41 protein-coding genes are annotated in these 42,304 nt (G+C 72.6%); 30 read left to right on the top strand and 11 right to left on the bottom strand.

The window, feature by feature from the left end; all coding sequences use genetic code 11:
* The first annotated feature begins 200 nt into the window (after positions 1-200).
* The 10 genes from ACFRAC_RS28770 (at position 201) to ACFRAC_RS28815 (ending at position 10,712) form a co-directional block, all read left to right on the top strand.
* Complete coding sequence (locus tag ACFRAC_RS28770) at positions 201-557, top strand: PRC-barrel domain-containing protein (protein WP_382933540.1); 357 nt, start codon at positions 201-203, stop codon at positions 555-557.
* A gap of 24 nt (positions 558-581) precedes the next feature.
* Positions 582-749, top strand: a complete 168-nt coding sequence (locus ACFRAC_RS28775; RefSeq protein WP_382933543.1) for a hypothetical protein — start codon at positions 582-584, stop codon at positions 747-749.
* 257 nt (positions 750-1,006) lie between these two features.
* The gene (locus tag ACFRAC_RS28780; protein ID WP_382933549.1) at positions 1,007-2,038 is read left to right on the top strand and encodes a LacI family DNA-binding transcriptional regulator; all 1,032 of its coding nucleotides are present in this window, start codon (positions 1,007-1,009) and stop codon (positions 2,036-2,038) included.
* 381 nt (positions 2,039-2,419) lie between these two features.
* On the top strand, positions 2,420-3,514 hold the full coding sequence (locus tag ACFRAC_RS28785; protein ID WP_382933555.1) for an ABC transporter substrate-binding protein: 1,095 nt from the start codon (positions 2,420-2,422) through the stop codon (positions 3,512-3,514).
* Positions 3,515-3,595: 81 nt separating this feature from the next.
* Positions 3,596-5,155: a sugar ABC transporter ATP-binding protein gene (locus tag ACFRAC_RS28790; protein ID WP_382933775.1), complete on the top strand. Its 1,560-nt coding sequence runs from the start codon at positions 3,596-3,598 to the stop codon at positions 5,153-5,155.
* Positions 5,148-6,110, top strand: a complete 963-nt coding sequence (locus tag ACFRAC_RS28795; RefSeq protein ID WP_382933562.1) for an ABC transporter permease — start codon at positions 5,148-5,150, stop codon at positions 6,108-6,110. The genes ACFRAC_RS28790 and ACFRAC_RS28795 overlap by 8 nt, the downstream gene beginning before the upstream one ends.
* Positions 6,107-7,141, top strand: coding sequence for an ABC transporter permease (locus ACFRAC_RS28800; RefSeq protein ID WP_382933571.1), 1,035 nt, complete (start codon positions 6,107-6,109; stop codon positions 7,139-7,141). The genes ACFRAC_RS28795 and ACFRAC_RS28800 overlap by 4 nt, the downstream gene beginning before the upstream one ends.
* 192 nt (positions 7,142-7,333) lie before the next feature.
* A complete protein-coding gene (locus tag ACFRAC_RS28805; RefSeq protein ID WP_382933579.1) occupies positions 7,334-9,694 on the top strand; it encodes an AbfB domain-containing protein in 2,361 nt (786 codons plus the stop codon).
* Positions 9,695-9,786: 92 nt separating this feature from the next.
* Entirely contained in the window at positions 9,787-10,149 is a 363-nt protein-coding gene (locus ACFRAC_RS28810) for a DUF1304 domain-containing protein (RefSeq protein WP_382933583.1), read from the top strand.
* On the top strand, positions 10,146-10,712 hold the full coding sequence (locus ACFRAC_RS28815; RefSeq protein ID WP_382933588.1) for a TetR/AcrR family transcriptional regulator: 567 nt from the start codon (positions 10,146-10,148) through the stop codon (positions 10,710-10,712). Before ACFRAC_RS28810 ends, ACFRAC_RS28815 begins: the two co-directional genes overlap by 4 nt.
* A 58-nt stretch (positions 10,713-10,770) precedes the next feature.
* Here the strand turns inward: ACFRAC_RS28815 and ACFRAC_RS28820 are convergent, their stop codons facing one another.
* From ACFRAC_RS28820 to ACFRAC_RS28830, 3 genes are all read right to left on the bottom strand, one after another.
* Entirely contained in the window at positions 10,771-14,046 is a 3,276-nt protein-coding gene (locus tag ACFRAC_RS28820) for a LamG-like jellyroll fold domain-containing protein (protein ID WP_382933593.1), read from the bottom strand.
* 302 nt (positions 14,047-14,348) lie between these two features.
* Entirely contained in the window at positions 14,349-15,005 is a 657-nt protein-coding gene (locus tag ACFRAC_RS28825) for a hypothetical protein (RefSeq protein WP_382933597.1), read from the bottom strand.
* Entirely contained in the window at positions 15,002-16,642 is a 1,641-nt protein-coding gene (locus tag ACFRAC_RS28830) for a serine/threonine-protein kinase (RefSeq protein WP_382933602.1), read from the bottom strand. Before ACFRAC_RS28830 ends, ACFRAC_RS28825 begins: the two co-directional genes overlap by 4 nt.
* Positions 16,643-16,899: 257 nt before the next feature.
* Here ACFRAC_RS28830 and ACFRAC_RS28835 point away from each other — a divergent pair, with 257 nt between their 5' ends.
* Together ACFRAC_RS28835 and ACFRAC_RS28840 are read left to right on the top strand one after the other, a co-directional pair.
* Positions 16,900-17,334, top strand: coding sequence for a hypothetical protein (locus ACFRAC_RS28835; RefSeq protein ID WP_382933605.1), 435 nt, complete (start codon positions 16,900-16,902; stop codon positions 17,332-17,334).
* A gap of 174 nt (positions 17,335-17,508) precedes the next feature.
* Entirely contained in the window at positions 17,509-18,438 is a 930-nt protein-coding gene (locus tag ACFRAC_RS28840; protein ID WP_382933610.1) for a YihY/virulence factor BrkB family protein, read from the top strand.
* Between the two features lie 16 nt (positions 18,439-18,454).
* Here the strand turns inward: ACFRAC_RS28840 and ACFRAC_RS28845 are convergent, their stop codons facing one another.
* A complete protein-coding gene (locus ACFRAC_RS28845) occupies positions 18,455-19,177 on the bottom strand; it encodes a hypothetical protein (protein WP_382933615.1) in 723 nt (240 codons plus the stop codon).
* 123 nt (positions 19,178-19,300) lie between these two features.
* Here ACFRAC_RS28845 and ACFRAC_RS28850 point away from each other — a divergent pair, with 123 nt between their 5' ends.
* Complete coding sequence (locus tag ACFRAC_RS28850; protein WP_382933619.1) at positions 19,301-20,116, top strand: hypothetical protein; 816 nt, start codon at positions 19,301-19,303, stop codon at positions 20,114-20,116.
* Between the two features lie 12 nt (positions 20,117-20,128).
* On the opposite strand, the gene ACFRAC_RS28855 is transcribed toward ACFRAC_RS28850, so the two are convergent.
* A complete protein-coding gene (locus ACFRAC_RS28855; protein WP_382933780.1) occupies positions 20,129-21,169 on the bottom strand; it encodes a PucR family transcriptional regulator in 1,041 nt (346 codons plus the stop codon).
* A gap of 689 nt (positions 21,170-21,858) precedes the next feature.
* On the opposite strand from ACFRAC_RS28855, the gene ACFRAC_RS28860 reads away from it, so the two are divergent.
* The 4 genes from ACFRAC_RS28860 to ykgO all read left to right on the top strand — a co-directional run bounded on the left by ACFRAC_RS28860 (position 21,859) and on the right by ykgO (position 23,009).
* On the top strand, positions 21,859-22,107 hold the full coding sequence (locus ACFRAC_RS28860; RefSeq protein ID WP_382933623.1) for a DUF5133 domain-containing protein: 249 nt from the start codon (positions 21,859-21,861) through the stop codon (positions 22,105-22,107).
* 265 nt (positions 22,108-22,372) lie between these two features.
* Positions 22,373-22,537: a 50S ribosomal protein L33 gene (rpmG, locus tag ACFRAC_RS28865; RefSeq protein WP_361350629.1), complete on the top strand. Its 165-nt coding sequence runs from the start codon at positions 22,373-22,375 to the stop codon at positions 22,535-22,537.
* 50 nt (positions 22,538-22,587) lie between these two features.
* Positions 22,588-22,845: a type B 50S ribosomal protein L31 gene (locus tag ACFRAC_RS28870; protein ID WP_382933636.1), complete on the top strand. Its 258-nt coding sequence runs from the start codon at positions 22,588-22,590 to the stop codon at positions 22,843-22,845.
* A gap of 41 nt (positions 22,846-22,886) precedes the next feature.
* Positions 22,887-23,009 carry a type B 50S ribosomal protein L36 gene (gene ykgO, locus ACFRAC_RS28875; protein WP_062672424.1) on the top strand — a complete coding sequence of 41 codons (123 nt, stop codon included), beginning with the start codon at positions 22,887-22,889 and terminating at the stop codon, positions 23,007-23,009.
* A gap of 73 nt (positions 23,010-23,082) precedes the next feature.
* On the opposite strand, the gene proP is transcribed toward ykgO, so the two are convergent.
* Both proP and ACFRAC_RS28885 read right to left on the bottom strand, forming a co-directional pair.
* Positions 23,083-24,591: a glycine betaine/L-proline transporter ProP gene (proP, locus tag ACFRAC_RS28880; RefSeq protein WP_382933647.1), complete on the bottom strand. Its 1,509-nt coding sequence runs from the start codon at positions 24,589-24,591 to the stop codon at positions 23,083-23,085.
* A gap of 206 nt (positions 24,592-24,797) precedes the next feature.
* On the bottom strand, positions 24,798-25,466 hold the full coding sequence (locus tag ACFRAC_RS28885; RefSeq protein WP_382933648.1) for a type III effector protein: 669 nt from the start codon (positions 25,464-25,466) through the stop codon (positions 24,798-24,800).
* A gap of 133 nt (positions 25,467-25,599) precedes the next feature.
* On the opposite strand from ACFRAC_RS28885, the gene ACFRAC_RS28890 reads away from it, so the two are divergent.
* The 8 genes from ACFRAC_RS28890 to ACFRAC_RS28925 all read left to right on the top strand — a co-directional run bounded on the left by ACFRAC_RS28890 (position 25,600) and on the right by ACFRAC_RS28925 (position 32,098).
* Complete coding sequence (locus ACFRAC_RS28890; RefSeq protein WP_382933653.1) at positions 25,600-26,031, top strand: Hsp20/alpha crystallin family protein; 432 nt, start codon at positions 25,600-25,602, stop codon at positions 26,029-26,031.
* Positions 26,032-26,424: 393 nt separating this feature from the next.
* Positions 26,425-26,877, top strand: coding sequence for a DUF2267 domain-containing protein (locus tag ACFRAC_RS28895; protein ID WP_382933657.1), 453 nt, complete (start codon positions 26,425-26,427; stop codon positions 26,875-26,877).
* Positions 26,878-27,003: 126 nt separating this feature from the next.
* Positions 27,004-27,675 carry a transcriptional repressor LexA gene (gene lexA, locus ACFRAC_RS28900; protein WP_382933665.1) on the top strand — a complete coding sequence of 224 codons (672 nt, stop codon included), beginning with the start codon at positions 27,004-27,006 and terminating at the stop codon, positions 27,673-27,675.
* Positions 27,676-27,995: 320 nt separating this feature from the next.
* Entirely contained in the window at positions 27,996-29,324 is a 1,329-nt protein-coding gene (locus ACFRAC_RS28905; RefSeq protein ID WP_382933674.1) for a PP2C family protein-serine/threonine phosphatase, read from the top strand.
* A gap of 37 nt (positions 29,325-29,361) precedes the next feature.
* Complete coding sequence (locus ACFRAC_RS28910) at positions 29,362-29,715, top strand: VOC family protein (RefSeq protein ID WP_382933679.1); 354 nt, start codon at positions 29,362-29,364, stop codon at positions 29,713-29,715.
* 132 nt (positions 29,716-29,847) lie between these two features.
* On the top strand, positions 29,848-30,705 hold the full coding sequence (locus ACFRAC_RS28915; RefSeq protein WP_382933684.1) for an NAD-dependent epimerase/dehydratase family protein: 858 nt from the start codon (positions 29,848-29,850) through the stop codon (positions 30,703-30,705).
* Between the two features lie 48 nt (positions 30,706-30,753).
* Positions 30,754-31,647 carry a LysR family transcriptional regulator gene (locus tag ACFRAC_RS28920; protein WP_382933786.1) on the top strand — a complete coding sequence of 298 codons (894 nt, stop codon included), beginning with the start codon at positions 30,754-30,756 and terminating at the stop codon, positions 31,645-31,647.
* Between the two features lie 235 nt (positions 31,648-31,882).
* A complete protein-coding gene (locus tag ACFRAC_RS28925; RefSeq protein ID WP_382933691.1) occupies positions 31,883-32,098 on the top strand; it encodes a hypothetical protein in 216 nt (71 codons plus the stop codon).
* Between the two features lie 312 nt (positions 32,099-32,410).
* Here the strand turns inward: ACFRAC_RS28925 and ACFRAC_RS28930 are convergent, their stop codons facing one another.
* Positions 32,411-33,799 (bottom strand): lipase family protein, encoded by a 1,389-nt coding sequence (locus ACFRAC_RS28930; protein WP_382933698.1) that lies wholly within the window; start codon positions 33,797-33,799, stop codon positions 32,411-32,413.
* Positions 33,800-34,050: 251 nt separating this feature from the next.
* Between ACFRAC_RS28930 and ACFRAC_RS28935 the strand changes: the two genes are divergently transcribed.
* The 3 genes from ACFRAC_RS28935 (at position 34,051) to ACFRAC_RS28945 (ending at position 36,958) form a co-directional block, all read left to right on the top strand.
* Positions 34,051-34,665, top strand: coding sequence for a TetR/AcrR family transcriptional regulator (locus ACFRAC_RS28935; RefSeq protein WP_382933703.1), 615 nt, complete (start codon positions 34,051-34,053; stop codon positions 34,663-34,665).
* 177 nt (positions 34,666-34,842) lie between these two features.
* Complete coding sequence (locus ACFRAC_RS28940) at positions 34,843-36,183, top strand: ferric reductase-like transmembrane domain-containing protein (RefSeq protein WP_382933714.1); 1,341 nt, start codon at positions 34,843-34,845, stop codon at positions 36,181-36,183.
* Between the two features lie 226 nt (positions 36,184-36,409).
* The gene (locus ACFRAC_RS28945) at positions 36,410-36,958 is read left to right on the top strand and encodes a DUF1062 domain-containing protein (RefSeq protein ID WP_382933717.1); all 549 of its coding nucleotides are present in this window, start codon (positions 36,410-36,412) and stop codon (positions 36,956-36,958) included.
* Between the two features lie 120 nt (positions 36,959-37,078).
* On the opposite strand, the gene ACFRAC_RS28950 is transcribed toward ACFRAC_RS28945, so the two are convergent.
* The 3 genes from ACFRAC_RS28950 to ACFRAC_RS28960 form a co-directional block, all read right to left on the bottom strand.
* On the bottom strand, positions 37,079-38,770 hold the full coding sequence (locus tag ACFRAC_RS28950) for a hypothetical protein (RefSeq protein ID WP_382933723.1): 1,692 nt from the start codon (positions 38,768-38,770) through the stop codon (positions 37,079-37,081).
* A gap of 129 nt (positions 38,771-38,899) precedes the next feature.
* Positions 38,900-39,415 (bottom strand): hypothetical protein, encoded by a 516-nt coding sequence (locus ACFRAC_RS28955; protein ID WP_382933727.1) that lies wholly within the window; start codon positions 39,413-39,415, stop codon positions 38,900-38,902.
* A gap of 143 nt (positions 39,416-39,558) precedes the next feature.
* On the bottom strand, positions 39,559-40,377 hold the full coding sequence (locus ACFRAC_RS28960) for a DUF2785 domain-containing protein (RefSeq protein ID WP_382933733.1): 819 nt from the start codon (positions 40,375-40,377) through the stop codon (positions 39,559-39,561).
* 105 nt (positions 40,378-40,482) lie between these two features.
* On the opposite strand from ACFRAC_RS28960, the gene ACFRAC_RS28965 reads away from it, so the two are divergent.
* Positions 40,483-41,175 (top strand): 2-phosphosulfolactate phosphatase, encoded by a 693-nt coding sequence (locus ACFRAC_RS28965; protein WP_382933739.1) that lies wholly within the window; start codon positions 40,483-40,485, stop codon positions 41,173-41,175.
* 184 nt (positions 41,176-41,359) lie between these two features.
* On the top strand, positions 41,360-42,169 hold the full coding sequence (locus ACFRAC_RS28970; RefSeq protein ID WP_382933744.1) for a hypothetical protein: 810 nt from the start codon (positions 41,360-41,362) through the stop codon (positions 42,167-42,169).
* Positions 42,170-42,304: the final 135 nt, after the last annotated feature.

The following is a 42,304-nucleotide window of genomic DNA, read 5'->3' on the forward strand; positions in this document are numbered from 1 at the left end:
GCGCCCTTGCCCCGGCGCCCGCCGCGCCCGGGGGGGGTGGGGCCCGCGCGCTCCCCCGGGGGGGGGGGGGGGGGGGGGGGGGGGGGCCGGCCCCCCCCCCCCCCCGGCGGCGAAGGTGCCCCGTCGTCCTCTCGGTGTCACCGTGAAGAGAGCCCCGGACGGGGTATGCGAACCGAAGGAACGACGAGCGGAGGGTACCGATGTTCGAGGCCGGTGACATCCGGGAGTGGCGCGGTCACGACGTGGTCGACGCCGAGGCGCGCAAGATCGGCAAGCTGGAGTCGGTCTACGTGGACACGGCGACCGACGCCCCCTACTTCGCCACCGTCACGGTCGGCATGCCGACCCGGCACCGCCTGGTGTTCGTGCCCTTGGTGGGGGCGACGGTCGGCCCGGGGTACCTGAAGGTCGCGTATCCGAAGAACCTGGTCAAGGACGCCCCGTCGATCGACATGGACGGCGTCCTGCCCGCCGAGGACGAGAAGGCGGTCTTCGCGCACTACGAGCTGAGCTACCAGCCCGGGGCCGGCGGCGAACGGCGGCTGGCCCGCCGCTGACGGCACCACTCGGCGGAGGCCGCCATGGCATTGTTCCTGTTCCTGCTCCTCGTGGCCGTCGTGCTCGGCTTCATCGGGGTGCTCGCCAAGAGCCTGTTCTATCTGCTGGTCATCGGCGTGCTCCTGGCGATCGTCGCGTTCCTCTACGGCGGCCTGCGCATCCGGCGCAGCGGCCGCCGCCCCACCCGCTGAACCAACCCGACGGCCGGTGCGCCCGCGCGTGACCCGGCGCGACGACAAGCGCTTGCGCCCCCCGAACACGCCCCTTCGGCCCCGTGTGCGCCGGGGGTGACCTCATCGCGTCGGTAGGCCCGCACAACTCCTTGTCAGTGCGCGGACGTCGCCTGTATAACGTTGTAAATGTCAAGCAGGGACTCGGCGCCAGGCTCACGGTGACGACACCGTACCCGCACCGACCACCCGAGTCGGGCCGCTCTGAAAGGAATGCCGTGCGGGTCAGCCTCAAGGACGTCGCCGCCCACGCCGGAGTGTCCATCAAGACCGTCTCCAACGTGGTGAACAACTACCAGCACGTCACCCCCGCCATGCGCGAACGCGTGCAGCGGTCCATCGACGCGCTGGGCTACCGGCCCAATCTGGCCGCCCGTCATCTGCGCAAGGGGCGCACGGGCATCATCGCCCTCGCCCTGCCCGAACTCGGCAACCCCTATTTCGCCGAACTGGCCGCCGCCGTCATCGACGCGGCCGCCGCCCATGACTACATCGTGCTCCTCGACCACACCGGCGGACACCGCGAACAGGAGGTGCTGGTCAGTCAGGGGTTCCGGGCCCGCGTCATCGACGGCCTCATCCTCAGCCCCATCGAGCTGGAGCGGGAGGACCTGCGCGACCGCGATGAGAACGTCCCGCTGGTCCTCCTCGGGGAACGCGACTACGAACTGCCGTACGACCACATCGCCATCGACAACGTGGCCGCCGCCCGTGCCGCCGTCCGGCACCTCCTCGACCTGGGGCGCCGGGAGATCGCCTTCATCGGGGCGCGACGGGGCGGCAGCGAGACCGCCCAGCTGCGGGTGCGCGGCTGGCGCGAGGAGCTCACCGCCGCCGGACTCCCCGCCGACGACGGGCTGGTGGCCGCCACCGAAGGGTGGGGTCATGCGGACGGCGCCGCGGCGATGACCCGCATCCTCGACTCGGGGCGGCGGCCCGACGCGATCTTCGCCTACAACGACCTGATGGCGATCGGCGCGATGCGCGTGCTGTACGAGCGCGGGCTGCGCGTTCCCGAGGACACCGCGGTCGTCGGCTTCGACGACGTCGTCGAGGGGCGCTTCGGCGCGGTGACCCTGACCTCCGTGTCGCCGGACAAGGAGGCCATCGGACGGCTCGCCGTCGAATCGGTCCTCGCGCGGCTGGGCGGCGAGGCGCCCGAACCTCGGCGTGTCTGGGCGGACTACCGCCTGGTCGCCCGGGAGAGCACGCTCGGACGCGCGGCGCGGGAGGACGGCACCGCGAGGTGACGGGCCGGTGCGCCCGTGTGCCCTTCGCCGGTGCGTCGCGGGCGCGGGCCGCCTCGTGACGCGCCGGGCCCCTCCCGGTACCGGACACCCCCTGGCCGACCGGCCGACGGGGGCGTTCGGCATGCCCGCCGAGCGCGTTCCGCGGCCCCCGCGCGCCCCGTGTACGGCCGCCCCGCGGCGGCCGTACACGCCCGTCCGCCGCGCGCTTTCCCGGCACGGGGGGCAACAGCTCTCTGCACAAGGGGTTTACAGCGTCCTTCCAACGATGTAAAAACCTCTTGCGGCGGGCTGGACAACGTTGCCCGCCGGGGGAGAGGCACCGTTTCCTCACCTGCGTCGACTCCCCAGTTCCCTTTCAGCGTCGCCCGGATCGGGGTCACCATGCAGCGCACCACTCACCGTCCTCGCCTCTTCGCCCGCCCCGGGGTCGTGGCCCTGGCCGCCGCGGTGGTCTTGACCGCCGGCGCCTGCGCGAAGTCGGAGGACGACGCGTCGAAGGACACGAAGTCCCCGGCCGCCGCGGGCGCCGAACAGAAGGCCGTCACACCCAAGCCGGGCAGCAAGTCCTGCACCATCGACGCCTACGGCGCCAAGAAGATCGACCTGAAGAACGCCACCGTCGGCTTCTCCCAGTCGGAGAAGGAGGCCAACCAGTTCCGCATCACCGAGACCCGGTCCATCAGGGACGAGGCGAAGAAGCGGGGCGTCAAGCTGCTGACGGCCAACGCCCAGTCGCAGTTCTCCAAGCAGATCAGCGACGTCCAGGACCTGCTCGCCAAGGGCGCCGACCTCCTCGTCATCGCCCCGCTCAACTCCGACGGCTGGGACCCGGTGCTCCAGGCCGCCGCCGCGAAGAAGGTCCCGATCGTCACGATCGACCGCAAGATCAACGCCACCGCCTGCAAGGACTACGTCTCCTTCATCGCCTCCGACTTCGTCGAGCAGGGCAAGCGCGCCGCCGACCAGATGATCGAGGCGACCGGCGGCAAGGGCGAGGTCGCCATCCTGCTCGGCTCCGCCGGAAACAACGTCACCACCGAGCGCACCAAGGGCTTCAAGGACCGGATCGCCGAGAAGGCCCCGGACCTGAAGGTGGTGTTCGAGCAGACCGGTGACTTCGCCCGCGAGAAGGGCCAGCAGGTCACCGAGCAGCTCATCCAGTCCAAGCCCGGCATCAAGGGCATCTACGCCGAGAACGACGAGATGGGCCTCGGCGCGGTCGCCGCGCTCAAGGGCGCCGGCAAGAAGGCCGGCGACGTCAAGATCGTGACCGTCGACGGCACCCGCAACGCCGTCCAGGGCATCGTGGACGGCTGGATCAGCGGCGTCATCGAGTCCAACCCGCGCTTCGGCCCGCTGGCGTTCCAGACCCTGGACACCTTCACCCAGGGCAAGGACGTCCCGCAGGACATCATCATCCAGGACGGCGCGTACACCGCGGACAACGCCAAGACGGACATCGCCAAGGCGTACTGATCCACCCCGGGGGCACGGGCGACCGTGCCCCCTCGCCTCCCCCTCACCACGTTCCGCACCCTTCACTACCTGGAGGCACAGGTGGCACCCCCCGCCGAAGTCCTCGCCGTCCGCGGACTGAGCAAGACCTTCCCCGGCGTCCGGGCCCTGGACGACGTGGACCTCACCCTGCGCGCAGGCGAGGTCCACGCCCTGATCGGCGAGAACGGCGCCGGCAAGTCGACCCTCATCAAGCTCCTCACCGGCGTGTACCGCCCGGACGCCGGCGAGATCACCTTCCAGGGCGGAAAGGTCTCCTTCGCGACCCCCCTGGACGCGCAGAAGGCGGGCATCTCGACCATCTACCAAGAGGTCAACCTCATCCCGCTGCTCAGCGTCGCCCGCAACCTCTTCCTGGGCCGCGAACCCCGTAACCGCTTCGGCGTCCTGGACGTCGCCCGGATGAACCGGGAGGCCGAGGAGATCCTGCTCGGCTACGGCGTCCACGTCGACGTCCGCCGGCCGCTGCGCACCCTCGGCGTCGGCGCCCAGCAGATGGTGGCCCTGGCCCGGGCCGTGGCCACCGACGCCCGCATCGTCATCATGGACGAGCCGACCTCCTCGCTCGAACCCCGCGAGGTGGAGACCCTGTTCACGGTGATCCGGCGCCTGCGCGACGCGGGCATCGCCGTCGTCTACGTCAGCCACCGCCTCGACGAGCTGTACGCCGTGTGCAGCACGGTCACCGTGCTCCGCGACGGCCGGCGCGTCCACCACGGGAATCTGGCCGACCTCGACCGGCTCTCCCTGGTCTCCACCATGCTGGGCCGCGACCTGGGCGAGGTCCGCGAGGAGGGCGTCACCAAATTCACCGGCGACCACCACGCCGCCGACAGCGAACCGGTGCTGGACGCCGCCGAACTGACGGTGCCGCACAAGCTGCACCAGGTGTCCCTGAGCATCCGGCCCGGCGAGGTCGTCGGACTCGGCGGACTGCTCGGCTCCGGCCGCACCGAGACCGCCAAGGCCATCTCCGGCGCCCTGCCGCTCCGTTCGGGCCGGGTCACGGTCGCCGGGACGCCGCTGCGCGGCGGTTCGGCGCCGGCCGCGATCCGCGCGGGCATCAGCCTGCTGCCCGAGGACCGCAAGAGCGAGGGCATCGTCCCCGGCCTGTCGGTCCGGGAGAACATCGCGCTCGCCGTCCTGCCCCGCCTGTCCCGCTTCGGCCTCGTCTCCGAGGCCAAGGTCGACAGCGTCGTCGACACCTTCATGAAGCGGCTGCGGATCAAGGCGTCCTCCCCGCACCAGAAGGTCGGCGAACTGTCCGGCGGCAACCAGCAGAAGGTGCTGCTCGCCCGCTGGCTCGCCATGAACCCCAAGGTGCTGCTGCTCGACGAGCCCACCCGCGGCATCGACGTCGGCGCCAAGGCCGAGGTGCAGAAGCTCGTGGACGAACTGGCCGCCGACGGCCTGGGCGTCCTGCTCATCTCCTCCGATCTGGAGGAACTGATCGAAGGGTCCGACCGCGTGGTCGTGCTGAAGGACGGCGCCGTCGTCGGTGAACTCACCGGCGACGACGTCACCGAGGACAAGCTCATGCGCACCATAGCCGGGGACAGCCGGCCGGAGCCGGTGGCCGAGGAGGTGGCGAGCGATGGCTGAGGCCACCCTGCGCACCGCCCCGCTGGACCGCACCCGGGTGCTCCAATGGCTGCAGACCTACGGCGTCTACGCCGGCGTCGCCGCCCTGCTCGTGGTGAACATCGTCATCACCCCGCACTTCCTCTCCGCGGAGAACTTCCGCACCCAGGCCGTCCAGGTCGCCCCCGTCATCGTCGTCGCCCTCGGCATGGCCCTGGTCATCGGCACGGAGGGCGTCGACCTGTCCGTCGGCGCCGTGATGGCGCTGGCCGCGTCCGTCACCGCGCTGTACCTCGGCTACGGTCTGCTGCCCGCGCTGCTCGTGGTCGCGCTGTTCGCCGCCGCGGTCGGCCTGGCCAACGGGGCGCTCGTCGCCCTCGTCGGTGTCCAGCCGATCGTCGCCACCCTGGCGCTCATGGTCGGCGGCCGCGGCATCGCCCTGGTGCTGCTGCCCCAGCTGAAGGACCTGCGCAACCCGTCGCTGGCCTCCCTCGGTTCGGGCGCCGTCGCCGGCATCCCCTACCTCATCCTGATCGCCGCCGCCCTGGCCCTGCTGGTCGCCTTCGTGGTGCGCCGCACCACCTTCGGCCGTCAGCTCCTCGCCATCGGCGACAGCCGGCCCGCCGCGCAGCTCGCCGGTCTGCCGGTACGCCGCGTGCTGATCCTCGTGTACGTCGCGTCGGCGCTGCTCGCCGCCGTGGCCGGTGTGCTGGCCACCGCCCGCCTCCAGGCCAGCGACCCGACGTCGCTCGGCAACCTCATGGAACTGTCGGCGATCACGGCCGTCGTCGTCGGCGGCACCCCGCTGACCGGCGGCCGGGTCAACATCGCCGGCACCGTGGCGGGAGCCGTCCTCATCCAGCTGCTCACCGCCACCCTCATCAAGCACGATCTGCCGCCCTCCTGGACCCAGATCGCCCAGGCCGTAGTGATCGTCGCCGCGGTGTACGCGGCACGGGGACGGGGGAAGCGATGACCGTCACGAAAGCGGACGTACCCGTGACCACCGCGAGCAACGAACCGGCGGGGGAGAGCGAGCCGGTCGGCTCCGCCCGCTCCGAACGGCTGAGCGCCCTGATCCAGCAGCACGGCGCGCTCGCCGTGCTGGTGATCGTCTCCCTGGTGGCGTCGTTCTCCTTCGACTCCTTCGCCACCGGCGACAACGTCAGCAACATGGCGACCAGTTCGGCCTTCCTGGCGATCGTCGCGCTCGGCATGACCTTCGTCATCATCACCGGCGGCATCGACCTGTCCGTGGGCTCGCTGTTCGCCCTCGGCGGCGTCCTCGCCGCCTGGGGATCACGGCACGGCACCCTGGTGGCGCTGCTGCTGCCGCTACTGGTGTGCGGGCTGATCGGTGTCGTCAACGGGCTCCTGGTCGCGAAGTCCCGGCTCGCCCCGTTCATCGTCACCCTCGCCGCCATGCTCGGTGCGCGCGGCCTGCTGCTGGCCATCACCGACGAGGGCGCGGACACCTTCCTCATCGGCAAGGGCTCCGTCCTCGCCGAACTCGGCCAGGGCACGACCCTCGGCCTCGGCAACCCGGTCTGGATCACGCTCGCCCTGTTCGTCGCCGGTGCCGTCGTGCTGCGCCGCACCCGGTTCGGACAGCACGTGTACGCGGTCGGCGGCAACGAGGACGCGGCGGCCCTGATGGGCGCCCCGGTGGCCCGGACGAAGATCCTCGTCTACACGCTGTCCGGGCTCCTCGCCGGTCTGGCGGGCGCGCTCAACGCGGCCTGGCTCGCCTCCGGCGTCACCATCCTGGGCAGCGGCATGGAACTGGAGGCCATCTCCGCCGTGGTCATCGGCGGCACGCTCCTGACCGGCGGCCTCGGCTACGTCAGCGGGTCCCTGGTCGGCGTGCTGCTGCTGAAGGTCATCCAGAACGTCATCAACCAGATCGGCTCCCTCGACTCCTCCTACCAGCAGGTGGTCAGCGGCGCCTTCCTGGCCCTCGTCGTCATCGCCCAGACCTGGCTGGGCCGCAGAAGGCAACTCATGTGACGGGTCCAGGGTCCGGCCGGCCGCGCCCCCACGGCCGGCCGCCGGACCCGGTTCCGGGCGACCGGACTCCCCTCCGGCCGTCCTGAGGGGGTGTCCGACCCCTCCCCACCCGCCCCGCGGGCGGACGACGGGAAGGGTCGGACACCCTCTGGCACGCGCACGTCTCCCCACCCCACGAAGCAAGGAGGCACGATGCGTCGAGTACCCGCAGGCCGGCAGAGGTTCGCCTGGCTGAGACGGCGAGCGCGGTGGGCGACCACCGCACTCGCCGTGTTCGCCCTGGCCGCCGGCACGGCCCTGACGGCCACCGGATCCGCGGCCGCCGCACCCCGGGCGTGGACCCCCAAACCGTCCCCCATGACCACCCCGTGGACCAGCCAGGTCCCCACCGACACCCCGCTGCCGGAGTATCCCCGGCCGCAGCTGACCCGCCCCGACTGGGCCAACCTCAACGGCATCTGGGACTTCGCCGTCACCTCGGCGGACGCCGGACAACCCGCCACGTTCCCCGAGCAGATCCGGGTCCCGTTCGTCGCCGAGTCCGCGCTCTCCGGCATCCAGCGCAAGATCACCCAGAACGACAAGCTCTGGTACAAGCGCGCCTTCACCGTGCCCGCCGGCTGGAACGGCCGTCGCGTCCAGCTCAACTTCGGCGCCAGCGACTGGCGGACGACCGTCTGGGTCAACGGCCAGCAGGCCGGGGCCACCCACAGCGGCGGCTACGACGCCTTCTCCTACGACGTCACCGACCTGCTCACCACCGGCACCAACACCCTCGTCGTCTCCGTATGGGACCCCACCGAGACCGGCACCCAGGCCATCGGCAAGCAGCGCATCCGTGACGTCGCCCCGCACCCGGGCGGCGGCATCCTCTACACCGCGGCGTCCGGCATCTGGCAGACCGTGTGGCTGGAACCCACGGCCTCCGCGTACGTCAGCCGTCTCGACATGGTGCCGGACCTGGCGAACAACCGCCTCAAGGTGACGGTCCGAGGCACCGGGACCAACGGCCACCAGGCCCGCGTCACCGTCTCCACCGGCGGCACCACGGTCGGCACCGCCACCGGCCCGGCCGGCACCGAGTTCACCGTGCCGGTCCCGAACCCGCACCTGTGGACCCCGGAGGACCCCTTCCTCTACGACGTGAAGGCGGACCTGCTGTCCGGCGGGACCACCGTCGACTCCGTCGGCAGCTACACCGGCATGCGCACCATCTCCCTCGCGAGCGTCGGCGGCCATCAACGCCCGGTGCTCAACGGCAGGTTCGTGTTCCAGACCGGCACGCTCGACCAGGGCTACTGGCCGGACGGCATCTACACCGCGCCCACCGACGCGGCCCTGCGCCACGACCTGCAGAAGCACAAGGACCTCGGCTTCAACATGGTCCGCAAGCACATCAAGGTCGAACCGCAGCGCTGGTTCTACTGGGCCGACCGCCTGGGACTGCTGGTCTGGCAGGACATGCCGTCCATGGAACGCACCCCCGACGCCGCCGCCCGCACCCAGTGGGAGACCGAGTACGACCGGATCATCGACCAGCACCGCAGTTCCCCAGCCCTCGTCCTGTGGGTCAACCAGAACGAGGGCTGGGGCCAGTACGACCAGGCCCGCCTCGCCGACAAGGTCAAGGCGTACGACCCCTCCCGCCTCGTCGACAACATGAGCGGCGTCAACTGCTGCGGCGCCGTCGACGGCGGCAACGGAGACGTCGTCGACCACCACGTCTACGTCGGCCCCGGCACCACCGTGCCCAGCGCCACCCGCGCCGCCGTCCTCGGCGAGTTCGGCGGCCTGGGCTTCAAGGTCGCCGGGCACGAGTGGTACCCGGGCGGCGGCTTCAGCTACGAGGACCAGCCCGACCTCGCCCATCTGAACAACCGGTTCGTGGGACTGATCGACGCGATCCGCGAGGTGCGCATGCCACGCGGCCTGTCCGCCTCGGTCTACACCGAGATCACTGACGTCGAGAACGAGGTCAACGGCCTGCTCACCTACGACCGTCAGGTGGTCAAGGTCGACGAGGCCCGGGTGCGCGCCGCCAACCGCGCCCTGATCGACGCCTCGCGCGGGACGACGGCCCCGCTCACCCTTCCCGTGGACCAGTACCGGTCCCTGCGGGTCACCACACCCGGCTACACCGACCGGTACATGCGCCACAAGGACGGGGCGGTCTTCACCGAGGTGGTGAACGTCGGCAGCGACAGCCTGCTGAAGAACGACGCCACCTGGCGGATCGTCCCCGGACTGGCCAACAACACCTGCTACAGCTTCGAGTCGCGCAACTACCCCGGTCAGTACCTGCGGCACCGGGAGTATCGCGTCTACAAGGAGGCCGGCAGCGGCGACCTGTACCGGGCCGACGCCACCTTCTGTCCCGTCCGGGGCGCCGACGGCGGCGTGCGGCTGTCGGCCTACAACTTCCCGGAGCAGTACCTGCGCCACTATAACGCCGAACTGTGGCTCGCCACCCCGGGCGGCACCCACACCTGGGACAACCCGGCCCTCTTCACCCAGGACACGACCTGGGCCGTGGAGGCGCCCTGGGCGCCGTGACGACGCGGTAGCCGCCCGCCCACCCATCCTGGACAGGTGTCCATGTACGCTGGACACCTGTCCAGGAGCATGTCCGAGGGGTGGGGTCACCGATGCAGACGACGGCGAGGGTCCTGGTCGGTCTGGTGGCGGCGCTGCACGCCTACATCCTGGTGCTGGAGATGTTCCTCTGGCAGAAGCGGCCCGGCCGCGCGCTCTCCGGCTTCGACGCCGAACTCGCCCGCGCCAGCGCGCCGTTGGCCGCGAACCAGGGCCTCTACAACGGGTTCCTGGCCGCCGGCCTGGTCTGGGGCCTGATCGCCGACGACCCGACCGGGTTCCAGGCACGGGTCTTCTTCCTCGTGTGCGTCCTCGTCGCCGGCCTGTACGGAGGCGTCACCGCCAACCGCCGCATCCTCGTCGCCCAGGCACTGCCCGGCGCCCTCGCGCTCGCCGCGGTCCTGCTCGCCCGGTGACCGGCCCCGAAGGCGACGCCCGCGCCGTCCGCACCCGCGCCAGGCTGCGCCGCGCGCTGCTCGACTCCTGCGCCGAACAGCCGCTGGCGGAGGTCAGCGTGGCCGCCCTCGTGCGGCGGGCCGACGTCGGCCGGGCCACCTTCTACGTCCACTACGCCGACCTCGAAGCGCTCGCGGTCGACGCCTGCGCGGACGTCGTACGCGACGCGGTGGACGCCCTGCACGCCTGGCGCGGCACCCCCGACCCCGCGTCCCCGCCGCCCGCACTTCTCGGCTTCTTCGCCGGGCTCACCGCGCACGCCGGGCTCTACCGCGCGCTGCTCAGCCCCGGTGGCGCAGGACCCCTGGGCCGGCAGCTCCACCAGGACCTGCGCGCCCGCAGCCGCGGCGAACGGGCGCTCGTCGGCGCGCCGGAGCCGGACCTCGTCGCCTCCGCGGTCGCCTCGGCCTTCACCGGGGTCCTCGCCGACTGGCTGCACGGCCTCGTCCCCGGCGGCCCGGACGAGGTCGCCCACCGCGTCTGGTGCCTGCTCATCGCCCTGCACCGCACCCCGCTGCCCTGAGACGGCGGACGGCCCCGGCGGGAAACACTCCCGCCGGGGCCGTCCGTGCGCCGAACCGCTACGGCTTCCCGTCCGTGTAGAGCGCGCTCACCTCCTCGGCGGTGAGCGCCTCGTCGAACGCCTGGACCTCGTCGACGGCACCGTTCCAGAAGTCGGTGTCGTTGCCGCCCCACTGGGCCCGGCCGACCGCGAGGGAACCGGTGCTGGGGTAGGCCGCACCGCCGGTGGCGGTCGCCGCCCGTTTCCCGTCGACGTACAGCGTGATCGTGTTGTCGCCGCCGTCGCGGACGCCGACCAGGTGGTACCAGCGCCCCTTCTCCGGGGTCGTCACGAGCCGGGCGCGGTGCTCACCCGGGGTGCTGAAGGCGAACGCCCCCTGCCCGTACTGGAGGTAGAACGGGCTGGCCTGGCGCCGGGTGTCCTGGCTGACCGCGGTGGCGTAGTTGCCCGGCACCTCGTCCAGTCGTACCCACGCGGACACGGTGTAGCTGCCCGTGGTGTCGAGCACCGGACCGGCGGTCTCGGCGTACTGCCCCTTGCCGTCGAACTTCAGCGCGCTGCCGCTGACACCGGGCGTCCAGCTCGTGCCCTCGCTGAGGGTGAGGGGCTTCTTGTTCGGGCCGTCGTCCTTCGCCGTGGTCCCGGTGCCCTCGTCGAGGGACCAGTGCCCACCGCCCTTCAGCGGGAGCCGGTCGCCCGCCGAGGCGCCGGCGGCGATGACCTTCCGGTTGATCTCGCGGACCCGCGCCGGGTCGACCTTGATCTCCCGGCGGTCGTACGTGTAGAGGCCGTTGAGCTCGTTCTCCAGGTCCGTGATCTGCGTGTACACCGAGCCGGACAGCTCGGCCGCGGCCTGGTCCAGGTAGAACTTCTCCGTGTTCTCCACGTACTTGCGGGTCAGCGCCTCCTTGGTGTCCACGCCGCTGTAGATCACGGTCGGGGCGCCCGGCCACATGTGCCCGGGGGAGCGCAGCGTGAAGCCGCCGTGCTCGCCGTCCATCGCCGCGCGCTCGGCGTCGGGGAACGGCGGGTCCTCGTTGTTGTAGTCGTGGTGGTCGATGATGTCGCCCTTGCCCGAGTCACCCTTGGAGTTGCAGCAGTTCACACCGCTGTGGGCGTTGACGACACGGGACGGGTCGGCCTCCTTGACCGCCTCGGTGATCTTGCCGGTCTCGGTGCGGTCCCACTCGCCCCAGCCCTCGTTGAAGACGATCCAGCCGATGACGGAGGGGGCGTTGTGGTGCTCGCGCATGATCTCGCGGCCCTGGTCGACGAAGGCGGTCCGCCCCGTCTCGTTGGTCAGGTTGCCGGAGACGAAGTCCTGCCAGACCAGCAGGCCGAGCCGGTCCGCGTGGTAGAACCAGCGCGCCGGCTCCACCTTGATGTGCTTGCGCACCGCGTTGAAGCCGAGCTCCTTGTGCGCCTTCAGGTCGAACGCGAGCGCCTCGTCGCTGGGGGCCGTGTACAGGCCGTCGGGCCAGAAGCCCTGGTCGAGGGTGGCGAGGGAGAAGACAGGCTTGCCGTTCAGTACCAGCTTCCGGAAGCCGCCGACCTTCGCCACGCCGATCTCGCGCATACCGAAGTAGCCGCGCACCTTGTCCGTCGACCTGCCGTCGGTGAGCGTGACGTCGAGGTCGTAGAGGTACGGGTCGTCCGGGCTCCACAGGTGCTGGTTCGCCACCGGCAGCCGCAGCTGCCTGCCGGCCGGTCCGCTGACCTTGCCGACGACCTTGCCGCGCTTGTCCCGCGCCACGGCCTCGACCCGGGCGCCCGGGGACGCCTTGGCCGACTCCACCGTCACCGCGAGCGTGCCGGAGTCGATGTCCGGGGTGGAGACAACGTTATCGATCGACGCCTTCGCGACCGGTTCCATCCACACCGTCTGCCAGATGCCCGACGACTGGGTGTAGAAGATGCCGCCCGGGTTCGTGGACTGCTTGCCCATCGGCTGGTCGGCGCCACCGGTGTCGGTGACCGCGACGACGATCTCCTGGGGGCCGGAGCCCTTCAGCGCGTCGGTGATGTCGGCGCTGAACGCGTCGTATCCACCGGTGTGCTCGGCGACCTTCGTGCCGTTGACGTAGACCCGCGCCTGGTAGTCGACCGCGCCGAAGTTCAGCTTCAGCCGGTTGTCCTGGCCGCTCTTGCCGACCTTCCAGTCCTTCGGGACGGTGATCGTGCGGCGGTAGAACATGTGGTCCTCGTGCCGCTCCAGCCCGGAGAGCTGCGACTCCACCGGGTACGGCACGACGATCTTCTCGCGCAGGTCCTTGCCGAACGCGGGCTGCTCACCGGCCTTGGCGCCGCTGAACTGCCAGGTGCCGTTGAGGTTCTTCCACTTGGAGCGCACCTGCTGCGGGCGCGGGTACTCCGGCAGCGGGTTCTTCTTGTCGACCTTGTCGCCCCACCGGGTGGTGAGCCGGTGCGTGGAGGCGTTCTCCGCGTACCGGATGACCTTCGGGACGGTCTCGCCGCCGGACGTCAGGCCGCCCTCGCCGTCGTAGCTGACGCGCACCTGCTGGGCCTTCTGGATGGGCTCGGCGAGGGTCACGATCAGCGAGTTGCGGTCGTCGGGGGCCACGGCCACCGACTTCAGGGGCATGGCCGTGGTGTCGGCCTCGATCTTCAGATGGTCCTTGACCGTGCGCAGGTCACCGACCGTGCCCTCGAAGCGGGCGCGCAGCTTCCTGCCGTCCGCCCCGACGGTCAGCTCCACCGGGTAGACCTCGAAGCCCTCGGGCGGGGTGAACGCCGACATGGGGACGAGCTGCTTGGCCAGGCCGGGGCCGGACCAGCGCAGGAACATGTTGGCGCCGCCGAAGTCCTGGAACATCTCCAGCCGGAAGTCGTGCTTCTCCCCGGCGTTCAGCCGGATCTTGGCACTGGTCTGTTCCTTGTCCCAGTCGGGCTCCCAGTGGTCGATGACCGGCTCGCCGTCGATGAGGAGCCGGAAACCGTTGTCGCCGATGGCGTAGAACGTGTAGTCGCCGGTCTCCGGGGCCTCGATCTGGCCGGTCCAGCGGGCGGTGGTGTGCTCCGTCCGGCCGGTCAGCTCCTGGAACGTGCTGGTCAGACCCGAGAAGTTGATCTGCGGCTCGAGGAGCGTGCCGCCGAGCTGCGCGAAGTCCCGGGCGCCCGGCGCCGACATGGCGAAGTACTCGCCCTTCAGCCCGTGCACCACGACGTCGGACGCCTTGGCGGAGGGGGCCTGCGCGCTGCCGGCCGACTCCGCCGCCGACGCCGTGGCGGCCAGGCCGCTCGGGGGGACGACGAGGGCGGCCGCGGCCAGCAGCGCCCACACTCTGGCGCGTGGGCGGTTGTGTTGTCTTGTCATCGAACCTTTCCTCGCACGGAGGCCGCGGACCGGTGCCGGTCGTCCGGCGGGCTATGGGCCCGCCGGTACACGGGTGGGTCGCAAGACCGGCACGGACGCGGTCGGGGCGGCTCTTTCAACGTTGGAAAATCTTGCGACAGCGGAATGACAACACGCTCTTCGGACGGCTGTCCAGACCTCGCGCAGCACTCTGTCGCTCAGTCACCACGGCACGCACCGCGCCGACATGGGGCACGGGCGGCTCACCGAAGCGCTGCCGCCACCGCGCGATCTGCGGCTTTGCGGCCGTGGGCGTGGGGAGTTCAGCCGCAGTCGTACGTGAACCGCGCGTCCGCCGTCAGCCGGGCCGGCGACAGGATCTCCACCTCGGCCTCGGCCGTGCGGCGGCCCTGGCCCTCGAAGGTCCAGCGCAACGTGAGGCGCGCCTGCCGCTGGTCGCGGGCCACCACCTCGCGCAGCACCCCCGAGGCCGTCCCGTCGCTGCGGGTCCACCGGTAGGTGAGCGTGCCCGGACGGCCGTCCGTCGCCACCACGGCGACGACGTCCGCGGTGCCGTCGCACGGCAGCACCGCGGGCCGGGCGGTGACCGCCACCGAGCGCACCCCGACGGACGGCCCGAGCCGCTGCCAGGCCAGGAACGCGAGGACGCACAGCAGTACCAGCGCGGGCAGGGCGTGCCGGCGCAGCCGCCGGGGGGCCGGTGCCGGGGGCGGCGGCAGAGCGGGCAGCGTGCGGTGGGTGCGCTGGGCGACGGAGGCGGTGACGCCGGGGCCGAAGCGCAGCACCGTGTTTTCGGCGCGGTCGGGCCGCGGCGCCGGGGCGACGAGGGTGCCGTCGGCGTCCGGCGCGGGCCGCTGGATCCAGTGGCTGCCGAGCACGGTGGCGCTGTAGCCGGTGTCCTCCGCGGGCTCCGTTCGGCGCGGGCCGAGGTCGGCCGTCCGGTCGTCGGGCGCGCTCATCGGAGGTCACACTGCCGGGTCAGGAGCTGCTGGGAGGCCGCCCCGCCGGCGGCGGCGGGAGCGGTCGTGGCCTGCACGGACCAGGAGCAGCCCCGGTTCTGGAAGGTGTGGTCGACCGGGATCGGGTACTGGGTGGCGCCGCTGCGGGTGAAGGTCTGGGCCGCCCCGTCGGCGGAGCCGGGCAGCCCGGCGAGGTCGCCGGTGGACCAGGAGACCGTGACGGAGACCGGGCCGGTGCCGTCCGTGGTGACGACGACGGTCGCGGTGGCGGTCGTGGGGCCGGTCTGCGTGAAGCCGGACACCGCCACGTCCTTGACGGCCGGCGCGGTGGGCGTCGCGGGCGTCGTGGGCGGAGCGTCGGGTGACGGCGACGCGGTGCCGCCCGTGCCTCCGGGTGTCGTACTCCCCGTCCCGGAGGGAGTGCCGGAGGCCGGGGCACTCGTGCCGTCCGTGGCCGCCGCCGGGGTGGGCGGCTCGTCCGGCGAGGACGACGCCGAGGGGGACCCGGACGCGGAGGCCGAGGGGCTCGGCGTGCCGGGCGCCGGCGCGCCGGGCCGGGCGTTGGTCGTGGCGGCGGCCTGTGCCGTGTCGCGTGCGGCGTCGTCCGGGGCGAACGGGACCCCGTATGTCAGGAGCACCCCGAGGAGCACGGCGGCGGCCGCCGCCAGCATCCCGGCCCGGCCCGGCAGCCACGCCCGCACGGGGCCCGGGCCCGGCGCGGGGCCGAGCACCGTGCGCGCGGTGTCCGTGGTCCCGCGGGCGCCGCCCCGGGCCGAGGGCAGCAGCAGGGGCAGCAGGGCCACCAGCGCCGCGAGCCGGTCCCGTCCGCGGTCCTCCCAGCCCGCCCCGTACGCCGCCCCGGCCACCGCCTCGAGCTCCCGGACGAACTCCGCGGCCCGCGCGGGGCGTTGCGCCGGGTCCTTCGCCAGCCCACGGCGCACCAGCTCACGTACCGGCTCGGGCGCCTCCTCGGCGGGCACGGGTGCCTCGACGTGCCGCAGCGCCAGCTCGGCGATGTTGTCGCCCGCGTACGGCTTGCGGCCAGTGAGGCACTCGAAGAAGGTGGCCGTGGCGGCGTACACGTCGGCGGCGGGGGAGGCGGGCGCACCCGTCCACTGCTCCGGCGCCATGTAGGACGGCGTGCCCGCCACCCCGGCGTCGGTGCCCGCGTCCACGGCGATGCCGAAGTCGACCAGCTTGGACGTCCCGTCCGGCAGCACCAGCACGTTCTCGGGCTTGTAGTCGCGGTGGACGACGCCGACCCCGTGCGCGTCGGCCAGCCCGAGCAGCGAGCCCTTGAGGACGACCAGCGCGGCCTCGGGCGTCAGGGGACCCTCACGGGTCAGGAGGGTCCGCAGCGAGACGCCGTCCACCAGCTCCATGACGATGGCGGCGCCCCGCGGGCTCTCCACGTACTCGTACAGCCCGGTGACGTACGGACTCTCCAGCCCGCCCAGCAGCCGTGCCTCGGCGCGGAAGTCGTGCACGAAACCCGGCCGGGTGCGCAGGGACTCGCTCAGGTACTTCACAGCGACCGGGACACCGGTCTCCTCGTGGACGGCCAGCACGACCCGGCCGCTCGCCCCCGACCCGAGCTCCAGCGACCCCGTGTATCCGGGCACTTCCCACGTACTCATGCGCGTCCCCCCCAGGCCGCCTGTCGGCACCGGCGGGCCGTCTCGCCGCCGCACCGGAGCCCCGGCCGTCCGGCGGCGGCCGTGTCCTGGGCTCAGAGACACATTTGCGGCCGTTGCGGTTGCGTGGCCAGAGCGGACGCCGAGGCGTGCCCCGACCGTGACAAAGCCGTCGCGGACCGACGACACGGGGAGCCTTCGGCCCTCTCCGCGGATGCCTGTGACGGAACATGTTTGCTGCCGCGGGGAGCGGCAACGCGGTGTCCATGAGCCCATCCAACAACGACACCAACCACGATTCCGCAACCGCCAAGAAGGCGGCTGCCAAGGCAAGTCGGGCCACGTCGCGGGCGACCGCGCCGGCGTCGAAGGCCGCGGACAAGGCGGCGGACAAGGCCGGTGACACGGCGTCAGCCGCCGTGAGCACGGCCGAGCGGACCGCCAAGGCCACCTCCGCCGTCGCCCGGTCGGCGGCGCAGCGGGCCGACGCCGGACGCAAGGCCGTGGTGGCCGCGTCCGGGCAGGCCGTCGCCCTCGCGACGACGGCCTGGACGGTCCTCGCCAACCGCAAGGCCATCGCCGCCGGAGTCGGCACGGGACTGGCGGTGCTGGGCGCGTCCTCGTACGCGGCCGGACGGCGCGCGGGCCGGCGCACGCTGGGCCCGATCACCCGGCTCACCGGTGGCCGGATCTGATCGCCGAGCCACACCGGTCCGTGAGACGGGCCGGCCCACCGGCACAGCAGGGCGGTGGCGCCTTCGCACCGACAGCGAGGCGCCGCCGCCCTGCCGTGTACGGACGGCCGGCGCGCCCCGCACCCCCGACGTCCCGTTCAGGGCCGTGCCCTGCGCCCTACCACCCCCGAGGCCATGTCCGCCGACCCGCACCCCTTGGCCACGCCCCCTTCGGCACCCGCCGTCGCACAGCGGTCGCGCCGCGTCCCTGAAACCTGGCTGCCCGCCCTGCGCCGCACCCCGGGGTCGATGTGGCGCGACGACATCTCCGACTACGCGGCCGCCCTCACCTACTACGCCATCCTGGCTCTGCTGCCCGCGCTGATGGTCACCGTCGTGGCGTTCAGCCTGATCGGCCCGGACACCGCCGAGGACTTCATCCGGCACGTCACCGCCTACGCCCCCGGGCAGGCGAGCGGCCAGCTGCACGACGCGCTGGCCGCCACCCTGCGCAGCGGCACCGCCGCCTGGACGCTGCTGGGCGCGGGAGCCGTGAGCGCGCTGTGGTCCGCGAGCAGTTACCTCGCCGTCTTCCGGCGCGCCCTGCACCGGATGCACGGCGTGGCCGACCAGCGCTCGCCCTGGCGCACCGCCCACCGCATCCTGCTGACGGCCTTCGCCCTGCTGGGTCTGCTCCTGCTCAGCTCGCTGGTACTCATGCTGTCGGGACCGGTCGCCGAGGCGGCCGGCCGGGCCCTCGCACTCGACGTCATGGCGGCCTGGGCCTGGACCCTGCTGCGCTGGCCGCTGCTGCTCTGTCTGGCTGCCCTGCTGGTGGTCACCGTGTTCCACACCGGCCCCACCCAGGCCCGAACCCGGCACCGCAGCCTGCCCGGTGGCGCCCTGGCCGCCGCCCTGTGGCTGGCCGTCTCGGGCCTCTTCGCCCTCTACACCTCGGCCCTGAGCACATACAGCCGGCTGTACGGCTCACTCGCGGGTGTCGTGGTGTCCCTGATCTGGCTGTGGCTGTCCAACCTGGCCCTGCTCGCGGGGGCCCAGTTCACGGCGGAACTGGGCAAGGCGGAGGAGCGGCGCCTCAACGCCGTGATGGGTGAGTCGAGTTGACGAGGCGGGCGTTCCCTCAGGCGGCCGGTTTCGGGTCGATCCACAGGGCCTCCGACAGCGCGCACAGCTCGCCTTCGGCCGTCGCCAGCGCCACGCCCATCGTGTGTTTGCGGCCGCTCTCCGACAGCAGCCAGGCATAGGACACATGCGGCTCGCCCGCCGTCACCGGCCGTAGGATCGTCCCCGTCAGGGAGGCCGTGACCGCGCCCGGCCACTGGGTGCCGAGGAAGCGTCCCGCCCAGTGCCCCGGGCAGTCCAGGGCGCCCCAGACCAGGACGTCGGGCAGCAGCCCGTCGGGACCGGCGAACGTGGGGGACGGGGTCCAGCCCGTCGCGACCAGATTCCGGCCCGGCACCGGGGAGCAGTACACGCGCAGACCATGGTCGGGAGTGCGCAGTCCGCAGCCGAAGCAGTCGACCATCGCCTGCGGCGGCTCGGCCCGGAACCGGTCGGCCGCGGCCGACGCCTCCTCCCAGGACGGCGCGCCGGGCGCGTCGAGCGTCGACTCGGCCGGACGCGCCGTGGCCAGCGGTCGCTCCGGATCGCCCAGCTCCACCCCGCCGTCGCCCGTCCCGGCCAGCCGGACGGGCACCTCGACCGGCACCGGCCCGCGGAAGTCGACCCGGACCGTCCCCGCCCCGGACGCTTCCGCGAGCACTCCGGCGACGTACCCGCCGAAGGCCACCCCGGGGTAGCCGGAGTACAGCTCGGGCACCACGATCGCGTCACTCGGCGTCATGATCCCCACTTCACCACACGGGGCCGGCCGTCACCATTCCTTGATCGTCAATTCGCCGTGCACCTGCGAGGATCCCGGCACACGACAGAGCCACCTCGCGTGGCTGGCAGGGAGGGACTCCGTATGACCACGGTCGACGCGTACCAGGACCGCTGCGAGCAGCTGTTCACGGCGGGGGGCAACGCGGCCGTGCGGCGCGCCGCCCAGGAGGGCCTGGACGAACTGGGCCCCCACCCCGACCTGTACTGCTGGCTGGCCCTCGGGCACGCGGCCGAGGACGACGACGATCACGACGACCGCGCGGAGGAGGCGTTCCGGGCGGGACTCGCGCTCGACGCCGACCACCTCGGGCTCCTCGCCGGCTACGCCGAACTGTGCCTGCGCGCCGACGCCTTCGAGTACCCCGGTCGTGCCGCCCGCGCCCGTGTCCTCGCCGGGCGCCTCGACGAGCTGGCGCCGGAGTCCGCGGAGGCCCAGCAGGTCGCCGCCGCGCGACGCTGGGCGAATCGCAGTTACTGGGACGAGCTCAGATGGGGCGCGGCCGCCGCCATGGTCACCGGCCACGACACCGAGGAGCAGGCCCGGACCCTCGACGCGGACCTCCGGAAGGGCGGCGGCACGGCGCCGGGGGAAGCGGACGCCGTGGACCGGGACGCCATCGTGCGCGCCGCGACCCTGGAGGCGCTGTCCGGCTCCTGGAACGCGCCCGTACGCTTCCTCGGCCGGCACCGCACGGCCGCCTGGACTGGCTGCGGCATCCTCTGCGTCCTGACCAACACCGTGCTGCGGCAGACCGGAGCCGTCGACTCCCTCAGCCTGTGGGGCGCGCTGTGGGTCGTGCCGCTCCTGATCGTCGACCGGCGCTTCGCCGCCGTCCGCAAGGAGGCGGAGGCCCGGCACATCGCCGCGCTCGAAGCGTCCCTGGCCGGGCGGCGGTGACCGGCGGGCCGATCAGATCTCCTGCTGGGGCCAGCCCAGCAGGCGCGCCCCGATCACGGCCGTCTGCAGGGTGTACCGGTGCATGGGGTCGGCGGGGTTGGCGCCGGTCAACTGGTGGATGCGCTCCAGCCGGTAGGTCAGCGCCCGCACGCTGAGCGACAGCCGGCGGGCCGCCTCGGCGGCGGTGCAGCCGGAGTCGAAGTACACCTGGAGGGTGCGCAGCAGCGGCTCCGCACCGCCGCGGGCGTTCCGCAGCGGACCCAGCGCACCGAGCACCAGGTCGGCCATGGCCTGCCGGTCGCGGGCCAGTACCGGATAGACGAGCAGGTCGGCGGCGTGCACCACGGGGTCGTCCAGGCCGAGGCGCTCGGCGAGTTGGAGGCTGTTCAGCGCCTCCTCGTAGGAGTGCACGACGCCGCCCGCCCCGGACCGGGGCCGGCCGATGGCCACCCGGCTGCCGTCCGTGGCGGCGTGGGCCTGCTTGGCGAAGTGCAGCAGGACGTCATGGTCGTCGCCGGGCGCGATGCAGACCAACTGCCCGTTCTTGGTGGCGAGAAGGATGTGCCGGTCACCGAAGCGCGCGATGAGCGCGTTCTCCACGTGCCGGGTCACGGGGTCGGTGTCGTCGTACGCCTCCGGCCCCTCGGCGACGGCCACGGCGTGCGCCCGGGACAGGACCAGCCCGAACCGCTCCGCCCGCTCGGCGAGCCGCCCCAGGTCGCTGCGGCCGTACAGCAGGTCGTCGATGAACTCCCGGCGCGCGGCCTCCTCCTGGCGCACGGCCAGGCGCTGCGCGCGCTCGTAGCCCTCCGCGAAGGCGTCGACGGCCTGCTCGACGGCCGCCAGCACGCTGTCGGGGTGACGCGGCGGGGACGGCCAGTCCTCCCGGGTCGCCCTGAGGTGCGCGCGGACCAGGGTTCGCAGCGTGTGCCCGTGGTCGGCGGCCTGTTCGCCGAGGGCGCGCCGGGACTCGATCTCGTCCCGGGTCAGTCGGCGTCCGGTGGTGGAGACATCCGCGAGGATCTCCGCGTACCCCTTCAGATACGGCCTCATCGCCTCCGGCTCGCTCACGCCCCCGCCCCCCGTCCCTGGTGCGCCGTCGCCGGCCGGGTGACGGGCGTCGGCATGCAGACCCTAGTGAACTCTGCCGGGAACCGGCAATGCGGAAGGTGTCTCCCCGCTCCATCATGGCCCGTGGGGAGCACCACGGATGGTTGCGGTGCCGCGGTTCTGCCGGTTCTCGGCAGGACCGCGGCACCGCAGCCGACGCTTGTCCCCGGCCGGGCGGTTCGGATGTCGGCGGACTGGCGTGATCGTGGCGTCGTCGTGCGGCGGTGGTTCTCGTGGAGGGTGCGGATGCGGCGGCGCCGGGTCTCCTTGGGATTCCTACCGGCCCGAGGGGAGATACGCGGGGGAGTCCAGGGCCTGCGGCATGACATGGCCCTCGCGGATCAGCGGCGGTGGCGGGTGCCCGCAGTTGGTCCGGTGAACGTCATGTTCCTCGGCGGGCGGGGTCCTTGGAGGCCGGACGGCCCGGTGCCCCGCGTTCGGCCGTTTGTCCGGCGGTTGGTCCGCACGGGGGACTTCGACGGTGTTACAGGTGTAAATCATTCCCCAAGGGGCACTCGGGGTTCAGCTCGGCGCGATCGGCGCCGGGCTCCGGTGTGTGGTGCCGGCACTCAGCCTGTTCGTCGCGGTGACCCCGCCGGGTGCGGGCTGCGTGCTCACAGAGGGGACTTGCCATGATCCTGCCGTCCGAGAAGGAACTGCGTGCCGCGCTGGCCCGCTTCGCCGAAGTGCGTTTCGCGCACGACGTGCACCCCACAGCTCACAGCGGCCGCGCCCTCGAGGACGCCACGTACACGCTCTGCGTCATGGTCGGGACCCGCACGGTCGCCGAGGCGCTGGCGGCGGCGGATGTGCTCCTCCAGCGGTTCGTCGCCGACCGCAAGGGCACGGCGATCCAGGGGGACAAGACCCTGGCGGCCTGACGGACCAGCCTTTCCAGCCGCCACGATCCCGGGCATGGCGCCGCGCGCGCCGTGCCCTCGTGTCGTTCCAGGGCCGGTGCCGGGTCGGCCGGGAATGAGCGGGCCCCGCCCCGCGTTCCCCCGCACGACCCCCGGGTCCGCCGCTCCTCCTCGCGCCGGCGTCGTCGGCGGGGGAGGGAATGAAACAGCGGGTTCGGTGGTTGAACCCACTGTCTGACATGCTCGAGTCAGCCGGCTCGTGTGCGGACGGAAAGGAAGGCCCCCCATGGCACGCAGCACCGCACGTCCCGTCGTGAAGCTGAGGTCGACGGCCGGTACCGGCGTCACGTACGTGACCCGCAAGAACCGTCTCAACGACCCCGACCGACTGGTCCTGCGCAAGTACGACCCGGTCGCCGGCGCGCACGTCGACTTCCGCGAGGAACGCTGACGCCCGCGTCCCCACCCGAACCACGGCAGGCCCCGGCGAAAGGACATCCCATGAGGCCCGGCATCCATCCCGACTCCCGTCCCGTCGTCTTCCGTGACCGCGCGTCGGGGCACGTCTTCCTCACCCGTTCCACCCTCGACTCCGCACGGACGATCGAGTGGGAGGACGGCCAGACCTACCCGCTGGTGGACGTCGAGGTCTCCTCGGCGAGCCACCCGTTCTACACCGGTACCTCGCGCGTCATGGACACCGCCGGACGCGTCGAACGGTTCGAGCGGCGCTACGGCCGTACCGCCGCCGCCCGCTGACGAGGGACACACCGGTCCGTCGAGTCCGAGAGGAGACCGCGATGAAGGTACGCAACTCACTGCGCTCGCTGAAGGCCAAGCCCGGCGCCCAGGTGGTGCGCCGCCGCGGCGTGACGTACGTGATCAACAAGAAGGACCCGCGCTTCAAGGCCCGCCAGGGCTGAGCGTCGAGCCCACGGCATCGGCCCGGCATCCGCGTCCGCGCGGGTGCCGGGCCGTCGTCATGCCGGGGAGCAGTCAGAACCGGGGAGCCGGGGCCTGGCTCTCCACCATCTCCGCGGCCTCCCGTGCCGTCGCGACCGACGGCGGGGAGCCCGCGAGCGGCTGCTGTGCCGTCTCCTTCGTGAACGCCACGGCGACCACACCGACCAGCGCCGCGGCCATCGCGTAGTAGGCGGGCATGAGGTCGCTCCCGGTCGCGGAGATCAGGGCGGTGATCACCAGGGGCGTGGTGCCGCCGAACAGGGAGGCGGAGAGGTTGTAGCCGACGGACAGGGAGCCGTAGCGGACCTGGGTCGGGAACAGCGCGGGCAGGGTCGCCGACATGGTGCCCAGCAGGCACACCAGCGACAGGCCCAGCATCAGCATCCCGGCGGACACGGCCACCAGACTGCCCTGCCTGACCAGCAGGAACGACGGCAGGGAGAGGAAGAGGAAGCCGAGCATCCCCGCCATGAGGAGGGGCTTGCGGCCCACCCGGTCGCTGAGCTTGCCCACCTGGCTGATGACCAGCATCAGGACCACCATGGTCGCGATCAGGACGAGCAGACCGTGCGTCTCCGAGTAGCCCATCTCGTCCGACAGGTACGTCGGCATGTACGACAGGAGCATGTAGTCGGTGATGTTGTAGGCGCCGACGAGGCAGATGCACAGGATCAGCGCCGGCCAGTAATGCCGGAAGATCTTCCTCAGGTCTCCGGTGGCCGTCGTCTCCACGCTGGAGGCGGCCTCGGAGGCGCGGTGCGTGGACTCGTCCTCCAGCTTCTGGAAGGCGGGCGTCTCGTCCAGCTTCAGTCGCAGGTAGAGGCCGACCAGCCCGATGGGCCCGGCCACCAGGAACGGCACCCGCCAGCCCCACGCCTCCATGCCGCCGCTGCCCAGCGCCGACGTCAGGATCGTCACCAGCCCGGCCGCGCCGACGTACCCGGCGAGCGTGCCCAGCTCCAGGAAACTGCCGAAGAAGCCGCGCCGCTTGTCGGGCGCGTACTCGGCGATGAAGGTCGACGCGCCGCCGTACTCACCGCCGGTCGAGAAGCCCTGCACCAGCCGGAAGAGGATCAGCAGCACCGGGGCCCAGAAGCCGATCGTGGCGTACGACGGGATCAGGCCGATGGCGAAGGTGCCGATCGCCATGAGGATCATCGTCAGGGCGAGGACCTTCTTGCGACCGATCTTGTCGCCCATCGGTCCGAAGACCATGCCGCCGACGGGACGCACCAGAAACGACACCGCGAACGTCGCGAACGACGACAGCAGCTGCACGGTCTCGTCGCCCGACGGGAAGAAGACATGCCCCAGGGTGACCGCGAGATAGCTGTAGATCCCGAAGTCGAACCACTCCATGGCGTTGCCGAGGGAGGCGGCCTTCACCGCCCGCTTCACCGCCGCCTCGTCGGTGACCGTGATGTCCGTACGCCGAAGCGGAGGGTTCCGGCGGCGCTTCACGGCCCTGAAGAGCGTGCGGTGACGCCGGACGGCCCCCGGATCGGTATCGGCCTCGACCAGGTCCGAGTCGCTGACCGCCATGAGGGGTCCTTTCTGCCGAGCGCTGAGGTGCAGACCCTCGCCTGCTCAACCGCGCCGCTCGCAAACACGGAGACCGTCCGATGTCGTCGCCGTCACGTCGGCGCCCGGCCGGGTACCCCGTGGGTCCCGCCCCTGTCGTCCCGGCTTCGCATCCGCGGCGCGGATCACCCGAACGGAGCCGCCTCCCACGGGTGCGGGCGGCACCGTCAGGGCCGGGCCCCGCGGTCCGCGTCGCTGTCCTGGCGGAGCTGGTCGGCGTGGCTGGTGAGGTCGTCGATCCGGGTGGCGAGCTGGGGGTGGTGGTCGCGCAGATGGGGCTCCGTGTCCGTCAGGGGCGCCAGCAGCAGCGCGGCGTCGTCGTCGGCCAGGGCGTGGGCGAGCCGCCGCAGCGGCGGGAGGGCGGCCTCCGGCAGATCGGGCAGCGCGGCGATCTGGCCGGCGAGGCTGCGCAGCTCACCGGCGTTGTTCCGGGCCCACGCGGTCACCTTGCGGTCGGCGGCGCGCCGGTCCCGGGTGGCCTTCACGCGCTGTTCGCGTGTGTCGCCGTCACCGCCGGGGCGCCCCCGCAGATAGCGCCGCTCGGCGGCCTGGCGGCTCGCGACGCCGAGCGGGCCCGCGAGGTCCGCCCAGCTGGCGCCGGCCGCGCGGGCGGCCTCGATCAGGCTGGGCTCCCACTGCGCGAGCTGATGCCGTACGTCGCGCAGCAGTATGAGGACGGCCAGCGCCTGGTCCGGGGCCGGCGGGGTGTCGCCCGCGTCGCCCGCCGGGCCGGTCCGCGCGGCGCGCGCCGCTTCCGTCATGGCGCGCAGTGCCGTCTCCGCCGCCAGGAAGGACGCGGGGGTGCAGTCGGCGGATCGCTCGTCGGGCGTCGACACGGCCCTCCTCCTTCGTTCTCGTCATCACCTCGATGACATCAGGTTTGTCATCGTTCCGATGACATGCTACAACCGAGACAGGTGAACCGCATGGGCAGTGAGTACTGCCCGACACACAGGAGGTGTTTTGCCGATGTTGATGCGCACCGACCCCTTCCGTGAACTGGACCGGCTCACCGAGCAGGTCTTCGGTACGTCCGGCACCTGGTCGCGCCCGGCGGCGATGCCGATGGACGCCCACCGCGAAGGCGATGTCTACGTGATCGAGCTGGACATCCCCGGTGTCAGCCCGGACGCGATCGACATCGACGTCGAACGGAACATGCTGACCGTCCGGGCCGAGCGCCGGCCGAGCACCGCGGACGACGTCCGGATGGAGGTCTCCGAGCGGCCGCTGGGCGTCTTCTCCCGCCGCGTGATGCTCGCCGACACGCTGGACACCGAGAACATCGAGGCCCAGTACGACGCCGGGGTGCTCACCCTGCGCATCCCGATCGCGGAGCGCGCCAAGCCCCGCAAGATCGTCGTCGGCGGACCGTCGCGGCGCAAGGAGCTCTCCGTCTGATCAGCGCCTGATCACTGCCTGATCGGCGACGTCTGCCGACGCCTTACGCCCCGCGGGATCGGTGCGGACCCGCGCCGGGCCACCGGCCGGGCGGGCGGGCACCTCGGCGCACACCCCGCACTCGGGCGCGGCAGGCGCGTCCGGAAGCCCCCTCGCGGCCCGGTCGCGCCGCCCGTGCCCGCCTTCCCGGCCACCGCCGGGAGCGACCAGCGCAAAACTCGCACAGGATCGTCCGTGCGCCCACCCCGGTCCCGCGCCCCGCCCCGCGAGGTGCGCGCGGGGACACCCACGCACGAGCGGAGCCCGCCCGCCCGTCGACGGCGACGGCCCTCGGCCCCGGCCGCCCGCACGGGCCCCCCGAGGCTCCCCGACACGAAAGGCACGCCACCCCACATGACCGCGCAGCTCCACGACCGCCGTGACGCCGCGACGACCTACGACGCCCTGCTGGCGAAGGTGCGCTACGAAGGCGCCTACCCCACCCGGGAGCGGGCCGAGGAGGTGACACTCCAGGTCCTCGCCGCGCTGGGCCGCCAGCTCACCGGCGACGAACGCGTCGAACTGGCCGCCCGGCTGCCACTCCCGGCCGCCCTGGAGTTCACCGGACAGGTGCCCGCCACCGAGCAGTCGACCGGCTGGGGCTTCGTGAAGGACCTGGCGCGCCGGACCGGCACCACCCCCGCGGTCGCCCGCTGGAACACCGGCACCGTCTTCAACGTCATCGCCCACATGACCGGCCCTGACCTCGTGGACCGCATCCTCGACCAGCTGCCCGAGGGCTACGCCCTGCTGTTCGGGCGGCCCGAGCTCCAGCCGCGCCGGCGCCCGGAACGGCAGGCGGCCTGAACCGGGCCGGCGGCGGACGGCCCGCCAGGAGAGGTCGAGGACCCCGCGAATTCGTCAAGGTGTTCCATTTGTGGAGGGCGGCAGGTTAGGGTCATTCCGAACGATCTTGTACGGAGGTGTGTCGGGATGGACGACACTGTGCCCGCCCGCCGGGGCCGCCCCCCGGGCCCCCGCGCCCCCGCGGGGGAGTTGACGAACCGCCAGGCGGCCATCGTCCGCTTCATCACCGAGACGGTCGAACGGCAGGGATACCCGCCGTCCATGCGGGAGATCGGCCAGGCCGTCTCCCTCGCCAGCACCTCCTCCGTCGCGCACCAGCTGATGGCGCTCGAACGCAAGGGTGTCCTCTACCGCGACCCGCACCGCCCCCGCGCCTACCAGGTGCGGCCCTCCTGGGCACCCGACCTCGGCGTCACCGGCACCGCCCCGGTCGAGGTGCCCCTGGTGGGCCGTATCGCCGCCGGCGCGCCCCTGCTCGCCGCCGAAATGATCGAGGACGTCTACACGCTGCCCCGCCAAGTCGTCGGCGACGGCGACCTGTTCGCCCTGACGGTGTCCGGCGACAGCATGATCGAGGCCGCGATCTGCGACGGCGACATCGTCACCGTCAAACGGCAGGACAGCGCCGACCACGGCGACATCGTCGTCGCCCTCCTCGACGACGAGGCCACCGTCAAGGTGCTGCGCCGCCAGGACGGGCGGGTGTGGCTCATGCCGCGCAACCCCGCCTACGACCCGATCCCCGGTGACGACGCCCGCATCCTCGGTAAGGTGGTGGGCGTCCTGCGCCTGCTCTGATCGCCCGGCCGCGCCCGCGGCCGCCCATACCCAGGAGCGACCCCCCGCACCGGCGCGAGCGGCGGGCCCTTGGTGTGCCTGTGATACAAATGAAGTTCGGCCTTCTTCGCCATTCGGTCGGTTGTTGGGGAAACAGCAGCCTCGCCAAGGCACCTGCCCCCGTCCATCGCCGACCCGACCGCAGCATGTCGCCCGGTGCCGTTTCCGGCACTTGGGGGCGACTCCGTGGCCTCCGCCGCTCTCCGCCTCAGGCGAGCGATTCCCCGGGGCTCAGGTCGCATCATCCCTGGCCGCGCTGCACGGCGGGGAGAGGAGCGACCATGACCGACACGGCCGCAGACGTCCTATCGGACTCCGCACGCCCATCGCCCACGCCCACCCGTTCCCTGTCCGAACTGGAGCGGCTGGCGCTGCTGGCCGACACCACCGCCCAGCTCATCTCCAACAACGACGTGGAAGAGGCGCTGCGCCGGGTGGTGCAGCTCGTCCTGCCCCGGCTCGCCGACTGGGCCGTCATAGACCTCATCACCGACAAGGGCGATGTGAACCGGCACCTGGTGGTCCAGGCCGACGGGACGAGGCTCACCACACGCGCGGACCTGCAGGGCCCCATGCCCCCCGTCTGCGAGGCGTCTCCCATGCCGCTCTCCCGGGCCCTGCGCGGCGTGGCGTCCAACATCGCCGGCCCCGAGACCTACCAGGGCACCCCCGACAGCGGCATCGCCGTCGAGCAGCGCCGGCTGTTCCAGGTCACCGGCATCAAGACCGCCGCCATAGCCCCCATCCGCGGCCCGCGCGAGGTCCTGGGCGCCATCACACTCGCCCGCTCCGACCGGCCCCGGGCCTTCACCACCGCCGACCTCGCCCTGCTCCAGGACATAGGGCGGCGCATCGGCCTGGCCCTGGAGAACGCCCGCCACTTCCAGCGCCAGCGCCAGGTCGCCGAGACCATGCAGCGCTACCTGCTGCCCCAACTGCCGCGCCTGCCCGGCGTGGAGATGACCGCGCGCTACCTCTCGGCGCCCGACGCCTCGTACGTCGGCGGCGACTGGTACGACGCCTTCCCACTGCCCTTCGGGGACACGGCCCTGGTCATCGGCGACGTCGTCGGCCACGACCTCGAGGCGGCCGCCGGAATGGCCCAACTGCGCAACATGCTGCGGGCGTTCACCTGGTCCCAGGACCGGCCCACGCACCACACGGTCCAGCACCTCAACGACGCCATGCGGCAGATCAGCGACGTCCGGATGACGACGATGATCCTCGCCCGGCTGGCCGTGGACACCGACGGCACCTGGAAGCTGCGCTGGACCAGCGCGGGCCACCCGCCGCCCCTCCTCGTCGGCCGCGACGGCCTCACCCAGTACCTCACCGAGGCCAACGGCATGCTCCTCGGGATGCCGTCACCCCGGCCGAGAACCGAGGCCTGGCTCACCCTCCCCCCGCAGTCCACGCTCGTGCTCTACACCGACGGCCTCGTCGAGTCCCGCCGCCGGCCCCTGGACGCCGGTTTGGAGAACCTGCGCCGGCACGCCGCCTCGCTCGTCCACCGCGGCCTGGACGACTTCGCCGACCAGCTGCTGCGACGCGTCCGGCCCGACGACAACGACGACGACGTCGCCCTGCTCGCGCTGCGCCTGCCGTCGTGACCGAGGGCGGCCCGCCCCCGCGTGGCAGGATGGCGGCATGGAACGAGTGCTCGGCATCGGCGGATACTTCGTGCGAGCCGGTGACCCGGCGGCCCTGAGCGCCTGGTACCGCGACTGCCTCGGCCTGGACGCCGACGAGAACGGCGTGTGGCGGCCGGAGGCCGGCCCGACGGTGTTCGCCGCCTTCGACTCCGGAACCGACTACTTCGGCTCCCGCTCCCAGGGCATCATGCTCAACTTCCGGGTCCGCGACCTCGACGCCATGCTGGACCAGCTCCGCGCCACGGGAGCCGACGTCGCGGAGGAGACGCAGGACATGGCCGGCGTCGGCCGGTTCGGCTGGGTCACCGACCCCGAGGGCAACCGGATCGAGCTCTGGCAGCCCGCCTGACCGCCGACGCGTGAGCCCTGATGCCCTGCGGGTATCACAGGCGCCGAAAGAGGTCTTGGACGCGGCTCAGCCCCCGGACGCAGGCTGGTCTACGAAGCCACCCGGCACGGCGACGACACAGGAGCCACGACCATGAAGACCTTCCTCACCGGCGGATCCGGATACATCGGCAAGGCCACGATCAGCGCACTCGTCCGCCACGGACACACGGTGGAGGCGCTGGCCCGCACCGACCGGGCCGCCGACACCGTCCACGCCCTCGGAGCGACGCCCGTACGCGGCGGACTGGGCGACCTCGACGTCCTGAACCGGGCCGCGGCCCGCGCCGAGGCGGTGGTCCACCTCGCCCAGGCCACCACCGGCGCCGAGGACCTCGCCGCCGCCACCGCCCTTCAGGACGGAATCGGCAGCGGCCCGTATCTCCACACCGGCGGCACCTGGGTCCACGGCGACACCGACGGCGTCGCCGACGAGAGCGCCCCCTGGAACCCGCCGCCCCTCGTCGCCTGGCGCCGGCCCGTCGAGGAGGCCGTGCTGGCCCGCGCCGAGCAGGGCGGCCGTCCCGTCGTGATCCGCCCCGGCCTGCTGTACGGCGGCGAGAACCGCCTGATCGACATGTTCTACGGCACCCCCGGCAAGGCGACCGGAGCCGTCCCCTGCATCGGCGACGGCCGCAACCACTGGCCGCTCGTCCACATCGACGACATCGCCGAGCTGTACGTCGCCGCGCTGCGGGCCGAGCCGGGCGCCGTGTACGTGGGCGTGGGCGGCACCAACCCCACCGCGAGGGACTGCTCCCTGGCCGTGGCGCACGCCGTCGGCCTCGACGGCAAGACCGTCACGCTCACGCTGGACCAGGCCCGCGCACAGATGGGCCCCGTCGCGGACGCCTTCGCCCTGGACCAGCAGTTCACCCCCGCACGGGCCGAGGCGGAGCTCGGCTGGGTCCCGGCCCACACCGACCCACTGTCGGTCCTGGCCGGAGAATGACCTGAGCGACCGGGGCGGCGGCGCCCGCCCCCAGGAAGGATGAGTTCCTTGGACCTCGATCTGCGCAAGCTGCGGTACTTCGTGGCCGTGGCCGAGGAACTGCACTACGGGCGGGCGGCCGAACGGCTGCACATCGCGCAGCCGGTGCTGTCCCGGCAGATCCGGAGCCTGGAGGACGACCTGGGCGCCGAGGTCTTCGACCGGAGCCGGCGCGGCACCCGGCTCACCCCGGCGGGCCGCCAGCTCCTGGAGGACGCCGTCCCCCTGCTCGCCTCCGCCGAGGCCCTGCGCCGCCGCGTCACCACGGCGGCACGCGACACGCCGACCCTCACCGTCGGCTTCATGCCCGGCATCACCGTCACCCCGGCGATGGCGGCCTTCACCGAACGGCACCCGGGAGTCGACGTCCGCCTGTTGCGCACCAGTTGGGCCAGCCAGGTGGAGGTGCTGCGCGACGGGCGGGCGGACATCGGGGTCGTCCGGCTGCCCGTCGACCGTCAGGGCCTCGAGGTGCGGCCCCTCTTCCGGGAGCCCCGCGTCGTCATGCTGCCGCTGGGGCATCCCCTGGCCGGCCGCGCCTCGATGTCCGTCGCCGACCTGGCCACCGAGCATCTGCTCCAGGACCCGGACGCCGTACCCGAATGGCGTGACGTGGCACGGGAACTGCGCGACGGGCACCGCCCGGAGGTGCCGGTGATCCACCAGGTCGAGGAGAAGCTGGAGTTGGTGGCGTCCGGCGCGGGCATCTGCGTACTGCCGCTGTCCACCGCCACGTTCTACACCCGGTCCGACGTGGTGCCCGTACCGGTGCGGGACATCGGCCCCAGCGAGGTGGCGCTGGCCTGGCCGGCCGCCCGCCGCTCCCCCCTCGTGCACGACTTCGCCGAGGCCGCGGCGGAAACCATGGGCGAGCCCCGCGGCGACGGCCCCGACCCGTCCTAGGCGAGCGTCGCGCCGATCATGCCGGGCTCCCGGCGTCCGGCAAGACAGAGAACCCCTGCACCATCGTGGCGCCCGTGCCGGCCCCGCGGAGGGCGAGCGCCGGCCCGGCCACGTACGGGTTCGGGGCTCGGCCACGGCGACCCTGGCCGATGGCCGCGACGGTGCCGAGCGGCCGACCGGCGGGCCTTCCGTCATGCTGGAGACGTCGGCACCTCCCAGGCGACAAGGAGCGGACATGGCCAACGACACGGTCGGACGATTCCTCGCGGCCCTGGACCCGGAGCACCGCCGAGCGGTCGGCGCCAGGTCGCGCCAGGAGCAGGAACGCCTCGCGGCGGCATGGGAGTGGGAGCTGGAGTTCGACGACGAGCTCGACACCCTGGACGAACTCTCCCCGCCCGCGGCGGAGGCGGAGGCGGCCCACCGCGTGCTGCAGCGAGAGGGCCAGTAACCACGCGCGCCGCGCGCCGCCGGGTCCTTGGCGGGTCTCGGCGGCGCGCGGCACTCCGAGGACGTCCTCGGTACCCTCTGCACGGACCGGCGGGGCTCGTGGCAGGCCGGCGGCAGCATCTTCGACGACGCGACCTGGTCGGCGCCCGGTTCGACGGGCCCGGTCTCCGTCGAGGCGCGGATCACCGTCGAGATCACCTATGCCACCGGCACTCACGGGTGGCCGAGTCCGAGGCGTACGCCTCGTAGGAACGGCGCCGAGCCGCACGCGAAGTGGGGTCGCGTGCGGCTCGGCTGCCCGGGGCCCCGCGGGTCAGGGCTGGAGGGGGAGGGAGCGGCAGTTGGAGGTGGCCGGAATGCCGGAGAGGCGGTCCGTCAGCCAGGCGATGGCGTTGCCCTGGTCGAGGAGCAGCGGCGCCACGTGGTTGGTGAGCAGCCCGTCGCCGAGGTTGGGCAGCCGTATGGGCTTGTAGGTGACGTCGGCGCCCTTCGCGCACCAGTCGACCGCGAGCCGGCGTGCCTGGCCGTGCGGCACGATGTCGTCCTCCACGCCGGTGGCCAGGCGGACCGGGGCGGCCGGGGTGCGGCGGCCGATGCGCTGGTCGTCGAGGACCTTCTGCATCAGGGGCTCGGCCTTCACGATGTCGTTGAGGGACTTGCCGCTGGTCGTCCACGAGGTGCTCCTGCGGAAGCCGTAGCCGAGGATGGCGTCCCCGACGCAGGCCGTGGAGAGGTCGGCCAGTGCCCTGCGGCCCGCGGTGTTGAGGTGCGCGTCGGCGATGGCCCGCAGTTCGGGCGTGTTCTGCAGGAAGCCGTTGATCGACCAGCCGAGGGCGCCGGCCAGCGCACTGCCGTCGATGCCCTTGGTCACCGCGACGAGGTCGGCGGGCGGTGCGCCCGCGTAGGCGCCGGCCAGGACGACGTCGGGGGCGTACGTGGGCTGGAGTTCGGCGGCCGAGGCGCTGGCGCCGCCTCCCTGGCTGTAGCCGTACAGGCCGACGGGGGAGTCCGCGGAGACGGAGGATCCGGGCAGGGCGCGGGCCGCGCGCACGGCGTCGAGCAGGGCGTGGCCGCCCTCGACGCGGTTGACGTAGGTGTGCAGCCGGTCGGTGGCGCCGAGCCCGACGTAGTCGGTGACGACGACGGCGACGCCGGTGGCCAGCAGCCGGTGGACGGCGATGTCCTCGTAACCCACCGACATGGTTTGCCCGTTGAAGGAGATCGGCTTCTCCAGGCCGAGGGACGCGGCGCACTGGTCGCCCTGTCCCATGGTGCCGGGGGCCAGGGCGACGACGGGACGCGGGCCGCCGCCCTTCCAGCGGGCCGAGGGCTCGATGTAGGCGCCGGTGACCGCGACGGGCCGTCCGTTGGCGTCGGTCGACTTGTACATCAGGCGGGTCGCGGTGCCGGGCAGCGGGCGGCCGCCGAGCCCGGGGAGGCTGAGGGCCAGGCGCAGCGGTTCGCTGCGGACGATCGCCCCGTCGGCGGCGGGCAGGGTGGCGGGCGGCTGATAGAAGGCGGGGATCGTCACGCCGCGCGAGACGACGGGGCCCGGTTCCGTGGCCCCCGCGGGTATGGCCTGGGCGCCCAGGCAGGCGGCGACGGCCAGGGCACACAGGAGGCTGCGTGCGCCGGGTGTGTGGTGGGCGGGGGCGGATCTGACCGGGGGCTCGGGGGCGTGGGTCGGCGCGGCGTGCGTCATGCGGCTCACTCCTTGCTTCGTCGAAGGGCGCGTGGCCTCGGTCCGGGAGGCACGTGGGGAGAACGACGAGAGAACCGGCTCGCGCGGCGGGGGACTTACTCGCGAGTCAGCTACTGGAGAGTAGGAGCCCGTGTCACTCAGTGACAAGACGTCTGCATGTGTCATTTGTGGGCGCCACTATGCTGCGGTGATCGGTGACGCAGTGAGATGGGGCGGCGACAGTGGGCAAGGCATCCGGAACCGTGACCGCGATGAGTGAACCGGCGGTCGCGCTGCCGCTGGCCGAACGCCGCAGAGCCGCCCTCCGGTTGGAGATCGCCCGAGCGGCCGTGGGCCTGTTCGCCACCCAGGGGGTGACCGGGACGACCGGCGAGCAGATAGCCCAGTGCGTGGGCATCTCGGCCCGCACACTGTGGCGTCACTTCCCGACCAAGGAGAGCTGCGTACGCCCGCTGCTGACCGCCGGGCTCGACGCCGCCACGGACCGGCTACGCCACTGGCCGCCCCAGGTACGGCTGCTGGACTACCTCACCGACTCGTGCCGGCGGGGGACGCTTCCCCCCGTCGACCCGGCCGTCCTGGACCTGATCCGTATGACTGTCGACGAACCGGCGCTGCGGGCCGTCTGGTTGCAGGCACACGACGACGCCCTGTCCGTCATCGCCGGACTCCTCGCCGCCCGGGCCGGCACCGGCGCCGACCGGCTGCAGGTGAAGGTGCACGCCAGCATGGTCAACGGGGCGCTGCGGATCGCGGCGGAGGACTATGCGGCGAAGTGCGCGAACGGCGGTGAGGCATCGGCGGAGGCGCTCGCCGCCTGCCTCCACGCGGCCCTCCGCGCGGTCACCGAAGGACTGCCCTACTGAACTCGGCGTCCGGCACCCGGAAAAGGCGGCCAGATCGCACCGTTCCGGCCTGAACGGAACCGGCCTCCCGGCCGTATTCTTACCCGATCGGGGGACGGGTCCGGCCGGACCTCCCGGTCTTCATCGGTGTGGGCACACGGTCGCGCGGACGGCGGCCACGGGGGAACGAGGACGACGATGACGGCGGCGACCAACGAGATCCGGACCGGCACCCTCCCACCGGTCGCCGTGGCCCGCCGGGTGATGTGGGCGTTCGTCCTCGTCAACGTGGTGATCGTCGAGTCGCTGTTCATCGGTGCCGGTTCCGGCAAGAACGACGTGCTGACCGTCGCCAAGTTCTTCGGACTGCACGCCGCATTGCTGATGTTCCTCCAACTGCTGCTGGTGGCCCGGCTGCCCTGGCTGGACCGCCGGATCGGAATGGACCGGCTCACGGTGTGGCACCGCTGGGTCGGCTTCACCCTGCTGTGGACCGTCCTCACCCACGCCACCCTCGTCGTCCTCGGCTACGCCATGCTCGACGACACGACCATGGCCAAGACGTTCGTCGCGCTCAGCGGCGTCCCGGCCTCCCTGCTCGGCATGCTCGCCGCCGCCGTCCTCGTGGTCATCGCCGCCGTCTCCACCCGGCCCCTGCGCCGGCGCCTGCCGTACGAGGTCTGGCACGGGCTGCACCTCACCCTCTACGTCGCCCTCGGCCTCGCGTTCGTGCACCAGCTGCAGGAGACGACGACCTTCACCTCGTCGGCGTTCGCCACGGCCTACTGGTGGCTCCTGTGGCTGTTCGCCTTCGGCGCGCTGCTGACCGGGCGCCTGGTCCTGCCGCTGTGGCGCAACGCCTACCACCGGTTCACCGTGTCGGCCGTCGTGCCCGAGTCGGACAGCGTGGTCTCCGTGTACGTCACCGGCCGGCACCTCGACAAACTCCCCGCCCGCGCCGGGCAGTTCTGCATCTGGCGGTTCCCCGGACACCACCACTGGTGGCTGGCCAACCCCTTCTCGCTCTCCGCGGCCCCCGACGGACGCGGACTGCGCCTCACCGCCAAGGCGGTCGGCAGCACCAGCGCCGGCCTGCGGAACATCCCCGTCGGCAGCCGCGCCTTCGTCGAGGGTCCCTACGGCGCCTTCACCGCCCTGCACCGCACCCGGCCCGGCGCCCTGCTCATCGCCGGGGGCGTCGGCATCACCCCGGTCCGGGCCATGCTGGAGGAACAGACCACCGGTGACGTCGTCGTCCTGTACCGCGTCCGCGGCGAGGCCGACGCCGTCCTCCTGGACGAGGTGCGCCGGCTGGTGGAGCTGCGCGGCGGACGGCTGCACCTGATCACCGGCCGGACCGGCGAGGCCGGGGCACCGCCGTTCGCCGCGGACAGCTTGCACCGGCTGGTGCCCGACGTCACCGAACGCGACGTGTACGTCTGCGGCCCCCCGGCCATGACGGCCGCCGTCCTCTCCGGCCTGCGGGACCTGCGGGTGCCCGCCCACCAGGTGCACGCGGAGAAGTTCGGGCTGGCCTGACCCGGAGCACGTCCGGGCGGCAGGAGTCGCTCCTGCCCGCGTACGCCGAAAAACCGGTGGAAGCGCCCGGCGGCGATCACTACCGTGCTGCCCGGCCCAACCGCCGGACGAAGGACGTGCCGTTGTACACCGTGTGAGACCTCCCGAGTGCTGATGTGTCGCGCGTCGCTCCTGTGCGCCGCGCCCCTTCCTGCTGCGGACTTCTCACTGAAACCGGTGTACTTCTGTGCTCCAGACCTGGGTGGTCGCACCCACCTGCCTTCCGCATGTCCTCCGCCGTTGCCCCACCTGCGCGTCCCCGCGCTCGCGGGCGAGCGGCAAGTTCCGCGTCAACGCCCACCACAAGCTCCTCGACGCCTGGCTCCTCGTGCTCTGCGCCTCCTGCGGCCGCACGGCGGGACTCACCGTCCTGGAGCGGGCGAACGTACGCTCCATACCCGCGGCCCTGCTGGACCGCATGCACGCCAACGACCTCAGCCTGGTGGCCGAGGTGCTCCAGGACCCGGTCGTGCGGCGCCGCAACCGCATCGGCCTCGACAGGGCCGGCGCCTGGCGCCTCGACACCGGCGACCCGGGACCGCTCGACTCCGAGGTCGTCGACGTCGCCGTGCGCTTCGCCGCACGCATCCCTGTCCGGCCGGTCCGGCTGATCGCCGACGGCTGCGGCCTCCCCAGGGCCGAGGTCGAACGACTCGTCGAGGAGGGGAGCCTGGTCTCCGCGGTCCGCCTGACCGGCAGGGTCTCGGACGACTTCACGTTCACGCTGAAGCGCTGAGCCCCGGAGCGGGCCTGCGGGCCCTGGGGTGAGCCCGGGGGCCGGGGGATCGGGGGATCGGGGGCCTGTCCGACCGTTCCACGTCGGACAGGCCCGCCCGGCCCGCGCCCCCGCCGGGGCTCAGGACAGCGGAGGCAGCTCTCCGCCGGAGGCACCGCCGTCCGACGACAGCGTCTCCTTGATGGCACGCAACAGGGACCGCCGCTCGACGACCTGCGCGCCCCGGGCCTCCGCCAGCGGTTCCGCCCGCTGCCCGAAACCCGCGGGGAGCGCGGGCAGCCCGAGCGCCGTCATCACCTCGTCCAGGTGCCGCCGGGCCTCTCCGGTGCCCCGCAACGCGGCGGCGAGGGGGCGGTGGTCGTCCTTGCCGTACGCCGTGGCCAGAGCGGTCGCCCGCTCCGCCGCCTCCTGCTGGGTCGGCATCTCCGCCGGATCCGCCCACCACACATGGGCCGTCACAAGACGGCCGTCGCGCAGGAGCCGCAAGGTGTAGTCGGCGCCCTCCTTGGCGGCGACCAGGACCGGCCACTTCTCCCCGCGGCTGAACGTCGTGGCGAGGCGGGCCAGTTCACCCTCACCGAGCAGCGTCGACCGGATGCCCTTGCGCCGGCCGGGCGGCTGTGTCGAGGGCGCCGTCTCGACGAACGTGCCGCCGCCCGGTGCCGGAGCCATGCGCATGGCCGTCCCGGTGATCAGGACGGCCTCACGGACGTCGGGCAGAGAAGCACGGACGTGCGCCACGGCCAGGGCCGCGGGAAGGGCTGTCGGAGACTCCGCGGACGGTGATGCCGGGGCGCGACCGGGAGCCGGAACGCTGCCGCGGAAGTACGGCGTCCGGCGCGCGACATGAACCCGTACCCCCTGCCGCATCTGCAGGAACACCTCACGGGAGTCCCCGAGGTACGCCCAGGGGAACGTGCGCGCGTCCGTACCGATGAGCCGGAAGACGTCCAGGGCGTCGGCCTCGCGCCCGGAGCGGATCAACGCGAGCGCCAGGTGGTTGCGGAAGCCCGCCGCCCGCCGATCGCCCGGCTCGTACCCGTTCGACAGCTCCAGGCCGGCCTCGACGATCGCCTCGATCCGTGACCAGGGCACCGGCCCTTGCTCCACACCCACCTCGTGTTCGAGCGCGTACTCGGTCACCGCGTGCAGCGGAAGCCCCCGCAGCGGCGATCCCACCGGAGCCGCGGCCGCCGCCGACTCGGCGAACGCGAACATCTCCGTGTGCGAGCCGTACCACTTCTGCGCCAGGTACTGCACCGCGCGCGCATGCAGGCCCACATGATGCGGATCCGCCGCCCGCCCGCGGTCGAGGTAGGCATCGAACACGTCCCGTGGGGCGCCCAGCCCCATGGCGTGGGCGATGAACACCCGCCATGGCACCGGATCCCCGGGGTTGAGGTCGGTGGCCGCGCGCAGCACGGGCTCGGCGTCGCGCAGCACCGCGTGGAAAGCCTGGAACTGCTCCCGCGACACGTGGCGCGCCCGTGCGGCCGTACGGATCTCCCAGGCGCGGTCGATCGCCAACTCCGCGGCGACGAGGGCGGCATCGGGGTCGTCGGGCCGAGCCTCACGCCACTCCTCGAACCACCCGGTGTGGTGCAGCGCGAGTTCGGCGAGGCCCGCGCTGCAGCGGCCGCGCTCCTCCCAGTCCCGGTCGGCGCGCGTCCGCGCCATCAGCTCGGCCGCGGGCTCCCAGGCCCCCGACCGTGCCGCGTCGAGGGCGGCCCGTAGAGCGGCGTCCGGCGCGTCCACCTCGACCGCTGCGTCCGGCTGCAGTCCCTCGCCGGTGGCGGCGAAGTGCCGCACCATCCTCGGCAGCGTCACAACGCCCGGCAACCCGCCCACAACCAGCCCCTCCCCGACGGCCGTACGGCCGCGCTCCGTCGATCAACGACGGGCGAACCCTACCGAGCGGCCGGTCAGGGAGGGCCGGCGGGCTCAGCAGCCGCCGCAGTTGTAGAAGGTGACATCCCAGTGGTTGCCCTCGTCGGCATACACGTTGCCGGCGCCGGAACGCCACTGCGGAGCCCCGTCGCCGCGCACACCGATGTAGGTGAAGGTGTTCTTCACGTAGTTGGTCACGCACGTGCTCTTGCCGAAGTCCAGTTTGTAGCCGTTCCAGTGCGAGTACGTCCCGGAGGCGTGGCCGGTCTCCGTGCCGCCGGTGATGTTCAGCGCGCAGCCGCTGGCGCCCTTGAGGGTCTGGGCTCCCTGGGCGGTGGCGAGGTTGAGCTGCTCGAACGACGTACACGTGGAGACGTTGCGGTCGGAGCAGCCGCCGGACGAGGACCAGGTGATGCCGACCTGCCGGAACATCGAGGTGGCGGTGGCATGACTGATCTTGCTCACGGCCGACGCCTCACCCGCGGTGCCGAGGACGGCGACACCGGGGGCGACGACGAGGGCGAGTGCGGTGAGTGCCGACCGGAGCTTCGGCGAGGGAGCGACCTTCATGTGTCGGAGCCTTCCTGCTGGGGCCGTGTTTCCTGTGGGGCGGGGCGACGGTGCAGGTGGTGCTGTGACGATGGTGCCCTTGTCTACGCGCGTTGGCCAGAGGACAAAAGGGGCCGGTGGGGGAGGCGAGCCGTCGGCTCGGATCAGGCGAGCCAGTAGTAGGGCAGACGCAGGAGTTCGGCGACCCGGGCGGCGACCGCCTCGGCGTGGGGAGGGACGTCCTCGTCGGCGATACCACGTGCCAGATGCAGATGAAGGGACTGCAGGGTGGCGAAGGTGTTGAAGGCCCACACCGGGACGGGGCCAGGACCTCCGCCCTTCAGTGCCTCGGCCGCCACGCCCAGCCAGCCGGTGGCCTCCTCGGACGTCAGCCCGGGAGCCTGGAGGACTCGCACCACCGCTCGTGCCAGCCGCGCGTCCTCCAACTGTGCGTATCGGTACGCCGTCTGAGGGACCGTCATTCTCCGGGCGCACAGGTCGAGCAAGTCCGTACGGCGGTGGGGGAGGACCTTCGCGAACGCGGCGACTGCGTCGGCACCGTGCGCGACGGCGTGCAGCCAGCCCAGGGAGTCGTCCCAGCCGCGGGTGTCCCGCTCCTCCGGATACCAGTTGGAGAAGGCGGCGTACCAGTGCTCCGCGGCCTGCCGCGAGACGAGTCCGGGAACACCGGCCGCACGTGTCAGCACCGAGCAGACGATCAACGGCGCGAAGGCGCGGGCCTGTATCTCCGGATGGGCGAACCGGCCGGCCGCGGAGTCCGCGAGCTCCTCCAGAACGGCGTCCAGACGTCCCTCCCTGATCCAGCGGGCGGCCGCGGTGCAGGCCCCGTCGTCACGGGTCCCGGGATCGGTCGAGACCAACGCGACCGCCAGCTCGTCGACGAGTCGGGAGGCCGGTAGATGCCCGGGGAACGGGAACCCGTCGGCGACGAGGGACGGCCAGTCGATGAGGGCAGCGGTCATGGGAGACAGGTTTCCACACGGCCGGCGACCGCGGCGCCGGCGCTCGCCGGTACCGGGCACGGCAAGGGCAGGCGGCAGGCCCTGGCCATCCACGAGCATGGCCGCATGGAAATCCGTCACCTCGGCATCGCCGAACTGACCGAAGTCCCCTCCGTGGCCGTCGTGATCGACGTCATGCGCGCCTTCACGGTGGCCGCCTGGGCGTTCGCGCGGGGAGCGGAGCGGATCGTGCTCGCCGAGTCGCTGGACGAGGCTCTGGCCCTCAGGGCACGCCACCCGGACTGGGTGGCGATCAAGGACGGCCCACCCGCGCCGCGGTTCGACACGGTCAACTCACCAGGCATGGTGCGGTCCATGGACCTGCGCGGACGAACGGTCGTGCAGAAGACCACGGCCGGAACGGTCGGCGCCCTCGCGGTCAAGGAGGCATCCCTGGTGCTCTGCGCCGGCTTCGTGGTGGCGGAGGCCACGGCTCGGCTTCTGCGCGCGCGTGCCTGCGACACGGTCACGTTCGTGGTCACCGGGGAGGACGGGCGGGCCGAGGAGGATCTCGCGTGCGCGCAGTACATCGCACTGCGGGCGGCCGAGGGAGCAGGGACCGCTGAGGGAGGCGGGCAGGCCGCCGCGTTCCTTCGCCGCGCCGCCGGGTCACGTGCCGCCGGCGAGCTGGCGACCGGCGTACGCAAGGGTGTCCACCCGGACGATGTCGCCCTCTGCCTGGAACTGGACCGGTTTCCCTTCGCCATGGTGGCGGGCTGGGACGGGGCGCGGATGACCTTGCGTCCGGCCTCGCCGTGAAACGGCCCGGGAAGGCGCACCAGCCGTGGTGGCCATGCCGCCGAGGACCAACACATCCGGTCACGTCAGTCAGGAACTGGGCCGTCGCCCTGTACGCGTAGCCGTACCCCACTCTGCCCACCCTGCCGTCCTGGCAGCCCCGTTGGATGTGTAGCCTCGCCTCCCACATCATTGGGGAGGGATCATGCGAGGCAGAACGGCCCGTACGGCCGCGGCCGGTGGACGGGCCAGAGCGGTCGGCGCCGTGGCGAGTGCGGCGGCGCTGACGCTGCTGTGCGCGACGGGGGCGCATGCCGAGGGCCGCGGGGACGTACGGGTCACGAAGACCGTCGTGAACGGCGGCAACAACGTCATCATCGGCACGTCGGCGCGGGTCACGTACCCGATCGCCATCACGATCCGGGACAACTCCGGGGCGAAGGGCCTGACCCGCGTCAGCGTCTTCAGCAAGTCCAAGGGCTGGGGCTTCAGCGACTGGACGGGCACCCGGTGCGAGAAGCAGAGCTCCACCACGTCGGTGTGCACGGCCACCATGACGGTGGCGCCGGGGTGGCTCCCGGACAGCGTGCCCGGCGACATCAACACCATCGCCGGGGTCTGGCAGGTCAATGCCACCGTCAAGGCCAACGACGGTGACTACTGGATCTCCGACGACATCGCCGAGTTCAAGATGAAGCGGGCGTCCAAGCTCACCACGGACGCCACGCCCGAGCCGGTGGCCAAGGGCGCCTCCCTCACGATCGCGGGCAAGCTGTCCCGTGCGAACTGGGAGGATCTGAAGTACCACGGCTACACCGGGCAGACCGTGAAGCTCCAGTACAGGAAGGCGGGTACCGCCCACTACAGCACCGTCAAGACGGTGAAGACGGACAGCTCCGGCAAGCTCCGCACCAAGGTCACCGTCACCTCGGCGGGCAGCTGGCGGTGGTTCTTCCCCGGCACGACCACCACCGCGCGGGTCGTCTCGACGGGCGACGCCGTCACCCTGAAGTAGTCCCCCGCTCGTCGGGGGCGCCCCCCGGCCCGGGGGGGGGGGCCCCCGGGGGGGGCGCCCCGGGGGGGCGGGGGAACCCCCCCCGGGGGGGGACCGGGGGGCCGGGGGGGGGGCCCCCCGGAGGGGGGCCCGGGG

This window comes from Streptomyces sp. NPDC056628, assembly GCF_042792555.1.
In the GTDB taxonomy this organism is placed as follows: domain Bacteria; phylum Actinomycetota; class Actinomycetes; order Streptomycetales; family Streptomycetaceae; genus Streptomyces.

Bases quoted from the DNA above. Each gene is read 5' to 3' on its own strand.
- ACFRAC_RS28970 (WP_382933744.1), top strand. From the start codon at position 41,360: ATGCGAGGCAGAACGGCCCGTACGGCCGCGGCCGGTGGACGGGCCAGA.
- ACFRAC_RS28965 (WP_382933739.1), top strand. From the start codon at position 40,483: ATGGAAATCCGTCACCTCGGCATCGCCGAACTGACCGAAGTCCCCTCC.
- ACFRAC_RS28785 (WP_382933555.1), top strand. From the start codon at position 2,420: ATGCAGCGCACCACTCACCGTCCTCGCCTCTTCGCCCGCCCCGGGGTC.
- ACFRAC_RS28905 (WP_382933674.1), top strand. From the start codon at position 27,996: ATGACCGACACGGCCGCAGACGTCCTATCGGACTCCGCACGCCCATCG.
- ACFRAC_RS28895 (WP_382933657.1), top strand. From the start codon at position 26,425: ATGACCGCGCAGCTCCACGACCGCCGTGACGCCGCGACGACCTACGAC.
- ACFRAC_RS28955 (WP_382933727.1), bottom strand. From the start codon at position 39,415: ATGAAGGTCGCTCCCTCGCCGAAGCTCCGGTCGGCACTCACCGCACTC.
- ACFRAC_RS28770 (WP_382933540.1), top strand. From the start codon at position 201: ATGTTCGAGGCCGGTGACATCCGGGAGTGGCGCGGTCACGACGTGGTC.
- proP (WP_382933647.1), bottom strand. From the start codon at position 24,591: ATGGCGGTCAGCGACTCGGACCTGGTCGAGGCCGATACCGATCCGGGG.
- ACFRAC_RS28805 (WP_382933579.1), top strand. From the start codon at position 7,334: ATGCGTCGAGTACCCGCAGGCCGGCAGAGGTTCGCCTGGCTGAGACGG.
- rpmG (WP_361350629.1), top strand. From the start codon at position 22,373: ATGGCACGCAGCACCGCACGTCCCGTCGTGAAGCTGAGGTCGACGGCC.
- ACFRAC_RS28820 (WP_382933593.1), bottom strand. From the start codon at position 14,046: ATGACAAGACAACACAACCGCCCACGCGCCAGAGTGTGGGCGCTGCTG.
- ACFRAC_RS28870 (WP_382933636.1), top strand. From the start codon at position 22,588: ATGAGGCCCGGCATCCATCCCGACTCCCGTCCCGTCGTCTTCCGTGAC.
- ACFRAC_RS28850 (WP_382933619.1), top strand. From the start codon at position 19,301: ATGACCACGGTCGACGCGTACCAGGACCGCTGCGAGCAGCTGTTCACG.
- ACFRAC_RS28910 (WP_382933679.1), top strand. From the start codon at position 29,362: ATGGAACGAGTGCTCGGCATCGGCGGATACTTCGTGCGAGCCGGTGAC.
- ACFRAC_RS28800 (WP_382933571.1), top strand. From the start codon at position 6,107: ATGACCGTCACGAAAGCGGACGTACCCGTGACCACCGCGAGCAACGAA.
- ACFRAC_RS28795 (WP_382933562.1), top strand. From the start codon at position 5,148: ATGGCTGAGGCCACCCTGCGCACCGCCCCGCTGGACCGCACCCGGGTG.
- ACFRAC_RS28915 (WP_382933684.1), top strand. From the start codon at position 29,848: ATGAAGACCTTCCTCACCGGCGGATCCGGATACATCGGCAAGGCCACG.
- ACFRAC_RS28830 (WP_382933602.1), bottom strand. From the start codon at position 16,642: ATGAGTACGTGGGAAGTGCCCGGATACACGGGGTCGCTGGAGCTCGGG.
- ACFRAC_RS28935 (WP_382933703.1), top strand. From the start codon at position 34,051: ATGAGTGAACCGGCGGTCGCGCTGCCGCTGGCCGAACGCCGCAGAGCC.
- ACFRAC_RS28840 (WP_382933610.1), top strand. From the start codon at position 17,509: ATGTCCGCCGACCCGCACCCCTTGGCCACGCCCCCTTCGGCACCCGCC.
- ACFRAC_RS28950 (WP_382933723.1), bottom strand. From the start codon at position 38,770: ATGGTGCGGCACTTCGCCGCCACCGGCGAGGGACTGCAGCCGGACGCA.
- ACFRAC_RS28930 (WP_382933698.1), bottom strand. From the start codon at position 33,799: ATGACGCACGCCGCGCCGACCCACGCCCCCGAGCCCCCGGTCAGATCC.
- ACFRAC_RS28855 (WP_382933780.1), bottom strand. From the start codon at position 21,169: ATGAGGCCGTATCTGAAGGGGTACGCGGAGATCCTCGCGGATGTCTCC.
- ACFRAC_RS28890 (WP_382933653.1), top strand. From the start codon at position 25,600: ATGTTGATGCGCACCGACCCCTTCCGTGAACTGGACCGGCTCACCGAG.
- ACFRAC_RS28925 (WP_382933691.1), top strand. From the start codon at position 31,883: ATGGCCAACGACACGGTCGGACGATTCCTCGCGGCCCTGGACCCGGAG.
- ACFRAC_RS28940 (WP_382933714.1), top strand. From the start codon at position 34,843: ATGACGGCGGCGACCAACGAGATCCGGACCGGCACCCTCCCACCGGTC.
- ACFRAC_RS28860 (WP_382933623.1), top strand. From the start codon at position 21,859: ATGATCCTGCCGTCCGAGAAGGAACTGCGTGCCGCGCTGGCCCGCTTC.
- ACFRAC_RS28810 (WP_382933583.1), top strand. From the start codon at position 9,787: ATGCAGACGACGGCGAGGGTCCTGGTCGGTCTGGTGGCGGCGCTGCAC.
- ACFRAC_RS28775 (WP_382933543.1), top strand. From the start codon at position 582: ATGGCATTGTTCCTGTTCCTGCTCCTCGTGGCCGTCGTGCTCGGCTTC.
- ACFRAC_RS28845 (WP_382933615.1), bottom strand. From the start codon at position 19,177: ATGACGCCGAGTGACGCGATCGTGGTGCCCGAGCTGTACTCCGGCTAC.
- ACFRAC_RS28825 (WP_382933597.1), bottom strand. From the start codon at position 15,005: ATGAGCGCGCCCGACGACCGGACGGCCGACCTCGGCCCGCGCCGAACG.
- ACFRAC_RS28960 (WP_382933733.1), bottom strand. From the start codon at position 40,377: ATGACCGCTGCCCTCATCGACTGGCCGTCCCTCGTCGCCGACGGGTTC.
- ykgO (WP_062672424.1), top strand. From the start codon at position 22,887: ATGAAGGTACGCAACTCACTGCGCTCGCTGAAGGCCAAGCCCGGCGCC.
- lexA (WP_382933665.1), top strand. From the start codon at position 27,004: ATGGACGACACTGTGCCCGCCCGCCGGGGCCGCCCCCCGGGCCCCCGC.